48 protein-coding genes and 3 pseudogenes (2 of these 51 running past the window's edge) are annotated in these 56584 nt (G+C 67.1%); 21 read left to right on the forward strand and 30 right to left on the reverse strand.

What is annotated here, in order from left to right:
* Positions 1 to 505 carry the 3' portion of a 16S rRNA (adenine(1518)-N(6)/adenine(1519)-N(6))-dimethyltransferase RsmA gene (gene rsmA, locus I3K84_RS13440; protein ID WP_011807187.1) on the forward strand. The gene continues 257 nt to the left of window position 1, outside the view, so the window shows 505 of its 762 coding nt (coding positions 258–762); its start codon lies beyond the left edge, outside the window; it ends in the stop codon at positions 503 to 505.
* Between the two features lie 294 nt (positions 506 to 799).
* Here rsmA and I3K84_RS13450 read toward each other — a convergent pair whose 3' ends face one another.
* The 9 genes and pseudogenes from I3K84_RS13450 to I3K84_RS13490 form a co-directional block, all read right to left on the reverse strand.
* Positions 800 to 1225: a barstar family protein gene (locus I3K84_RS13450; RefSeq protein WP_011807186.1), complete on the reverse strand. Its 426-nt coding sequence runs from the start codon at positions 1223 to 1225 to the stop codon at positions 800 to 802.
* A 139-nt stretch (positions 1226 to 1364) separates the two neighbouring features.
* Positions 1365 to 1769: a ribonuclease domain-containing protein gene (locus tag I3K84_RS13455; RefSeq protein WP_011807185.1), complete on the reverse strand. Its 405-nt coding sequence runs from the start codon at positions 1767 to 1769 to the stop codon at positions 1365 to 1367.
* Positions 1770 to 1923: 154 nt separating this feature from the next.
* Positions 1924 to 4233, reverse strand: a complete 2310-nt coding sequence (locus I3K84_RS13460) for an NADP-dependent malic enzyme (protein WP_015914674.1) — start codon at positions 4231 to 4233, stop codon at positions 1924 to 1926.
* Between the two features lie 105 nt (positions 4234 to 4338).
* Positions 4339 to 5862: a M81 family metallopeptidase gene (locus tag I3K84_RS13465; RefSeq protein WP_196994738.1), complete on the reverse strand. Its 1524-nt coding sequence runs from the start codon at positions 5860 to 5862 to the stop codon at positions 4339 to 4341.
* Complete coding sequence (locus I3K84_RS13470; protein WP_196994739.1) at positions 5859 to 7115, reverse strand: Zn-dependent hydrolase; 1257 nt, start codon at positions 7113 to 7115, stop codon at positions 5859 to 5861. The genes I3K84_RS13465 and I3K84_RS13470 overlap by 4 nt, the downstream gene beginning before the upstream one ends.
* 80 nt (positions 7116 to 7195) lie before the next feature.
* Positions 7196 to 7903, reverse strand: a complete 708-nt coding sequence (locus I3K84_RS13475) for an ABC transporter ATP-binding protein (protein ID WP_196994740.1) — start codon at positions 7901 to 7903, stop codon at positions 7196 to 7198.
* Positions 7900 to 8678, reverse strand: a pseudogene (locus I3K84_RS13480) (ABC transporter ATP-binding protein). Before I3K84_RS13480 ends, I3K84_RS13475 begins: the two are co-directional and overlap by 4 nt.
* Positions 8675 to 9682 (reverse strand): annotated as a pseudogene (locus tag I3K84_RS13485) (branched-chain amino acid ABC transporter permease). Before I3K84_RS13485 ends, I3K84_RS13480 begins: the two co-directional pseudogenes overlap by 4 nt.
* A gap of 11 nt (positions 9683 to 9693) precedes the next feature.
* A pseudogene (locus I3K84_RS13490) lies at positions 9694 to 10167 on the reverse strand (branched-chain amino acid ABC transporter permease); the annotation flags it as partial.
* Between the two features lie 212 nt (positions 10168 to 10379).
* Here I3K84_RS13490 and I3K84_RS13495 point away from each other — a divergent pair.
* Positions 10380 to 10886 (forward strand): ureidoglycolate lyase, encoded by a 507-nt coding sequence (locus tag I3K84_RS13495; protein ID WP_196994741.1) that lies wholly within the window; start codon positions 10380 to 10382, stop codon positions 10884 to 10886.
* An 86-nt stretch (positions 10887 to 10972) separates the two neighbouring features.
* On the opposite strand, the gene I3K84_RS13500 is transcribed toward I3K84_RS13495, so the two are convergent.
* Entirely contained in the window at positions 10973 to 12364 is a 1392-nt protein-coding gene (locus tag I3K84_RS13500) for an IS701 family transposase (protein WP_196994742.1), read from the reverse strand.
* Positions 12365 to 12508: 144 nt separating this feature from the next.
* Here I3K84_RS13500 and I3K84_RS13505 point away from each other — a divergent pair, with 144 nt between their 5' ends.
* Positions 12509 to 13597 carry an IS5-like element ISDisp1 family transposase gene (locus I3K84_RS13505; protein WP_011803559.1) on the forward strand — a complete coding sequence of 363 codons (1089 nt, stop codon included), beginning with the start codon at positions 12509 to 12511 and terminating at the stop codon, positions 13595 to 13597.
* A 290-nt stretch (positions 13598 to 13887) separates the two neighbouring features.
* On the opposite strand, the gene I3K84_RS13510 is transcribed toward I3K84_RS13505, so the two are convergent.
* The 9 genes from I3K84_RS13510 to I3K84_RS13550 all read right to left on the reverse strand — a co-directional run bounded on the left by I3K84_RS13510 (position 13888) and on the right by I3K84_RS13550 (position 23447).
* A protein-coding gene (locus I3K84_RS13510; protein WP_196994743.1) for an IS5 family transposase occupies positions 13888 to 14872 on the reverse strand; the annotation gives its coding sequence in 2 pieces (ribosomal slippage) (positions 13888 to 14577 and positions 14579 to 14872; 984 coding nt in all).
* 51 nt (positions 14873 to 14923) lie between these two features.
* Positions 14924 to 15214: a hypothetical protein gene (locus I3K84_RS13515; RefSeq protein ID WP_196994744.1), complete on the reverse strand. Its 291-nt coding sequence runs from the start codon at positions 15212 to 15214 to the stop codon at positions 14924 to 14926.
* Entirely contained in the window at positions 15211 to 16098 is an 888-nt protein-coding gene (locus I3K84_RS13520) for an SPFH domain-containing protein (RefSeq protein ID WP_231403329.1), read from the reverse strand. The genes I3K84_RS13515 and I3K84_RS13520 overlap by 4 nt, the downstream gene beginning before the upstream one ends.
* 270 nt (positions 16099 to 16368) lie before the next feature.
* Entirely contained in the window at positions 16369 to 17553 is a 1185-nt protein-coding gene (locus I3K84_RS13525; RefSeq protein ID WP_196994745.1) for an amidase, read from the reverse strand.
* Between the two features lie 157 nt (positions 17554 to 17710).
* Positions 17711 to 18715, reverse strand: coding sequence for an ABC transporter ATP-binding protein (locus I3K84_RS13530; protein ID WP_196994746.1), 1005 nt, complete (start codon positions 18713 to 18715; stop codon positions 17711 to 17713).
* Positions 18716 to 18730: 15 nt separating this feature from the next.
* Positions 18731 to 19765, reverse strand: a complete 1035-nt coding sequence (locus I3K84_RS13535) for an ABC transporter ATP-binding protein (protein ID WP_196994747.1) — start codon at positions 19763 to 19765, stop codon at positions 18731 to 18733.
* A 4-nt stretch (positions 19766 to 19769) separates the two neighbouring features.
* Positions 19770 to 20672 carry an ABC transporter permease gene (locus I3K84_RS13540; protein WP_196994748.1) on the reverse strand — a complete coding sequence of 301 codons (903 nt, stop codon included), beginning with the start codon at positions 20670 to 20672 and terminating at the stop codon, positions 19770 to 19772.
* Between the two features lie 18 nt (positions 20673 to 20690).
* The gene (locus I3K84_RS13545; RefSeq protein WP_196994749.1) at positions 20691 to 21641 is read right to left on the reverse strand and encodes an ABC transporter permease; all 951 of its coding nucleotides are present in this window, start codon (positions 21639 to 21641) and stop codon (positions 20691 to 20693) included.
* A 129-nt stretch (positions 21642 to 21770) separates the two neighbouring features.
* Positions 21771 to 23447, reverse strand: coding sequence for an ABC transporter substrate-binding protein (locus I3K84_RS13550; protein WP_196994750.1), 1677 nt, complete (start codon positions 23445 to 23447; stop codon positions 21771 to 21773).
* 165 nt (positions 23448 to 23612) lie between these two features.
* Here I3K84_RS13550 and I3K84_RS13555 point away from each other — a divergent pair, with 165 nt between their 5' ends.
* Complete coding sequence (locus I3K84_RS13555; RefSeq protein WP_196994751.1) at positions 23613 to 24869, forward strand: Zn-dependent hydrolase; 1257 nt, start codon at positions 23613 to 23615, stop codon at positions 24867 to 24869.
* 79 nt (positions 24870 to 24948) lie between these two features.
* Positions 24949 to 25659, forward strand: a complete 711-nt coding sequence (locus I3K84_RS13560; protein WP_154165107.1) for an aspartate/glutamate racemase family protein — start codon at positions 24949 to 24951, stop codon at positions 25657 to 25659.
* A gap of 5 nt (positions 25660 to 25664) precedes the next feature.
* Here I3K84_RS13560 and I3K84_RS13565 read toward each other — a convergent pair whose 3' ends face one another.
* The 3 genes from I3K84_RS13565 to I3K84_RS13575 form a co-directional block, all read right to left on the reverse strand.
* The gene (locus I3K84_RS13565; protein ID WP_196994752.1) at positions 25665 to 26453 is read right to left on the reverse strand and encodes an IclR family transcriptional regulator; all 789 of its coding nucleotides are present in this window, start codon (positions 26451 to 26453) and stop codon (positions 25665 to 25667) included.
* Positions 26454 to 26617: 164 nt separating this feature from the next.
* Complete coding sequence (locus I3K84_RS13570; RefSeq protein ID WP_196994753.1) at positions 26618 to 28135, reverse strand: CoA-acylating methylmalonate-semialdehyde dehydrogenase; 1518 nt, start codon at positions 28133 to 28135, stop codon at positions 26618 to 26620.
* A gap of 68 nt (positions 28136 to 28203) precedes the next feature.
* Positions 28204 to 29562: an aspartate aminotransferase family protein gene (locus I3K84_RS13575; RefSeq protein ID WP_196994754.1), complete on the reverse strand. Its 1359-nt coding sequence runs from the start codon at positions 29560 to 29562 to the stop codon at positions 28204 to 28206.
* A gap of 86 nt (positions 29563 to 29648) precedes the next feature.
* Here I3K84_RS13575 and I3K84_RS13580 point away from each other — a divergent pair, with 86 nt between their 5' ends.
* Both I3K84_RS13580 and I3K84_RS13585 read left to right on the forward strand, forming a co-directional pair.
* Positions 29649 to 30587 carry a LysR family transcriptional regulator gene (locus tag I3K84_RS13580; RefSeq protein ID WP_196994755.1) on the forward strand — a complete coding sequence of 313 codons (939 nt, stop codon included), beginning with the start codon at positions 29649 to 29651 and terminating at the stop codon, positions 30585 to 30587.
* 54 nt (positions 30588 to 30641) lie between these two features.
* Positions 30642 to 30947 (forward strand): flagellar basal body protein, encoded by a 306-nt coding sequence (locus tag I3K84_RS13585; RefSeq protein ID WP_196994756.1) that lies wholly within the window; start codon positions 30642 to 30644, stop codon positions 30945 to 30947.
* A 438-nt stretch (positions 30948 to 31385) separates the two neighbouring features.
* On the opposite strand, the gene I3K84_RS13590 is transcribed toward I3K84_RS13585, so the two are convergent.
* Positions 31386 to 31652 (reverse strand): DUF2061 domain-containing protein, encoded by a 267-nt coding sequence (locus I3K84_RS13590; protein ID WP_011807179.1) that lies wholly within the window; start codon positions 31650 to 31652, stop codon positions 31386 to 31388.
* Between the two features lie 159 nt (positions 31653 to 31811).
* Here I3K84_RS13590 and I3K84_RS13595 point away from each other — a divergent pair, with 159 nt between their 5' ends.
* The 8 genes from I3K84_RS13595 (at position 31812) to I3K84_RS13630 (ending at position 44341) form a co-directional block, all read left to right on the forward strand.
* Entirely contained in the window at positions 31812 to 32873 is a 1062-nt protein-coding gene (locus I3K84_RS13595; RefSeq protein WP_196994757.1) for an SPFH domain-containing protein, read from the forward strand.
* Between the two features lie 82 nt (positions 32874 to 32955).
* Complete coding sequence (locus tag I3K84_RS13600; protein WP_196994758.1) at positions 32956 to 34452, forward strand: DUF4178 domain-containing protein; 1497 nt, start codon at positions 32956 to 32958, stop codon at positions 34450 to 34452.
* Between the two features lie 49 nt (positions 34453 to 34501).
* Complete coding sequence (locus tag I3K84_RS13605) at positions 34502 to 34723, forward strand: DUF350 domain-containing protein (protein WP_011807176.1); 222 nt, start codon at positions 34502 to 34504, stop codon at positions 34721 to 34723.
* A gap of 79 nt (positions 34724 to 34802) precedes the next feature.
* Positions 34803 to 36440 (forward strand): site-specific DNA-methyltransferase, encoded by a 1638-nt coding sequence (locus tag I3K84_RS13610; protein ID WP_196994759.1) that lies wholly within the window; start codon positions 34803 to 34805, stop codon positions 36438 to 36440.
* Between the two features lie 5 nt (positions 36441 to 36445).
* Positions 36446 to 38152, forward strand: coding sequence for an RNA-binding domain-containing protein (locus tag I3K84_RS13615; RefSeq protein WP_047349266.1), 1707 nt, complete (start codon positions 36446 to 36448; stop codon positions 38150 to 38152).
* Positions 38153 to 38259: 107 nt separating this feature from the next.
* Positions 38260 to 40959, forward strand: a complete 2700-nt coding sequence (locus I3K84_RS13620; protein WP_196994760.1) for a DEAD/DEAH box helicase — start codon at positions 38260 to 38262, stop codon at positions 40957 to 40959.
* The gene (locus I3K84_RS13625; RefSeq protein ID WP_196994761.1) at positions 40956 to 42521 is read left to right on the forward strand and encodes a polyamine aminopropyltransferase; all 1566 of its coding nucleotides are present in this window, start codon (positions 40956 to 40958) and stop codon (positions 42519 to 42521) included. The genes I3K84_RS13620 and I3K84_RS13625 overlap by 4 nt, the downstream gene beginning before the upstream one ends.
* Before the next feature lie 89 nt (positions 42522 to 42610).
* Entirely contained in the window at positions 42611 to 44341 is a 1731-nt protein-coding gene (locus tag I3K84_RS13630) for an FAD-dependent oxidoreductase (RefSeq protein ID WP_231403330.1), read from the forward strand.
* Positions 44342 to 44387: 46 nt separating this feature from the next.
* On the opposite strand, the gene I3K84_RS13635 is transcribed toward I3K84_RS13630, so the two are convergent.
* Complete coding sequence (locus tag I3K84_RS13635; protein WP_304511168.1) at positions 44388 to 45230, reverse strand: cation-translocating P-type ATPase; 843 nt, start codon at positions 45228 to 45230, stop codon at positions 44388 to 44390.
* Positions 45231 to 45239: 9 nt separating this feature from the next.
* On the opposite strand from I3K84_RS13635, the gene I3K84_RS13640 reads away from it, so the two are divergent.
* Entirely contained in the window at positions 45240 to 45707 is a 468-nt protein-coding gene (locus tag I3K84_RS13640) for a hypothetical protein (protein WP_103737006.1), read from the forward strand.
* 36 nt (positions 45708 to 45743) lie between these two features.
* Here the strand turns inward: I3K84_RS13640 and I3K84_RS13645 are convergent, their stop codons facing one another.
* The 6 genes from I3K84_RS13645 to I3K84_RS13670 form a co-directional block, all read right to left on the reverse strand.
* Positions 45744 to 46061: a hypothetical protein gene (locus tag I3K84_RS13645; RefSeq protein ID WP_011807170.1), complete on the reverse strand. Its 318-nt coding sequence runs from the start codon at positions 46059 to 46061 to the stop codon at positions 45744 to 45746.
* Positions 46062 to 46163: 102 nt separating this feature from the next.
* Positions 46164 to 47147, reverse strand: coding sequence for an FAD:protein FMN transferase (locus I3K84_RS13650; RefSeq protein WP_196994763.1), 984 nt, complete (start codon positions 47145 to 47147; stop codon positions 46164 to 46166).
* Complete coding sequence (locus tag I3K84_RS13655; protein WP_196994764.1) at positions 47128 to 49305, reverse strand: PepSY domain-containing protein; 2178 nt, start codon at positions 49303 to 49305, stop codon at positions 47128 to 47130. The genes I3K84_RS13650 and I3K84_RS13655 overlap by 20 nt, the downstream gene beginning before the upstream one ends.
* A 26-nt stretch (positions 49306 to 49331) precedes the next feature.
* Positions 49332 to 49814 carry a DUF2271 domain-containing protein gene (locus I3K84_RS13660; RefSeq protein WP_047349248.1) on the reverse strand — a complete coding sequence of 161 codons (483 nt, stop codon included), beginning with the start codon at positions 49812 to 49814 and terminating at the stop codon, positions 49332 to 49334.
* Positions 49815 to 49853: 39 nt separating this feature from the next.
* A complete protein-coding gene (locus I3K84_RS13665) occupies positions 49854 to 50276 on the reverse strand; it encodes a PepSY domain-containing protein (RefSeq protein WP_103737009.1) in 423 nt (140 codons plus the stop codon).
* A gap of 20 nt (positions 50277 to 50296) precedes the next feature.
* Positions 50297 to 51679: a ferric reductase-like transmembrane domain-containing protein gene (locus tag I3K84_RS13670; protein ID WP_196994765.1), complete on the reverse strand. Its 1383-nt coding sequence runs from the start codon at positions 51677 to 51679 to the stop codon at positions 50297 to 50299.
* Between the two features lie 145 nt (positions 51680 to 51824).
* Here I3K84_RS13670 and I3K84_RS13675 point away from each other — a divergent pair, with 145 nt between their 5' ends.
* The 5 genes from I3K84_RS13675 to I3K84_RS13695 all read left to right on the forward strand — a co-directional run.
* On the forward strand, positions 51825 to 52154 hold the full coding sequence (locus I3K84_RS13675) for a PepSY domain-containing protein (RefSeq protein WP_011807164.1): 330 nt from the start codon (positions 51825 to 51827) through the stop codon (positions 52152 to 52154).
* Entirely contained in the window at positions 52154 to 52825 is a 672-nt protein-coding gene (locus I3K84_RS13680; RefSeq protein WP_196994766.1) for a response regulator transcription factor, read from the forward strand. The genes I3K84_RS13675 and I3K84_RS13680 overlap by 1 nt, the downstream gene beginning before the upstream one ends.
* Positions 52822 to 54189, forward strand: coding sequence for a sensor histidine kinase (locus tag I3K84_RS13685; protein ID WP_196994767.1), 1368 nt, complete (start codon positions 52822 to 52824; stop codon positions 54187 to 54189). Before I3K84_RS13680 ends, I3K84_RS13685 begins: the two co-directional genes overlap by 4 nt.
* Before the next feature lie 91 nt (positions 54190 to 54280).
* Positions 54281 to 55360 (forward strand): IS630 family transposase, encoded by a 1080-nt coding sequence (locus I3K84_RS13690; protein ID WP_005801445.1) that lies wholly within the window; start codon positions 54281 to 54283, stop codon positions 55358 to 55360.
* Positions 55361 to 55608: 248 nt separating this feature from the next.
* A protein-coding gene (locus I3K84_RS13695; protein WP_231403305.1) for an IS630 family transposase crosses the window boundary here: on the forward strand, positions 55609 to 56584 show its 5' portion. It continues 143 nt past the right edge of the window; only the first 976 of its 1119 coding nucleotides appear in the window; the start codon lies at positions 55609 to 55611; its stop codon lies off the right edge, out of view.

Below are 56584 nucleotides of genomic sequence, written 5' to 3' on the forward strand. Positions count from 1 at the left end.
CTTTGCGCAGGTAGCGCAAGCGCTGAATGCTTCCAAAATAAGAGTAGTCGGCAACCTCCCCTACAACATCTCCACGCCCATCCTGTTCCATCTGCTGGCGCACGTGCGGGTCATTGCGGACCAGCATTTCATGCTGCAAAAGGAAGTCATCGACCGCATGGTGGCCGCGCCGGCGACCAGCGCCTATGGCCGGCTGTCGGTGATGCTGCAATGGCGCTACGCCATGGAGAACGTGCTGTTCGTGCCGCCCGAGAGCTTCGACCCGCCGCCGCGCGTGGACAGTGCGGTGGTGCGCATGGTGCCGCACGAAGCGCCCGAGGCGCTGTCGATGCCCGTGCTGGAGGAGTTGGTGCAGGTGGCCTTCAGCCAGCGGCGCAAGCTGTTGCGCCACACGCTGGGCCGCTGGCTCGAAGCGCGGCAGTTTGCCGGCACGTTCGACACCCAGCGCCGGGCCGAGGAGGTGCCGGTGAGCGAGTACGTCGCATTGGCGCAGGAGTGCTCCTGAAATAGGAGCTGCTCGCGCTTATCAGTAAGGTGCTAGCGCCCGATTTGATTCAAAGCGCAAAACCGTGACCGGCCGGGGCAGGGCTGCGGCCGGTCATGCTTCATCACGCGGCCGTGAGCCAGTAGCCAGCGTTGAAGGGGCTGCTCATGCGCAGCGCCATGGGGGAGACGTCCACCAGCTTGTCGGTGGGCATCTTCTCGCCCACGGGATCGATCGCGATCTCTATGGCCTGGGAGGCAGCACTGCCGTGCTCCTCCTGCGCCCGTTCCGCCTGGCCGGCGGTTGCAGAACGGGCTACAGAAAAGAATAGAAGCAGCGGAACGGGATCTTGCGGTCGCCCCAGTAGTCGGCGGCATCGCGGAAGATGTCCAGCAGCTGCTCCCGGGCTTCCTTGTCGAACTTGGCCGTGATCGGGATCTGCTCCAGCACCACGATGAAGCCCGGCTGCGGGCCCGACTTGTGCAGCGGATCGGTCATGCAGTCGTACAGCGCGTCGAAGTTCTTGCCGAAGTGCGCCGGGAAGGTGAACTGCGTGGCGATCAGGTCCAGGATGTCCTGCTTGGACTGCGCATGTGCCAGGTTGGCATACAGGAAGTGGTGGCCCATGGCGCGCGCCGTGTCCTGCAGGTCGTGCACCCGGAAGGCACGGATCGACTGCACGATATTGGGGCGCACACCGCGCAGAAGCGTTTCCTGGTCTTTACGAAGTGGCGTTTCCATCTCCGTTGCTCTTTCTTTTAGAGGTCCACGAATAGAAGTATCCGACAGCCTGGCGAAGGCGGCTAGCGGAAGAAAAACCGTTGGTGCGATGCATCAGGGGCCTTGCCAGGGGATTTGCCGCAAGGGGCATTCCTGGCGTTCATTCCCTGATTTCTCGAAAGCTCGCGTAATGGTCGCTGGTGAAATAGCAGGCGTCCGGTGTGCGGGGAGCGCCCCCGCACACGATGCGCCGCGCTCCCCGGTGGCGCACGCCGGGCGTGCGCACCGTGTATTCGCGGTAATAGCCGCGTTTCTTCAGGGGGAGCAGACGCTCACGGTTGCCGAATACCGAACCATCCTTGTCGTACGGGAACGGCCCACCCTCATGGATCAGCGCATAGGTGGCCCGCCCCTGCGGGGGGAGCTCAGCCAGCGAGATGGGAGGATTGGCGGCAGTGTCAGGGAGCTGCCGCGCGGACACCACCACGGGCGCAAGCGTGACCGCAGCACCCAGAACGCACGCCCCCATTGCCTTGTACGCCCGGATGGCGACAGCCTGCAACATCCACTACACCTTTCAGAAACTACGGGTTAACCCGAAATTTCGACCCGCTAGTGTGACAAAAAGGCGCACATAAGGCAAGCGCCTGCCCAAAAAATGGGCAGGAACGAAGGGCAATTGTCAGCGCCCACTCGTAGAGCGGCGCTTGTCATGGCCGTTATCGGGCCGCGTTGGCATCCGCCACGGTGAGGGCGGTCATGTTGACGATGCGGCGCACCGTGGCGCTGGCGGTGAGAATGTGCACCGGCTCGGCCGCGCCCAGCAGCACCGGGCCAATGGCGATATTGCCGCCAGCGGCGGTCTTGAGCAGGTTGTAGGAGATGTTGGCCGCGTCGATGTTGGGCATGACCAGCAGGTTGGCGTCGCCCGCCAGCGTGCCATGGGGCATGAGGGCCGAGCGGGCCTTGCCGTCCAGCGCCACGTCGCCGTGCATTTCGCCGTCCACCTCCAGCCAGGGCGCCTGTACGCGCAGCAGGTCCAGCGTCTGGCGCATCTTCACCGCGCTGGGTTGGTTGCTGGACCCGAAGTTGGAGTGCGACAGCAACGCTGCCTTGGGCTTGATGCCGAAGCGCATCATCTCCTCGGCCGCCATGATCGTGATCTCGGCGAGCTGCTCGGCCGTGGGGTCGTAGTTCACATGGGTGTCCACCACGAACACCTGGCGATCGGGCAGCAGCAGGCCGTTCATGCAGGCGTAGGTGTTCACGCCGGCGCGCTTGCCGATCACCTGGTCGATGTACTGCAGATGGTGCGATGTGTGGCCCCAGGTGCCGCAGATCAGGCCGTCCACCTCGCCCTTGTGCAACAGCATCGAGCCGATCAGCGTCAGGCGCCGGCGCATCTCGATCTTGGCGATGGGCACCGTCACGCCCTTGCGCTCGGTCATGCGGTGGTAGGTTTGCCAGAAGTCGCGGTAGCGGTGGTCCTGCTCCACGTTGACCACGTCGTAGTCCTGGCCCTCTTTCAGGCGCAAGCCGAATTTCTCGATGCGCTGGGCGATGATGGCCGGGCGGCCGATGAGCGTGGGGCGCGCGATCTTCTCGTCCACCACGATCTGCGCGGCGCGCAGCACGCGCTCTTCCTCGCCCTCGGAGAAGGCTACGCGCTTCTTGGGAGCCACCTTGGCCGCCGTGAAGATCGGCTTCATCGTGGTGCCGGACGCGTAGACGAAGGTCTGCAGATGGTCGCGGTAGGCGTCCATGTCGGCCACGGGGCGCTGGGCCACGCCGCTGTCGGCCGCGGCCTGCGCCACCGCCGGTGCGATCTTCATCATCAGGCGCGGGTCGAACGGCTTGGGAATCAGGTAGTCCGGGCCGAAGGCCAGCGGCTCGCCGACATAGGCGGCAGCCACCACTTCGCTTTGCTCGGCCTGGGCCAGCTCGGCGATGGCATGAACGGCGGCGATCTCCATCTCGGTGGTGATCGTCGTGGCGCCGCAGTCCAGCGCGCCGCGGAAGATGTACGGGAAGCACAGGACGTTGTTGACCTGGTTCGGATAGTCGGTGCGGCCGGTGGCGATGATGGCGTCGTCGCGGACCGCCTTCACGTCTTCGGGCGAGATCTCGGGGTTGGGGTTGGCCAGCGCGAAGATCAGCGGGCGCGCGTTCATCTTGCGGACCATGTCTTGCTTGAGCACGCCGCCGGCCGACAGGCCGAGGAACACGTCGGCACCTTCGATCACCTCCGCCAGCGTGCGGGCGGACGTCTTCTGGGCGTATTGCACCTTGTCCTCGTCCATGAGCTCGGTGCGTCCTTCGTAGACCACGCCGGCCAGGTCGGTCACCCAGATGTTCTCCCGTGGAATGCCCAGCTTGACCAGCAGGCCCAGGCAGGCCAACGCGGCCGCGCCGGCGCCCGAGGTCACGAGCTTGATCTTCTTGGGGTCCTTGCCGGCCACCTTCAGGCCGTTGAGGATGGCGGCGCCCACGACGATGGCCGTGCCGTGCTGATCGTCATGGAATACCGGAATGCTCATGCGCTCGCGCAGCTTGCGCTCGATGTAGAAGCAGTCCGGGGCCTTGATGTCTTCCAGGTTGATGCCGCCGAACGTGGGTTCCAGCGAGGCAATGATCTCGATGAGCTTGTCCGGGTCCTTCTCGTTGATCTCGATGTCGAACACATCGATGCCCGAGAACTTCTTGAACAGGACGCCCTTGCCTTCCATCACCGGCTTGCCGGCCAGCGGGCCGATATCGCCCAGGCCCAGCACGGCCGTGCCGTTGGTCACCACGCCGACCAGGTTGCCGCGGGCGGTGTAGCGGAAGGCAGCGGCGGGGTCCTTGACGATCTCTTCGCAGGGCGCGGCCACGCCGGGGGAATAGGCCAGTGCCAAGTCATGCTGATTGACCATCTGCTTGGTCGCAGCAATCGTGATCTTGCCGGGCTGGGGAAACTCGTGATATTCGAGTGCGGCACGACGCAGCAGGGCGCGCTTGTCGGTAGGGTTGTGGGCCGTGTTGTCGGACATCAAGCGTCTCCAATCGTCAGCGAAGGCATGGCCGACGTGGCGGCATGCGAGCACTGCGCCCCGTCGGCGGTATGTAAGGGGAGCCGATTGTAGGACGCGAGGCTGTCAGTCTGCCGTCAAGTGAAACACTTGTGATCGCAGTGCAGGCAGTTCCATGTGCCGGTGTTCACGCCGGATCGAGCGGGTATACCGGCGCACCCGCTTGAAAGGGAACCGCGCATAGTCCGATGTGGTTACGCCCGGGCTGTCGCACTCGACGAGGCCCTCGGAAAGGGGCGTGAACACGGGCCGGCAGTACATCCGTGACTTGAGCAGCAGGAACCGGAAGCGCGTGGGATCCAGCCCCACGCAGTGGAACACACCGAGGTCCCACGGCTCATGGGTCTGCTCGGACACCACGATCTGCGCGCTACCGGTATCGAACAGCACCGTGCGCCCCATGTGGCAGCGCTGGCCCGTGTAGATCGGGCCCGTGACGGTGTAGCTGCCATCGCTCACGGCGCGCACCGTGCCGTGCAGGCGCAGTGGCTTCTTGTGCAGGCCGATGCGGTCGAGTGGCACCTTGTTGCCAAGGTCGACGTCCACCTCGCCACCCTCGCCGGCTGCGATGAGCCGGGCCACGGCCTCCGGGTCGCACAGAGGCCCCATGGCGATGCCGGTGAGGCCCCGCTCCAGCGCGGCCTGCAGCACGTCCATGGTGTCGCAGGTGCCGCCTGACATGCAGTTGTCGCCGTGGTCGAGCAGCAGCACGGGGCGGGTGGCGCCTTGTGCCATGTCCTGCGCGCGGCGCAGAGAGTCTTCCAATGGGTCGCTGCGGTAGACATATTCCGTCCGCCGCTGCCATATTTGCCGCGCCAGCCCGTCTACGGCATCCTGGGTGGCGGCCGCATCCTCCGCGCGGCAGGTGGCGACGACGCTCACGCAGGGTGCCTCGATGTCGGCCAGCGAGAAGCCGCCGAACACGGAGACAGCGGGCAGCCCGCTACGTTCGAGGCCGCGCGCGGCCTCCACGGCATCGCGCATCGGGCCCTCAAGCGTGGTGCTGCGCAGCGTGTGGCTCATGAGCGGCAGGCGGTGCCAACACACGCGAAAGTGCGCCTCGCCGCGCAGCATCTGCAGCAGCAGGCGACCTGCGTGCTCTCCGGTTTCGTACATGTCGATGTGCGGGTAGGTCTTGAAGCCCACCATCACGTCGGCGCTCTGCACCATCTGCTCGGTGATGTTGCCATGCAGGTCCAATGCCACGCCTATAGGCACGCCGGGCGCTGCAGCGCGCACGCGCGCGAGCAGATCGCCCTCCCCATCGTCGGTGTGCTCGGCCACCATCGCGCCGTGCAGGTCGAGCAGGATGGCATCGGAGCCGGGAGCTGCCTCGACGATGCTGCGCGTGAGCTCGTCGTAGGCCTTCGCGTGCACGGGACCGCTGGGGTTGGCCGTGGCGGACACGGGCGTGACCAGCGTGGCCCCCATACCCTCGGCCAGGTCGATGAAGGCCGCCATGGCCGTGCGCATGCGCTTGTTGGCGCGCAAGGCCTCCTCGCCAAAAGCCGGCGAGAACGCCTCCAGCGGTGTGGGCACGGGCGAGAAGGTGTTGGTCTCGTGGTTGAGCCGCGCAATCAGGATCTTCATGCCACCACCCCGGCACTGGCGAGCATGGCACGCAGCAGCACGTTGCATCCGGCTTCCAGGTGGGCGGGATCTGCGTCTTCGATCTCGTTGTGGCTGATGCCGTCTGCGCAGGGCACGAAGATCATCGCCGCGGGCGCCACACGCGCCACATAGACTGCGTCATGGCCCGCTCCGCTCACCACATCCATGCTGCTGTAGCCCAGGTCCGCGGCGTTGGCGCGCACGGCCTCCACCAGGTGCGGCGTGAACGGCTGCGGCGGGAAGTACACCACCTGCTCCACGTCGATGGCCAGGCCGCGCTCTGCGGCGATGCGCGCGCAGGCGGCGCGCAGCGCGGCATCCATGTCCAGCAGTTGGGCGTCGTCGGGCGCGCGCAGGTCCACGCTGAGTTTCACGCGCCCCGGGATCACGTTGCGCGAGTTGGGGTGCACCTCCAGTGAGCCCACGGTGCCGCGCGCATGCGGCAGGCGGTCCAGGGCGATGCGGTTGACCTCGGCCACCAGCGCACTCGCGGCCAGCAGCGCATCCTGGCGCAATTCCATGGGCGTGGGGCCGGCATGCGCCTCCATGCCCTGCACGGTGACGTCATACCAGCGCTGGCCCAGCGCGGCCTGCACCACGCCGATCACGCGTTCGTGGTTCTCCAGCACGGGGCCTTGCTCGATGTGCGCCTCGAAGTAGGCCCCCACGGCGGGTGCTGCGCTGGCTTGGCCCGCGTAGCCGATCGCGGCGAGGGCTTCGGCCACGCTCACGCCCTGGGCGTCTCGCTGGGCGAGCGCATGCTCCAGCGTGAAGGCGCCCGCGAACACGCCCGAGCCCATCATCACGGGCACGAATCGTGAGCCTTCCTCGTTGGTCCACACGGCCACCTCGATGGGTGCGCGGGTGCGCACGCCGGCGGCATTCAGCGTGCGTACCACCTCCAGGCCGGCCATCACGCCGTAGTTGCCGTCGAACTTGCCGCCGGTGGGCTGGGTGTCGATGTGGCTGCCGGTCATCACCGGCGGCAGGCTGTCGTCCTCGCCCACGCGTCGCGCGAAGATGTTGCCGATGGCGTCCACGCGGATGCTGCAGCCGGCCTCGCGCGCCCACTGCACAAAGAGGTCGCGGCCCTGCCGGTCCAGGTCGGTGAGGGCGATGCGGCACACGCCACCTTTGGGGGTGCCGCCGATGCGCGCGAGGTCCATCAGCGATTGCCACAGGCGTGCGCCGTCGATGCGCAGCGCGGTGGCGGGGGATGTTTGCATGTCCATGAGAGAGTCCTTCACAGCTGTTCGCAGCGCGATGCGGCCTCCGCGTTTGCTGGGCGGGCCGCAGGGGCTGCCGTTGGATGTCAGGCCATGCCCACGCCGAGGTAGCGGTCCTTCACGGCGTCGTCCGCCAGGAAGTCCGCGTTGCTGGCCTCGTGCACGATGGCACCCTGTTCGATGACGTAGTGGCGGTCGGCGAGCTGGGTGCAGACCTCAAGGTTCTGCTCTACCAGCAGGATGGATACGCCCGCGGCCTTGATGGTCTGGAGCTGGGCCACGATCTCCTCGACGATCACGGGCGCCAGTCCCTCCACAGGCTCGTCCAGCATCAGCAGGCGCGGCGCGTTCATGAGCGCGCGCCCGATGGCCAGCATCTGCTGCTCGCCGCCCGAGAGCTGGCCACCGCCATTGGCGCGGCGCTCCTTGAGGCGCGGAAAGATGCGATAGACGTCGGGCAGCTGCCAGGGCGAATGCTTGCGCTGGCCCAGTAACAGGTTCTCTTCTACCGTGAGCAGCTTGAAGATGCCCCGGTGCTCCGGCACCAGGCAGATGCCGCGTTGTGCCACCAGATGGGTGGCCAGCTGGTGCACGGGCTCGCCGCTGAAGCGCACTTGCCCCTGCGTGGGCGCCATCACGCCGGCGATGGTCTTGAGCGTGGTGGTCTTGCCCGCCCCGTTGCGGCCCAGCAGCGTGACGAGCTCGCCGTCGCCGACATGCAGCGACACGCCCTGCAGCACATGGCTTTTGCCGTAATGCGCGTGAACGGACTCCACGGACAGCAATGTCTTCATGCCTTGCCTCCGGTGATCATGTTGCCCAGGTAGGCGCTGCGCACACGCTCGTCGTTGCGGATTTCGTGCGGCAGGCCTTCGGCGAACACACGGCCTTGCTGCATCACGGTGATGGTGTCGGAGATGTCCATGACGATGCCCATGTTGTGTTCGATGAGCACCACGGTGTGCTCGTCCTTGAGGCCCTGGATCAGCCGCTTCATCTCGTCGAGGTCGTCGATGCCATGCCCGATGTCGGCTCGTCGAGGAAGATCGCCTTCGGGCGCGCGGCCAGCGCCATGCCCACCTCCAGGCGCCGCTGCTGGCCGTGCGAGAGATTGCCGGCGGGTGTGTCGGCTTAGCGCGTGAGGCCCAGGCGCTCAAGCACGCTGGCCACCGTGTTGGCGCAGGAGCGCCGGCCCTCGGGGGCGTTCCAGCAGTCCAGCGCCTTCTTGGGGGCCACGCCCTGGGTGGCCAGGCGCAGGTTCTCGCGCACTGGCAGGGTGAGGAACAGACTCGTGACCTGGAACGAGCGCGCCATGCCCCGGCGCACGCGCCGGTGGTCGGGCTCGCGCGTCACGTCGTGGCCATCGAACAGGATGCGCCCGCCGCTCACCTGCTTGGTCCCCGTGAGCATGTGGAACAGCGTGGTCTTGCCCGCCCCGTTGGGGCCGATCACCGAATGCACGGTGTTGGCGCGCACCTTGAGGTTCACGCCGCCCAGGGCGACGAACTTGTCGTAGCGTTTCTCGACGCCCTGGGCTTCGAGCAGGATGGGGGATGCGGTGGCGCTCATGCCTGGCCTCCCTGGGTGTTGGCCTGGGACGCCGCCCCGTTGCGTCGTGCGTCGGCCCCGCCGCCCTTGCGGCGCAGCAGGCTCCAGAGGGACTCGCCCAGGCCCCACAGGCCACGCTGCAGCCCCAGGCTGACGACCATCAGCACCACGCCCAACAGCAGCAGCCAGCGCGGCCACAGCGTGGAGAGCCAGTCGCCCAGCAGCACATAGAACGCCGCGCCCAGCACCGAGGCCAGCAGGTTGCCCGTGCCGCCGATCACGGTCATCACGAGGATCATCTCGCTCGTGTGGTATTCGGCATTGGACAGCGGCGCGATGCCGGTCATCATGGCGTGCAGCGCGCCGGCCAGGCCGGTGACGGCGCCCGAGATCACGAAGGCCTGCAGCTTGAGCAGGCGCAGGTCGTAGCCCACGGCCGCGGCGCGCTCCTCGTTGTCGCGCACGGCCAGCAGCGTGCGGCCGAACACCGAGTCGCACACGCGGCGCAGCAGCCAGAACGCCGCAAGAAACAGCACCGCGACAAAGCCGTAGTACTGCCAGGGCGAGTCCAGGGGCCACAGCGTCTGGCCGGCCACGGCCAGCGAGGGACGCGGAATGTCGAGCAGGCCGTTGTCGCCGCCCGTGAGGCCCGTGGCGGTGTAGGCCAGAAAATAGAACATCTGCGCGAACGCGAGCGTGAGCATCACGAATTAGGTGCCGCGCTGGCGGATGGCCACCCAGCCCACGATGGCTGCACCCGCGGCGCCCATGGCCACAGCGGCCAGCAGCGCCAGCGGCATGGGCAAGGTTCAGCGCGTGAGCAGCAGCGCGATGGTGTAGCTGCCCAGCCCGAAGAAGATGCCCTGCCCGAACGACAGCAGGCCGGTGTAGCCCAGCAGCAGGTTGCAGCCCATGGCGGCGAGCCCGAAGATCAGCACTTCGCTCGCGAGCGAGCCCGACTGCATGCACAGCGGCATGGCGACCACGATCGCCAGCGCGAGAAGGAAATGGGAATGTCTGGACATGTTCATCGTGTTCATCCTTTGCGGCCCAGCAGGCCGTGGGGGCGCAGCAGGAGCACGGCAGCCATGGCCACGTAGATCATGAGGCGAGCACCTTCGGGCCACAGCGTGCTCATCACGCTCTGCACGATGCCGATGAGCAGGCCGCCCACGAGCGCGCCGCCGAAGCTGCCCAACCCGCCCACGACCACGATCACGAAGGCCACGCCCAGGGCCTCGATGCCCATGAACGGCTCGGCGCCGCGGATCGGCGCGGCGAGCACGCCCGCCAGGGCCGCCGTGGCCGCGCCCAGGGCGAACACCAGGCTGAAGATGCGCAGCACGTTCAGTCCGAGCAGCGAGACCATCTCGGTCGACTCGCTGCCGGCGCGCACCGCGCTGCCCAGGCGCGTGCCTTCGAGCACCCACCACAGCAGTACCGCAAGCACGGCGGTGAAGCCGATTACGAACAGCCGGTACTTCGGATAGACGAAGCTGCCCCACATCAAAGCTATCCAGGTCCATGGCGGCGCGGCTCATGGAGCCCAGTTCCACCACACGCACGAAGTAGCGCAGTTGGCGCAGTTCCATAGGTGGCTCACAGTGAAGACAGAAAACGGGGGCGCGATGCCCCCGCACCAGCCGGCATGGTAGCGGCCCCGCAGGGGCGACGCCGTGCACGGCCCGCATGGCGTGGCATTGCGCTTGCTTATCTGCGGGCATGCCTGACCTGATCCTGACCCCCGAACCCCTGACGCCTGCGCGCTTTGCCCCCTTTGGCCAGGTGGTGGCCGTGCAGGGGCAGTCGCCCGCGCTGCCCGCCTGGCCCATCAATGGTGGCAACGCCATGCGGCATGAGCTGCTGGCCGACCTGCAGCTGACGGCCGAGGGCGGCGTGCCCATGCTGGCGCTGTTCAGCGCTCAGGCGCGGCAGTTTCCCCTGCCCGTGACCGAGCTGGAGCGCCATGCCCTGGGCAGCCAGACCTTTGTGCCGCTGGGCACGCAGCGCTTTGTGGTCGTGGTGGCCCGCCCCGGGCCGGCCCCCCAGGCGGGCGAGCTGCAGGCGTTTGTGACTGACGGCCGCCAGGGCGTGGTGCTGGCACCGGGGACCTGGCACCATGCCCTGCTGGCGGTGGAGGGCGGGGATTTTGTGGTGGTGGAGCGGCGCGCGGCGGCGGTGGATTGCGAGGTCTGCTGCCTGGACCCAGGCGTGCAACTGCGACTCTAGCGCCCCGGCTCCCATAAAAAAGCGCCCACAGGGGGCGCTGGTGGGGGCGGCGGTGCCTAGTCTTACTGTGTCATAAAAGTAGTTTTTCACTCATGCTGATGCGGCCGCAGCAAGGGCACTGTCCCAGACGGTCTATGAGTGCGTAACTCAGCAGATGACGCAAGCTTGTGATCGAGTTGTCCACGTGCCGCTGTGCGCGCAGGCCTGCCTCTGGGGATGTAATCTTGGGGAACGGCAGGCACTTGGCGTTCGATGAAGTTTTTTTTACCCCCGGCAGGCTTGTCGGCGATAAGTCGCTCGCTCATCAAGAAGGCGTAGGCTGCGATGCTCAAGCTCGCATGGTGGTGGAACCCTCGCCAGCCGCGCCCCTCGTAATGCCCCAAGCCGAAGTCCTGCTTGAGGTCTTGGTAGTCGCGCTCGATACGCCAACGCTGGTAGGCGCAGCTGACCAAATCGTTCAAGGCAGTGCTCTCGGGCAGCGTTGACAGGATGTATTTGACTGGCTCGGCCTGCTCCACTGGCCACTCGATGAGCAACCACTCTTGCGGGCGCAGACTCGCCTTGCCAGCATTGCCACCAGCGTGACGCACCCGCACCGCTGCGAACCGTCCCGTGAGTGGCGCGTTGGTGCCCTCGCGCCAACTGATTGTCTGGAACGCCTGCGCCGGTAACGACAAAGCCAGGGCCTTGACGCTCATCGGTTGCAACTGAGCGGTGCGCCTTGGCGTCACTGGGGGCCTGCCTTTGCCGCTGTAGGTCTCAGGTGGCAGTGGCTCGACGCCAGGGGGCCAGACTACGACCGCTGAGGTCACCCCCACCGCATAGTGCAACCCCATGTCGCTGAGCGCCTGCCGGAACGCGGTGTCCACGCCGTAGCCTGCATCAGCCAACACGCAGTGTCGGGGTGCACCCTCGCTCAGCAGGGTGCGCAACTGATGCAAGGCAATCTGTGTCTTGGTCGCAAAGCGAACCGACTCTGGTACGCCTGTGCGCTTGCGTCGCTCAGCGTCTTGCGCCCAGTCCTGGGGCAAATAGAGCTGCCATGCCACAGGAATGCTGCCTTGATCGCAAGCCAGCGAGACGCTCACCGCCACCTGGCAGTTGTCCTGTTTTCCAGGCATGTCGCAGTATTGACGGGCTACGCCCACCGAGTGCACGCCCTTTTTGGGAAAGCCCGTGTCGTCGATGATCCACCAGCCTCCTCGGCTGAAATCCATGTGTGGCACAACCCACTGGCAGACCCGGCGCAGAACTTCGACATCGGACCATTGGGCCTTAGCCACAAAGTGATGAAGTGCTTGGTGCCTTGCACTGGCATGAAGCGGATCCACCCGCGCGGCCATGGGCTCCACACTCTTTCGCGATAGTGGCAGCATCAAACCTGTGCAATAACCCTTGAGACCTGCGTGGCGATCTGCGTGTCCTAGCGCCCGCGACAAATGCGCCATGTACTGGTCAAACCGTTCACTCGCACTCATCGTCCCTCACAAAAAGAATTGGGAGGATTCATGATGCCACATTTATGACACAGTAGGACTAGCAGGCCGTTGAAAAATCCCCCGCCGACGCCCGCGTTGGCCGCTACGATCTGAAGCCATCGGTGAACGACCCAGACGAGGACGATGAGAGGCAGTCAAGATTTCCAGGGGGCGATGTTCAGCTACATCAGCCTTGAAGAGCGCGTGCCGCAGGCACACCCGCTGCGCAAGTTGCGCGCGGTGGTTGATGCGCTGCTGGCAACCATGAACCGCGAGTTCGAAGCGGTGTACGCCCGCCGTGGCCGCCCATCGGTGCCACCGGAGATGCTGCTCAAGGCCTTGCTGCTGCAGATCCTGTTCTCCATCCGCAGCGAGCGCCAGTTGGTCGAAGCGATCAACTACAACCTGCTGTACCGCTGGTTCGTGGGCCTGAACATCGAAGACAAGGTCTGGGACCACTCCACTTTCAGCGCCAACCGCGAACGTCTGTTCAACGAAGACCTCGCCCGCGCCTTCTTCGAGCGCGTCAAGCTCAGTGCCCAGTGGGGCAAGCTCGCCAGCGACGAGCACTTCAGCGTGGACGGCACGCTCATTGACGCCTGGGCCTCGCACAAGAGCTTCAAGCGCAAAGACGACGACAGCGGCACGCCGCCTGGGCGCAACCCCGAGGTGGACTTCAAGGGGCAGGAGCGCTGCAACGACACCCACGAGAGCACCACGGACGCCGATGCCCGGCTGTTCAAGAAGAGCCAGGGCGACAAATCCCGCCTGTGCCACATGGGGCACATCCTCATGGAGAACCGCAACGGGCTGATCGTGGATGTCGAGATCACCCACGCCAGCGGCACGGCCGAGCGCGAGGCGGCGCTGGCCATGTTGGAGCGTCGGGGCAACAGGAACAAACGGGCCACGGTCGGTGCCGACAAGGGCTACGACAGCAAGGCCTTCATCAAAGGCTGCAGAAAGCTCAAAGTCACGCCCCACGTGGCGGCCAAGGACAAACACTCGGCGGTGGATGCGCGAGTGACACGGCACGAGGGCTACAAGACCAGCCTGAAGGTGCGCAAGCGCATCGAAGAGGCCTTTGGCTGGATCAAGACCGTCGGTGGTCTGGCAAAGACCAAGCTGATCGGTCAGGCCAAGCTCACGGGCCAGGCGCTGCTGTGCTTTGCCACCTACAACCTTGTGCGAATGGGCAGCATCGGCGGCTGGTGGGACGCGCATCATGCGTGAGCCCAGGGATACGTGCGCCCGAAATGGGCGGGAGGGCCTGCAAACCGGCCAGATGGGCCGTTGCAATCGCTGCGCAGACGCGTCTGGGCAGCTCGTGTCTTCGCACTCAGCGTCCCTGATGCGTTCGAAAAGCACTTTTTCAACGGCCTGCTAGGGAAGGTCTGCACAACACCCGGCGCTGCGTGAGTTGATGCATCCGATTTCAGATGATGGCGATATCTGGCTCACGAGGTCCGCTTTCAGGCCGATTTCGCCCTGATTCACGGCCCTCTGGCCGCATTTGGACGCACTCATCCCCGCATCTCCTGCAGCAACGTGCGGCGCACCATCCACAGGTTGGACAGCGCAAACAGCGTGTGCAGCTGCGCCGTGTTCTTGGCCAGTCCCCGATAGCGCACCTTCACATGCCCGAACCGGCGCTTGATCACCCTGAAAGGGTGTTCGACCTTGGCCCGGATGCGCGCCTTGATCTGCTCCAGCTGGTCCAGGATGGCGCCCATCGGCGTGCTCTTGTCCAGCACCTTGCGCTTGCCCGGCCGCATGGCCACGTGCCAGTTGACGTTGATCTCTTGCGTCTCTTCCCGCTTGCCAACGCCCTGGTAACCCGAGTCGGCAAAGACATCGGTTTCCGCTCCGTGCACCAACGCATGCGCCTGCGTCACGTCGTTGACGTTGGCCGCCGTGCCCACCACCGTGTGCACCAGGCCCGAGTCTGCGTCGACCCCGATGTGGGCCTTCATCCCGAAGTGCCACTGGTTGCCCTTCTTGGTCTGGTGCATCTCGGGGTCGCGTTCGCCGCTGCTGTTCTTGGTCGAGCTCGGCGCTGCAATGAGCGTGGCATCGACCACCGTCCCGCTCTTGAGCAGCAGGCCCTTGGCAGCCAGCGTGGCGTTGACAGTGGCCAGGATCTGCAAGCTCAGGTTGTGAGCTTCGAGCAGGTGGCGAAACCGAAGAATGGTGCTCTCGTCGGGCAGGTTGTCTTTCCCCGGCATCCAGCCCCACGAACTCACGGAACAGCGCCATGTCGTACAGCGCCTCTTCCATGGCCGGGTCCGAGAGGTTGAACCACTGCTGCAGGAAGTGAATGCGCAGCATGGTCTCCACGGCAAACGGTGGGCGTCCGCCCTTGGCGCCAGGAGCTGGTGCGTGCGGCGCGATCAACGACACCAGCTCGGCCCAGGGCACCACCAGGTTCATCTCGTCCAGGAACTCGCGCTTGCGAGTCCTCTTGGTTTTGCGCTCGAATCCGCTCTCGCCCAGGCTCATCTGTTTCATACCGCCACTGTCTCACATCGGGCGCTGGCGCCGAGGTTGTGCAGACCTTCCCTAGGGCTTGAAGTCCAGCCCCTGCTGCACTGCATCGCGCATGCGCTGGTCGCGCTCGTCACCGGGCATGGGCTTGCGGTTGCGGTCCTCGATCTGGGCGTCCGACTCTCCAAACACTGGCGGGGGCGAGCGCGTGATCTCGCCTTTGGGCAGGTAGGAGGGCTGGGCCTGGAAGTACAGCAGCAAAGCGGCGCAGGTGGCGGCGGCGATCCAGCGGTTCTTGCGCTTCCAGCTTAGACCGAAGCCGATGGCGGCGATCAAAAAGGGCAGGAGGTTGAGCAGCAGGATCATTTGGCGATGCTCACCATGGGCACGCTGTCCCCCAGCGTGGTGGTGGGCAGCTGGCCGTTCCACTTCTCGATCCAGGCGCGGTCATTTTCCAGCTTGCGCAGCTGCAGCACGCGGGCATCGACGGACTGGGCCAGCACCGATTGCGACATGGCTTCGGTTTCGGCCTTTTCCTTGTCGATGGCGCGCTGCAGCCGGGCTTCCTGCAGTTCACGCTCCAGCTGGGCCTTGGAAATCGCCAGCTGGGCCTCTTCCTTCTGGATGGCTTCCCGGCGCTCGGCCGCCGACTCCTGGGCATCGGTGATGATCTTGGGGTATTTCAGGTTGGTGATGCCGACAAAGCGCACCGAGAACGGCGTCAGCGACTCGATGGCCTTGCCCAGCTGCAGGCGCAGGTCGGCGTTGATCTTTTCATTGCTGGAGGCGATCTCGCTGATCGAGAGCTTGCTCAGGTACTCGCGCACCTCGGCCTGGATGATCTGGCTGGCATAGGTGCGGTACACCTGCTCGTTGGCAATCGTCGAGACATGCTCCGAAATCTCGGTGGGGGCGATCGCATTGAACAGCTCTGCCGTCTTCTTGGGGTTGATGCTCAGCGTCGCGCGGATGGTCACCTCCAGGTTCAGCTTGTCTTCGGGGATGAAGATGCTCATGGCCTCCTGGTAGGCCTTGTCGGAGACATCCAGCAGCACCAGTCGGTCGCAGTAGGCCCAGCACTTGCCCAGCCGGAATTTGGAGGTGGGGATCAGGTTGTCCTGGTAGCCATCCTTGGTCATGATCTTGCCGATGTGGGCCGGTGGCACCTCGACCTTCTGGCCGCATGCAGCCAGGGTCACCACGGTGGCGACAGCGGCCAGCATCTTCGTGTACTGCGTCAGTTTGCTCATTCTCGTCCGCCTCCTTTGCGGCATCGTGCTGGTGCTTGTGCCCGGGTGGGGGGGCACAGCCTCTGTGCACCAGCATGGGGCATGTATCACACCACAGTTTTGCGGCGCCACGGCGCAGGGGCACCGCTGAGCAAGCCCCAGCTGCGCCCATCGTGTGGGCCAGATCAAACATGTGCCGGATGGCCCGTGGGCGCAGCGCACGCCGGTGCCAGCCCACGACGCAACAGCCCCGCGGCCATGGCCTGCGGGGCTGTGGTGCAGGGCGGGGCCTCAGGCCGTGGCGGCCAGCTGCTGCGCCATGGCGATCAGGCTGCGGTCGCTGCCGGCGGGGCCCAGCAGCGAAATGCCCAGTGGCGCGCCCTGGCGGCCGGCCAGGGGCAGCGAGATTTGCGGAAAGCCCGACAGCCCGGCGATGCACAGCATCTGCACGGCCTGGTTGCGGTAGTCCTCCAGCGCGGCTTCATCGGTGCTGCGCAGCGGGGCGATGTCGGGCATGGAGGGCATGACCAGCACGCCGTCCGGGCCCAGCAACTGGGCCAGGTGGGCAGTGAAGCGCGCACGGAAGGCCTGGGCCTGTTCGACTTGGGCGTCGGTGACGTCCCGGGACCAGGCAAAGCGTTCCTTCACGCCGGGGCCCAGCACGGGGGCGTAGCGTTCAATGAAGGCGCCGTCGGTCATCCAGGCTTCGCGGCCCTGGAGGTAGCGGAAGCTCCAGTACATGGCCTCAAAGCTGTCCAGCGCCACGGTGGTGGGCGCAGCTTCGCCGTACACGGCCTGGACCTGGGCCCGCGCGCCGTCCCAGGCGGGCCGCACGTCGGGGGCGATCAGGCCCCAAAGGTCGGTGGGCAGCAGCAGGCGTGGCCGGGCGGGCAGCGGGGCGGGGTCGGCACCCAGCAGCACGTCGCCGACGCGGGCGAAAGTGGTGGCGTCGCGGGCGAACCAGCCGCAGGTGTCGTAGCTGTGGCACAGCGCCAGGGCCGATTGCAGGCTGACGCGGCCGTGCGTGGGGCGGATGCCGTACAGCCCGCAGTGGCTGGCCGGCGCACGCACTGAGCCACCGGTGTCGGTGCCCAGCGCAAAGTCGCACAGTCGGCTGGACACGGCCGATGCCGAACCCGAGGACGAGCCGCCGGCGATGCGCTCCGGCGCCGCGCCGTTGAGCGGCGCGCCGAAGTGGGCGTTGTTGCCGTTCATGGAAAAGGCCAGCTCGTCGGTGACGGTCTTGCCGGCGAAGGCGGCGCCGGCGTCCAGCAGCCGTTGCACGGTGGGCGCGGTGTGGGTCTTGGTGCCAGACATGGCCAGCACCAGCGGGTTGCCGCCGCCCGTGGGGTAGCCGGCCACGTCGAACAGGTCCTTGACGCCGAAGTACAGGCCGCTGAGCGGGCCGGTGCTGGCGTGGGGCACGGGCACGTCGGGATAGGGCACGAAGGCGTGGGCAGGATCGTTCAAGGGCATGGCAGGCTTTCCAGAGGACAGGGATACAGACAACGAGCACGTGAAAACAGGAGCGCATGGCGCGCGCCCACTCGGTATTTCCAGGCGAAAAGGCTTGGAAAGTGCAGTTGGATGAGCGCCAGCTGCTCTTTTTTATGCAGGGGTACCACGCAGGCGTTCAGGCCGCCAGCGGTTGCGCAGCGTGCCGCGCGGCTTCGTCGGTGCGCACGCAGCGCGCCAGGTGGCCGGGGGCGATCTCCAGCGCGGCGGGCACGTCCTGCAGGCAGGCGTCGGTGGCCCAGCGGCAGCGTGGGGCAAAGGCGCAACCGGGGGGAATGGCCGTCAGGTCGGGCGGCGCACCGGGGATGGTCTGCAGCGGCTGGCCGCGTTCCATGGCACCGTGCGAGCGGCTTTGCAGCAGGGCCATGGTGTAGGGGTGGCACGGGTGGTGGATCAGCTGCTCGGCCGTGCCTTCCTCGACGATGCGCCCGGCGTACATCACAGCAATGCGGTCGGCCACCTCCACGGCGGCGCCGATGTCGTGCGTGACGAAGATGATGCCCAGGCCCAGGTCGCGCTGCAGCTCGCGCAGCAGCAGCAGGATCTGGATCTGCACCGTGGCGTCCAGGGCGGTGGTGGGCTCGTCGGCCAGCAGCACCTGCGGGTTGCAGGCCAGGGCCAGGGCGATCATGGCGCGCTGGCGCATGCCGCCCGACATTTCGTGCGGATAGGCCTTGAGGCGCTGCGCCGGGCTGGGGATGCTGACGCGCTCGAACAGCTGCAGCGCGCGCGCTTCGGCCTCGGCCTTGCTGGTCTGGGGTTCGTGGCGGCGGATGGCCTCGACGATCTGCGCGCCCACGGGGTAGACGGGGTCCAGGGCCAGCAGCGGGTCCTGGAAGATCATGGCGCAGGTCTTGCCGCGAAAGCCGGGCAGCTCGCGCTCGCGCAGGGCCAGCACGTCATGGCCGGCCACCTGCACCTTGCCCTGCATGGACGTCTTGCGCTCGGGGTGCAGGCGCAGCAGGGTGCGCAGGGTGACGCTTTTGCCCGAACCCGATTCGCCGATCAGGGCCACGGCTTCGCCCGGGCGCACGGACAGGCTCACGCCGCTGACGGCCTGCACCGGTTTCTTGCCGCCGGTGAACTGGATGTTCAGGTCTTCGATCTGTACCAAGGGGGTCATGGTCGTCTCCGGGGTTCAAGCCGCCAGGGCGGGCTGATCGGCCGTGGCCAGGGGGTGGCCACTGCTGAATTCGTGCACCAGGCAGCGCGCGTGGTGGTGCAGCTGCACGTCCGAGATCGTGGGCACGCGCTCGGCGCACACCGCGGCGGCCTGCGGGCAGCGCGGGTGAAAGCGGCAGCCCGTGGGCGGGTTGATGGGGTTGGGCGGGTCGCCCGCCAGTGGCGCACGCTGGGTGCGGTGGGCGGGGTCCATGGATGGCACGGACGACAGCAGCGCCTTGGTGTAGGGGTGGGCGGGCTGGGCGAACAGGCTGTCCGAAGGCCCGATCTCGGCCACCTGGCCCAGGTACATCACCATCACCCGGTCGCTGATGTAGTGCACCACGCCCAGGTCGTGGCTGATGAAGACATAGGTCAGGCCGAACTCGCGCTTGAGGTCGGACAGCAGGTTCAGCACCTGGGCCTCGACCGATTTGTCCAGGGCGGAGACGGCCTCGTCCAGGATCACCATGCGCGGCTGCAGGGCCAGCGCGCGGGCGATGTTGATGCGCTGGCGCTGGCCGCCGGACAGCTCGTGCGGGTAACGCTCGGCAAACCGGCTGGGGGCCAGGCCCACGCGGTCCATCAGGTGGTGGGTGCGGGCGATGGCTTCCTTTTTGGATACGCCATGCACCTGGGGGCCGAAGGCGATGGAGTCCTCGATGGTCAGGCGCGGGTTCAGCGAGGCATAGCTGTCCTGGAACACCATCTGCACCTGGCGGCGGAATTCCTTGAGCGGCAGGTCGCGTGAGCCCACGGTGCGGCCGTCGAAGATCAGCTCGCCCGCCGTGGGGTCCATCAGGTGCATCAGCAGGCGGGCGGTGGTGGATTTGCCGCAGCCGGATTCGCCGACCACGCCCAGGGTTTCGCCCTTGAGCACTTCAAAGTCCACGCCATCGACGGCGCGCACGGTGGCGCCGTTTTTCAGTGGAAAGTGCTTGGTCAGGCCACGGATGGTGAGCAGGGGTTGGGCAGGGCCGCCCACGTCGGGAAGGGTGGTGTGCAAGCGCATGGGTTTACCCCTTGTTGTCCATGGCCGAACGCAGACCGTCCGACAGCAGGTTGAACGAGATGGAGGTGATGAAAATCATCACGCCGGGCAGGGCGGCCACCCAGGGCTGGGTGTAGATGGCGGTGCGCAGGGTGTTGAGCATCAGGCCCCATTCCGGCTCGGGCGGCTTGACGCCCAGGCCCAGGAAGGACAGGCCCGAGGCCAGGATCATGGACACCGCGATCAGGCTGGTGGCATAGACAAAGATGGGCCCCAGCACATTGCCCAGCACGTGCACGCGCACGATGGTGAAGGCGCTGGCGCCGGTGGCGCGCGCCGCTTCCACATAGTCGCGGTTGCGGGCCTGGGCGGTCACGCTTTCGGCCACGCGGGCGATCTGCGGGATGAAGACGATGGTCAGCGACACCAGGGAGTTGACGATGCCCGCGCCCAGGGCGCCCGACAGGGCGATGGCCAGCAGCACCGAGGGGAAGGCGTAGAACACGTCGATGGTGCGCATGATCACGGTGTTGGTGCGCCCGCCGGCATAGCCGGCCAGGATGCCGATGCCGGTGCCGATCACAAAGGCCATCAGCACGGGCGTGATGCCCATGAACAGCGACAGGCGTGCACCCACCATGAGGCGCGAGAGCATGTCCCGGCCCAGCTCGTCACTGCCCAGCGGCAGGCCTTCGGTGCCGATGGGCTTGAGGCGCTTGATGATGGACGTGGCATAGGGATCGGCCGGGGCCAGCCAGGGGGCAAGGACGGCGATGAGGATCAGCAGGATCACCACGGCGGCGGCGCCCATGGCCACGGGGTCGTGGGCCAAGCGTTGCAGCACCGAGGCCCAGTAACCGCGGGAGCGGTGCACGGGCTGCAGGGTGGGTGGGGCGATGGCTTCGGGAGACAGGGGCAGGCTGGACATGGGGGTCTCCTTCACGGGTCAGCGCGCAATGCGCGGGTCAAGCAGGGTCTGCACCACATCGACCAGCAGGTTGAGCAGCACAAAGAACACGGCCAGCACCAGGATGGAGCCTTGCAGCAAAGGCAGGTCGCGCTGGAAGATGGCCTGGTTGAGCAGGAAGCCGGTACCCGGCCAGGAGAACACGGTCTCGATCAGGATGGAGCCCCCCAGCAGGTAGCCCAGTTGCAGGCCCATCACGGCCAGGGCCGTGGGCGCGGCGTTCTTGAGCACGTGGCGGAAGATGCCCAGGTGGGTCAGGCCCTTGGCCTTGAGGCCGACGATGAACTCCTGGTCCAGCAGTTCGGCCACCAGGGCGCGCACGGTGCGCGCGATGATGCCCATGGGGATGACCGACATGGTGATGGCCGGCAGGATCATGAATTGCACATGTTCCCAATCCCAGGCCCAATCACCCGATCCGCCCGGCCCAGCGCCGGTGGCGGGCAGCCACATGAGCTGGGACGAGAAGATGATGACCATCACCATGCCCAGCCAGTAGTGGGGCGCGCTGACGCCCAGCACCGACAACACGGAACACAGGCGGTCCATCACGGAGTTGCGGAAGTAGCCCGCCACAAACCCGAACAGGCAGCCCAGCACAAAGCCGATCAGCGTGGCCACCACGGCCAGGCGCAAGGTGTTGGCCACGGCGGTCATCACTTCCGAGGCCACGGGCCGGCTGGTGGCGATGGATTGGCCCAGGTCACCCTGCAGCGCGCGCCAGACCCAGCGGGCGAATTGCTCGGGCAGGGGTTGGTTGAAACCGTAGAGTTCGCGCATCTGCGCTTGCAGCTCGGCCGAGGCATCGGCCGGCAGGATGGACACCAGGGGGTCGCCCGGCGCGATGTGGACCAGGGCGAAGCACAGCAGGGCTACGCCCAGCATGATGGGCAGGGTGTAGAGAACGCGTCGCAGCAGGTATTTCAGCATGGTGGGTGGCGTGGTGGCGGTTCAAGAAGGCACGAAAGCGGGCTTTCGTGCATCCACGTCAATGCGCAAGGCGCAACGCGGGGCCAGCCAGACCGGACCGGGCGTGCTGCCCGGCCCGGCTGGAAATGCTTACTTCATGGTCATGGTGGCAATGTCGATGAACCAGCTTTGGGGCTGGACCACATTCCCCACCTTGGCCGACATGGCACGCGGGCCTACGTCGTGGGCGACGAACAGGAAGGGCGCCTCGTCCACGACCAGGGTGTGCAGTTCGGCCAGGGCCTTGTCACGTTCCTTGCCGTCGAAGGTGGTGCGGGCCTTGTCCACCACGGCATCCACCTTGGGGTTGCTGTAGAAGCCCCAGTTGTTGGACAGCGGTGGGAAGGACTTGGTGCTGACAAAGCGCACCATGGCAAAGAAGGGGTCCATGGTGGCGGCCGTCACGTTGGTGGCGCTGGCCTTGTTGGCACCAGGGTCCTTGGCGCCCAGGCGCCAGCCCGAGAACAGCGTGTTCCACTCGACCACATCAAACTGCACATCGAAGTGGCACTGCTTGAGCGTTTCCTGGATGAACTCGTTCATGGGCAGCGGCTGCATCTGTCCCGAACCCGAGGCCGAGGTCTGGATCTTGACCTTCAGTGGCTTGGCCGCCGTGTGCCCGGCCTGCTCCATCAAGGCCTTGCCGGCGGCCACGTCGTACTTGATCTGGAAGCTGGGGTTGCCGCGCCAGGGGTGGCCGGGTTCGAAGATGCCGGTGGCGGGCTCCATCATGCCGCCCAGCAGTTGCTTCATGCTGGCACGGTCCACGCACAGGTTGGCGGCCTGGCGCACGCGCTTGTCCAGCCAGGGCGAGCCTTCGACAAACGAGAACTGCCAGGGCCAGATGTGGGGTTGCAGGTTGGCGTAGACCTTGAAACCGCGGCCCTTGAGGGCGTCCAGCGCGTCAGGTGCAGGGGCTTCGATCCAATCGACCTGACCACTCATGAGTGCCGCAGTGCGGGAGTTGGCCTCCGGCAGGGGCAGCAGCACCACTTTGTCGATGGTGGGGGTGCGCTTGGGGTCCCAGTAGCCGGTGTTCTTTACCATTTCAAAACGTTCACGGGGGACAAAGCGCGCGGCCTTGAAGGGGCCGGAACCCGAGGGGTCGGCGGCAAATGCCGTCCATGCGGCCTTGCTGCGCTCGGCCTTGCCCGTCACCGAGGCCGGCACGGCGGCCAGCTTCTTGGCCCAGTGCGCGGGTGAGGCCATGAACAGGTTGGTCAGGTTGATGGGCAGGAAGGCATCGGGTTCGGACGTGGTCAGTTCGACGGTCAGGTCGTCGATCTTCTTGGCCGAGCGCAGCGTGGGCATGCGCGAGGCGGTCACCCCGACCTGGGCTGCGTCGTATTGCTCCGCTTCCTTGTCCAGCACTTTGCCTACGTTCCAGACCACGGCGTCGGCGTTGAAGGCGCTGCCATCGTGGAACTTCACGCCGGGGCGCAGTTTGAAGACCCATTTGGTCTTGTCCTTGTCGTTCACGGCCCAGGACAGGGCCAGACCAGGGATCATTTCGCTGGGCTTGTCGGCCTTGCTCAGGTCCCACTGGGTCAATGCGTCATACAGGGGAATGCCGGTGAAGCGGTTGCCTTCAAAGCCTTGATCAGGCTGGCCGGAGGTGCGGGGAATGTCCCCCGCAGTCATGGCGATGCGCAAGACTTTTTCTTGCGCCATGACGGTGCTGGCGCCACCGGCCAGGGTCAGTGCCACAGCCAGTGTCAGCCCGTGGAGTGCCGGACGAGAAACAGAGAAACCAGAAGACTTGCGCATTGGAGACCTTTCCATCGGGTGTTGGGGTAAGCCCTGCAATGCAAGCACCGTGCCACATCGCAAATATCGTTAATCGATATGAAATGGTGTTTATTCGATGCAAATTGGCATGTTTTGTGCGATTTAAGCGGCTCTACTTCTTAATCACTCCTGAGGAGCTGGCTGATGGACACCTCTACCGCACACCTGCGTATCGACGATCAACGCCTGTGGCAATCCTTGATGGATCTGGCCGCGATTGGTGCCACCCCCAAAGGGGGCGTGTGCCGCATTGCCCTGACCGCAGAAGACCAGCGGGGGCGGGATCAGGTGGTGCAGTGGTTCCGGGACGTGGGCCTGAGCGTGCGCATCGACGAAGTCGGCAATGTCTTTGGCCGCCGCGCAGGCACTGACCCGCAGGCCCGTGCCGTGGCCACGGGCAGTCACATCGACACCCAGCCCACAGGGGGCAAGTTCGATGGCAACTATGGCGTGATGGCTGGTCTGGAGGTGGTGCGCACCTTGAACGCCCATGGCATCCAGACCTGCGCACCGATCGAGGTGGCGTTCTGGACCAATGAGGAAGGAACGCGCTTCACCCCGGTGATGATGGGATCTGGTGCATTTGCCGGCGTTTTTGGTGCAAAAGACATGCACTTGCAACAAGATGGCGCAGGCATCAGCGTGGGGGATGCCTTGGCACAGATTGGCTACCTGGGCGATGTGGCCTGTGGTGCCGTGCCCGGTGGCGGCTTTGCCGCCTACTTCGAGGCCCACATTGAGCAAGGCCCGGTGCTGGAGGCCTATGACAAGCCCATCGGCATTGTTAGCGGCGCCCTGGGCCAACAGTGGTACGACGTGACCGTGACCGGCATGGATGCCCACGCCGGCCCCACGCCCATGGAACTGCGCCACGACGCCCTGCTGGCGGCCGCGCGCATGGTGGAGGCGGTGAACCGCATCGCCCTGGACGAGGCCCCGCACGGCCGCGGCACGGTGGGCCATGTGCAGGTGCTGCCCAATTCGCGCAACGTGATCCCGGGGCAGGTCAAGTTCACCGTGGATTTCCGCAACCTGTCGCAAGACGGGCTGGACCGCATGGACGCCGCCATGCGCCAGCAGTTCGCGGCCCTGGCCGCACAGTGCCAGTGCACGGTGGAGATGGCGCAGGTGGTGAAGTTCGAGCCCTGCGTGTTCGACCCCGACTGCGTGGCCAGCGTGCGCCAGGCGGCCACGCAGCTGGGCTATGCCCACATGGAGGTGGTCAGCGGGGCCGGGCACGACGCGGTCTACGTCAACCAGGTGGCGCCGACGGCCATGATCTTCGTGCCCTGCAAGGACGGTATCAGCCACAACGAGATCGAGGATGCCCAGCCCGCACACCTGGCCGCCGGCTGCAACGTGCTGCTGCACGCCATGCTGGCGCGGGCCGGCGTGGCGTGAAGCCGCGCTGCACCCCCTGGCACCGGGCTTGCATGCCCGGCCGGCACCTGCCTGGCAGGTGCACCCCCCAGGAGCTGACATGCCGGCCACCCACCACGTCCTCATCATCAACCCGAACACCTCGCGCAGCGTGACCGAGCGCCTGCTGTCCCAGCTGTCGCCGGGCCTGCCCGAGGTGCAGCTGCACGGCGCCACGGCCCAGTTCGGGGCGGCGTACATCGCCGACGAATACAGCTATTGCGTGGCCGGCCACGCGGTGCTGGATGCCTGGGAGCGTGCCCAGCCGCTGGCGCCGCCAGGCGGCTACCACGCCGTGCTGGTGGGCTGTTTCGGGGACCCGGGCCTGCCGGCCCTGGACGAGGTGGCGGGTATCCCGGTGCTGGGGCTGGCGCAGGCCGCGGTGCAGGCCATGGCGCGCCAGGGCTGGCAGCGTGTGGCCGTCGTCACTGGCGGCGAGAAATGGCAGCCCATGCTGGAGCGCTGGAGCCGCGCGGCCGGCCATGACGGTCCCGGCGCCGCGCTGCAGATCGTGCAGGTGCGCACCCTGGCGGCCACCGGCCTGCAGATGATGCAGTCGCCGGACCGCACGGCCCAGGCACTGGCCCAGGCCAGCGCCGAGAGCCTGCAGGGCACGGGCGCGCAGGCCGTGCTGCTGGGCGGTGCCGGCCTGGCGGGCATGGGCGAGCGCGTGCGCGCCATCACCGGCCTGCCGGTGTGGGATTGTGTGGAAGCCGCCCAGCAGTGCCTGCAGCACACGCTGGCCAGCACGGCACGCGCGGCCGTGGTCTGATCCGCCTACAGCGGCGCCAGCCGCGAAATGGCGCGTGCGCACTCCACCACCAGCGGGGCCAGCCGGGCCTGGGCGTCGTCCATGCGCCAGCGGCTGGTGGGCGGGGCGACGTGGACGGCGCCCACCACCTGGCCGCGCAGGTTCAGCACCGGGGCGGCGATGCCCATGTCGCCCAGGAACAGCTCTTCGCAGTTGGTGGCATAGCCCGTGTCGCGGCAGCGCTGCAGGCGGGCCAGGATGTCCGGCACCTGGGTCAGGGTGGCGCGGGTGCGCGCGGGACGGGGCATGCGCTCCAGCCAGGGCTGCGCCTGCGCGTCGGGCCATTGGCTCAGGTAGGCGCGGCCGCAGCTGCTGGCGTACATCGGCACCTGGGTGCCCACGGGCGTCAGCACGGGGATGTGCTGGGTGGTCAGCACCTGGGCCAGGTACACCATGTGGTCGCCATTGGGCTCGGTCAGCGTGGCGGTCTCGCCGCTGTCGCGCGCCAGCTGGGCCAGGTAGCTGTGGGCCGCGGCAATCAGTGGGTGGGCTTCGAGGTAGTTGAAGCCCAGCTCCACCACGCGCGGCAGCAGGCCAAAGCGTTGGGTGCTGGGGTGCTTGCCGATGTAGCCCAGCCGCTGCAGGGTGTGGACCGAGCGCTGGGCCGAGGCCTTGGTCATGCCGGTGCGTGCGGCGATGTCCCCCAGGGTGAGGCTGCGGTGGCCGGCCTGGAAGGCGCACAGCACCTGCAGGCCCTTGGCCAGTGACTGGTTGAACAAGGCATCCGGTGTGGCAGTGGGTTCGTGTGGCAACATGGGCGCACGCAGGGTGGAGTGACCCAGGCACCAGCAAGAAACAAACCAGATCGGCCGTGCCCGTGCTATTTAAAAAAGGAGCGGCCAGCGCCGGTTTTGCAAGAATTTCAAGCTGATTGATGCCTGAGGTCCTTGTTGCACCCGCGCCAACCGCTCCTGTTTTGTCAGCGGCTGCTGGGGAAGCTGAATACAGCACCTTCGCGCACACCGGCGCTGGGCCAGCGCTGCGTGATGGTCTTGCGCTTGGTGTAGAAGCGCACGGCATCGGGCCCGTAGGCGTGCAGGTCGCCAAACAGGCTGCGCTTCCAGCCGCCGAACGAGTGGTAGGCCACGGGCACGGGCAGGGGCACGTTCACGCCCACCATGCCGACCTGGATGTGGTCGGTGAAGTAGCGGGCGGCTTCGCCGTCGCGCGTGAAGATGCAGGTGCCGTTGCCGTATTCGTGGTCGTTGATGAGCTGCATGGCTTCCTGCAGTGTTTTCACGCGCACCACGCCGAGCACGGGGCCGAAGATTTCTTCCTGGTAGATCTTCATGCCGGGCTTGACGTTGTCAAACAGGCAGGCGCCCAGGAAGTAGCCTTCTTCATGGCCCGCCACCTGCACGCCACGGCCATCCACCACCAGCGTGGCGCCCTCCTGCACGCCGCTGTCCACATACGCCTTCACCTTCTCGAAGTGCGGCTTGGTCACCAGCGGGCCCATGTCGTTGCTGTTGTCGGTGCCGGGGCCGACCTTCATCTTGGCGATCTCGGCCTTCAGGCCCGCAATCACGGCGTCGCCCACTTCGTCGCCCACGGCCACCAGCAGGGGGATGGCCATGCAGCGCTCGCCGCAGGAGCCATAGGCCGCGCCCATCAGCGCGCTCACGGCGTTGTCCACATCGGCGTCGGGCATCAGCACCGCATGGTTCTTGGCGCCGCCCAGGGCCTGCACGCGCTTGCCGTGTTTGCAGCCTTCGGCGTAGATGTATTCGGCGATCGGCGTGGAGCCCACGAAGCTCACGGCCTTGACGCGCGGGTCTTGCAGCAGCGTGTCCACGGCCAGCTTGTCGCCGTTGACCACGTTGAGCACACCGGGCGGCAGGCCGGCTTCCAGCGCGAGCTGGGCGATGAACAGCGTGCTGCTGGGGTCACGCTCGGAGGGCTTGAGCACAAAGGTGTTGCCGCAGGCCACGGCCATGGGCCACATCCACAGCGGCACCATGGCCGGGAAGTTGAACGGCGTGATGCCGGCGGTGACGCCCAGGGCCTGGAATTCGCTCCAGCTGTCGATGCCGGGGCCCACGTTGCGGCTGTGCTCGCCCTTGAGCAGCTCCGGCGCGTAGCTCGCGTATTCCACGTTCTCGATGCCGCGCTGCAGCTCGCCGTGGGCGTCGGCCAGCACCTTGCCGTGCTCGGCGGTGATCAGGGCGGCGATCTTGTCGGCGTTCTCTTCGAGCAGAACCTTGAGCTTGCTCATCACCCGGGCGCGCTTCAAAGGCGGCGTGTTGCGCCAGGCGGGGAAGGCGGCCTCGGCGGAGGCAATGGCGGCTTCCACTGTGGCCTTGCTCGCCAGCGCTACGCTGGTGGTCGATTGGCCGGTGGCGGGGTTGAACACGGGCTGCGTGCGCTCGGTGTCGGCAACGAGCTTGCCGTCGATCAGGTGGCCGATGGTGGTGGTGACGTTCTTGTCGTGGTTCATGATGATTACAAATAAAAAATGCCGCCAGCGCTTATCTAGCAAGCGCCAGCAGCTATCAAATCAGGAGTTCAGGCGGTTTCTTGCAGGGCATCGCCCAGGGCGCTGACCAGTCGGTCGATCTCGGCGGAGGTAGAGATGAACGGGGGCGCAAGCTGGATGGTGTCGCCACCGTAGCGCACGTAGAAGCCCTTGTCCCAGCACTTCATGGCGATCTCGTAGGGGCGCTTGGCGGGCTCGCCGGGCAGGGCGCTGATGGTGATGCCGGCGGCCAGGCCGTAGTTGCGGATGTCGGCCACGTGCTTGGCGCCTTTCAGGCCGTGTACGGCGTTCTCGAAGTAGGGCGCCAGCGCCTTCACGCGGCCGGGCATGTCTTCCTTGTGCAGTATGTCGAGCACCGCGTTGCCCGCCGCACAGGCCACGGGGTGGGCCGAGTAGGTGTAGCCGTGCGGGAACTCCAGCATGTACTCGGGGCCGCCCTGCGCCATGAAGGTGTCGTAAATCTCCTTGGTGGCGATCACGCCGCCCAGCGGCTGCGCACCGTTGGTCACCTGCTTGGCGAAGTTCAGGATGTCGGGCGTCACGCCAAAGGCCTCCGCCCCGGTCCAGGTGCCGCAGCGGCCAAAGCCGGTGATGACCTCGTCAAAAATCAGCAGGATGTTGTTCTGCGTGCAGATCTCGCGGATGCGCTCCAGGTAGCCCTTCGGGGGAATCACCACGCCGGCCGAGCCCGAGAAGGGCTCAACGATCACCGCAGCGATGTTGCTCGCGTCGTGCAGCGCGATCACGTCGAGCAGCCTGTCAGCCAACGCGCGGCCGCCGTCTTCGGCCATGCCCTTCTGAAAGGTGCCGGCCGGCGGCTGGGTGTGGGGAATGTGGTCCGCCTCCACGCCCTGGCCGAACAGCTTGCGGTTGCCAGCGATGCCACCCACCGAGATGCCGCCGTAGTTCACGCCGTGGTAGCCCTTCTCGCGGCCGATCAGGCGCGTCTTGGTGCCCTGGCCCTTGGCGCGCCAGTAGGCGCGCGCCATCTTCAGCGAGGTGTCGGCCGACTCGGAGCCCGAGCCGGTGAAGAACACGTAGTCCAGCCCGGCGGGCGTCAGTTCCTTGAGCTTGTTGGCCAGCGCGAACGACGCGGGGTGGCCGAACTGGAAGGCCGGTGCGTAGTCCAGCGTGGCGGCGGCGCGGCCGATGGCCTGGGCCACCTCCGTGCGGCCGTGGCCCAGGCCCGAGCACCACAGGCCCGAGAGGCCGTCAAAAATCTTGCGCCCTTCGGCGTCGGTGTAGTAGGCGCCCTGGCCGCTCACGATCATGCGCGGCTGGGCCTTGAAGTTGCGGTTGCCGGTGAAGGGCATCCAGTGGGCTTCCAGCCAGGCGGCGTCGGTGCGTACGGCGGCTGCGGGGGTGGGGTCGATGACGGCGAAGCTCATGGCGATCTCCTGAAGGGAATGCGCGCATTGTTGGTCACGGTAATAATCCGTTGAAGCAACAAATATCCACATTCACTTAGCAATCCATGCAAGTAAAAAACGCCCGCCGTCCGCGCGCCGTGCTGGGGCAGCTGTCCGACATGGACCTGCGCCTGCTGCAGGTGTTCAAGGCCGTGGTCGAGTGCGGCGGCATGGCCGCGGCCGAGCTGGAACTGAACATCGGCACCAGCACCGTGAGCCGTCACGTGAAGGATCTTGAGACGCGCCTGGGCCTGACGCTGTGCCGGCGCGGGCGCGCGGGCTTTGCGCTCACGCCCGAGGGACAGCGGGTCTATGAGGAGACGCTGCGCCTGCTGGCCTCGGTGCGCGGCTTTCTGGGCAGCATCGACGACATCCACGACCGCATGGGCGGACAACTCGCCGTGGCGGTGTTCGACAAGACGGCGAGCAACCCGGCCGCGCGCATCGGCGACGCCATCGCCGCCTTCACGGCGGAAGCGCCCGACGTGCAGCTGCAGCTGCATGTGGGGTCGATCAACGCCATCGAGCGCGGCGTGATCGACGGCAGCTTCCAGGTGGGCATCATCCCCGCCCACCGCAGCTCGCAGAGCCTGGTCTATTCCGACCTGTTCGGCGAGACCATGCTGCTGTATTGCGGCGCGGGCCACCCGCTGTTCGGCGCACCCCACGACGATTTGGATTGGGACGCCGTGCGCCGCTACCCGTTCGCGGGGCTGGGCTACCACTCGCCCAACATGGAGCTGAGCCACGAGGCGCGCCTGACGCGCGCGGCCACGGGGTTTGACCAGGAGTCCATCGCCACGCTGGTGCTGTCGGGGCGCTTTCTGGGCTTTTTGCCCGACCACTATGCCGAGAGCTTCGAGCGCCAGGGCCGCATGCAGCCCGTGCGGCCCGCGGTGTTCCGCTACGACTGCCGCTTCGTCAGCCTGGTGCGCCGCTCACCCGCGCCCAGCCGGGCCGCGCAGCTGCTGCAGCGCTGCCTGCTGCAGGCGCATGGGGTCTGACGGCCCGCCCGGGTCGCTCAAGCGCCGGGCCGCGCTGCCGATAATGCAAGGCATATGACCACCCTTGCCGCCATCGCCCAATCCGGTCTGCAGGCCGCGCAGCTGCGCCTGGACAGCAGTGCCCACAACGTGGCCAACCTGAACACCCCGGGCTTTCGGCGCCAGACGGTGGACCAGCAGGCCGCACCGGCGCCGGGCGGCGTGCAGGCGCGCGTGGCAGCGCCTGCGGCCGCGCCCGGCGTGGCGCTGGAAGCGGAGGCCGTGGAGCAGATCAGTGCCACCTATGCCTTCCAGGCCAACCTGCTGGTGTTGCGCCGCGTCGACGAGATGGCGGGCGCGTTGCTGGACGTGCGGGCGTGACGCTGTCGGTTTAGGGCCTGTTCACACTATTTTTGCCAGTGCGAATGGCGTGAAAACCGCGCCAATCTAGGCGCGTGACGACGCCAAGGCCGGGGCCTTGGCTAGGAGGGCAACGACGCGTGGCGCGGTTTTCACTCCGTTCCCTCCGGGTTGCGATCAAAAAGGGCCATTCGCGGCGTTGCCAAGCCTCGCTGGGGTAGCACCCCAGCTTCGTTTGGCGCCTTGCGCCTGGCCCTTTTTGATCGCAACGCATCTGGCAAAAATAGTGTGAACAGGCCCTAGATGAAAAGTGCCTCTGGCGCTTATCTGGCAAGCGCTAATAGCTACGTAAATAAGAGCAATCGCAACCCGCTAGCCCATCATGCGGCCCGGGCGAGGTGCGCGAGTTGCTGCGCCAGCCAGTCGGTAAACGACTCCGACCGCAGGTGGGCCGGGGTCTCAGGCGGCATGCGCATGGGCGGCCTCCGCAGGGGCGTGTGCCTGTGCCTCGCGGCGCTGGCGGGCGCGCTCCCAGGCCTTTTCATGGAAGAAGAACGCCACGGCCTGCACCGTGGGCTCCAGCAGGCTGAGGGTGAGCGACGCAATCAGATTGCCCGTGACGGCATACGCCACCAGGGCGGCCACGCAGATGTGGATCACGTAATAGCTGCCGGTCTTGGCCAGCGTGGGCAGGTTGTGGCGGGCGGCGATGCGGATGCGGGACATGGTGTTCTCCTGTAGCGGTATGTGGAGAATGCTAGTCATTCGCATTTGGTTTGGCCAATTGTTCCTGGCTAAGTTGCAGATAGAAACTGTCGAATCGCCGCGGATATGATGGCCGCTCTCTTTTTTCAACCTCTCAACCGACCCGAACGGGAGCACCGCATGGCCCTCATGGACTTCATCAAGAAGCAGTTCATCGACATCCTCCAGTGGACCGAGGACGGCGATGGCACGCTGGCCTGGCGCTTCCCGATGGCGGGGATGGAAATCCAGAACGGCGGCACGCTGGTGGTGCGCGAGTCGCAGATGGCGGTGTTCGTCAACGAAGGCCAGGTGGCCGACGTGTTCGGCCCCGGCACCTACAAGCTCACCACGCAGACGCTGCCGGTGCTGACCTACCTGAAGAACTGGGACAAGCTGTTCCAGTCGCCGTTCAAGAGCGACGTGTACTTCTTCAGCACGCGCCAGCAGGTGGACCAGAAGTGGGGCACGCCCCAGCCCATCACCATCCGCGACAAGGACTTCGGCGCGGTGCGCCTGCGCGCCTTCGGCAACTATGCGTACCGCATCGCGGACCCGAAGCTGTTCCACACCGAGATCTCGGGCACGCGCGAGTCCTACTCCTCGGCGGACCTGGAGGGCCAGCTGCGCGGCCTGGTGCTGCAGAACATCAGCAACGCCATCGCGGGCAGCGGCCTGCCGTTCCTCGACCTCGCGGCCAACCAGGTGATGTTTGCCGACGCGCTGGCGCACGAACTGCAGCCCGCGTTCGCCAAGATCGGCCTGAAGCTCGAATCGATGACGGTGCAGAACGTCTCGCTGCCCGAAGAGCTGCAGAAGATCCTCGACCAGAAGATCGGCATGGGCATGGTCGGCAACGACATGGGCAAGTTCATGCAGTACCAGACGGCGCAGGCCATCCCGAAGTTCGCCGAAGGCGCGGCGGGTGGTGGAAACGGTGGCGGCAGCGTGGCGGGCGACGCCATGGGCCTGGGCGCCGGCGTGGCGCTGGGCCAGGTGCTGGCGCAGAACCTGCAACAGGGCCTGCAGGGCGGCGCTGCGCCATCGGCCCCGCAGGCCGCGCCTGCCGCCGCGCCGGTGGGTGTGCGGCCCGAGGAAGTGATGGCCACGCTGGAGAAGCTGGGCGAGCTCAAGTCCAAGGGCATCCTCACGCAGGAGGAGTTCGACGCGAAGAAGGCGGAGCTGCTCAAGAAGCTCATCTGACGCGCGTACACTCTCTTTTTAGTAGCTGCCAGCGCTTGCCACACAAGCGCTGGAGGCCAAAAACACCTTAGATCCACGACGCATGGCCGACGGTGGCACCCAGCGGACCTACCGCGCGCCCTGCCCGGGCTGCGGCGCGCCGGTCGAATTCAAGAGCGCGCAATCCACCCATGCCATCTGCGCTTACTGCCACAGCACCGTGGTGCGCAGCGGCGAGGTGCTGCAGCGCCTGGGCCGCATGGCCGAGGTCTTCGACGACCACAGCCCGCTGCAGCTCATGGCCAGCGGACGCATCGCGCTGGACGGTCAGACGCTGTCTTTCACGCTGATCGGCCGCCTGCAATACCAGGGCGAGGAAGGCCGCTGGACCGAGTGGGTTGCCTTCCTGCAGGACGGCAGCACCGCCACGCTCAGCGAGGACAACGGCGCCTATGTCTTCACCCGCCCGGCCACGCTGGGGCGGGAATTGCCCGAAGCCGAGCGCTTTCGCGTCGGCATGACCACGGCCGTGGCCGGCCAGCCGTTCAGCGTGGCGGCCCATGTGCGCGCACAACTCGTCGCGGCCGAGGGCGAGGTGCCGAAGCTGCCGCCGCTGGGCACGCCGTTCCAGGTGGTGGAGCTGCGCTCGGCCGACGGCGAGGTGCTCTCCATCGACTACGGCACCCAGCCCCCCCAGGTGCAGCGCGGCCGGGCGGTGCGGCTGGAGGATCTGCAGTTCCAGGGCCTGAAGGACGAGTCCGCCAAGGAGGAAAAGGGCCGCCAGTTGAGCTGCCCCCATTGCGGCGCGCCGGTGCAGGTGCAGCTGTCCAGCACCAAGAGCTGCACCTGCCCGTCGTGCCACAGCCTGATCGACCTGAGCGCGGGTTTGGGTGGCGAGCTGCGCCATGCCGCACAGTACGAACCGGTGCAACCGCTGATCCCGCTGGGCAGCGTGGGCCAGTTCGAGGGCGCGCCATGGCAGGTGGTGGGCTTTCAGCACCGCACGGGCATGGAGCCCGGGGATGACGAGCACTTCGGCTGGGAGGAGTACCTGCTGTACCACCGCCAGCGGGGCTTCCTGTTCCTGGTGGACGCCAGCGATGGCTGGAGCCTGGTGCGCCCTGCCACGGGCGCGCCGCAGCACAAGCCGGGCGCGCCCGCCGCCACCTACCTGGGCACGCAGTACCGCCTGACCTCCACCTACCAGGCCGAGACCAACTATGTGGCGGGCGAGTTCTACTGGCCCGTGGAGCGCGGCCAAAAGACCAGCAACAGCGACTTTGCCGCCGTGAACGGCAAGGGCCTGCTGTCGCGCGAGCAGTCGCGCAGCGAGGTCACCTGGTCGCACGGCCAGCGCATGGACTCCAGCGCCGTCGCCCAGGCCTTCAAGCTGGGCGACAAGGCGGCGCTGTTCCGCCGCCAGGACGCGGGGCCCGTCGCCGCGGGCTCTGGCATCGGCTGCGGCACGGTGATCGTGATCCTTATCGTGCTGATCATCCTGCTGGTGCTCATGAGCAATTGCTCGGGCTCTTCAGGCGGGTACTACCGCAGCTCGGGTGGCTCGTTCGGTGGCTACAGCACGGGCGGCGGCCATAAATGACGAATCTTCTGACCCCTTTTTCTCTCAACCCCTCCAAGGAGCAAACGCCATGATGGGAATCGAATGGCTTCGGCCCGCGGCCTTCCTCGGGTCCATCCTCTACGCGCTGATCGGCGTGGTCATCTTCTGGCTGTGCTTCTGGCTGATCGACAAGGTCACCCCGGCCGACCTGTGGGCCGAGATCGTGGAAAAGCAGAACCGCGCCCTGGCGATGGTGGTGGCCGCGATGTGCCTGGGCATCAGCATCATCGTGGCGGCGGCCATTCACTGAAGGCCCGGGCCGGGCAATGCCTGCACCACAATAGCGGGCTTGCCTTGCGCCCCCCGCTGCGGGCCTTTGACTGCCTGATATGCCCACCCTCGACTGGCTCAACCGCTCCACCGCCTTCACCACCGCCGCCCAGGTGCCCTACCGGCTGCTGGACACCGTCTCCACCCACGGCGATGCCGCCAGCGCGCAGGGCAACCTGCTGATCCAGGGCGACAACCTCGAAGCCCTGAAGGCCCTGCTGCCGTTTTACCGGGGCAAGGTGAAGTGCATCTTCATCGACCCGCCGTACAACACGCAAAGCGCGTTCGAGCACTACGACGACAACCTGGAGCATTCGCAGTGGCTGTCGATGATGCTGCCGCGCCTGCAACTGCTGCGCGAGCTGCTGAGCGAGGACGGATCGATCTGGGTGACCATCGACGACAACGAGGGGCATTACCTCAAGGTGCTGATGGATGAGGTGTTTGGGCGGAGGAATTTCATTGCCACGGTGATTTGGGAAAACTTCTATGGCCGCAGCGGAACGGCTGCCATTTCTCCTGCCCACAACTACATCCATTGTTATTCACCATCAGGAGATGCGTGGAAGCACATACGCGGGCTGCTGCCGCGATCGGAAGAAAGCACCAGCAAATACAAGAACCCGGACAACGATCCGCGTGGTCCTTGGCGTCTCGGGCCGATTTTTGCGCCTGAAGAGCGCCATGAAGGGTTGATGTACACCGTTACCACGCCTTCTGGCCGCCAAGTGTCTCCACCCAAGGGTAGCCATTGGCGCATGGTTGAAGTCGACTTTTGGCGGATGGTTGAAGAGGGGCGCATCAGTTTTGGCGCCAATGGCACCAACAACCCCGCCGTGAAGCTATTCCTCAACGAAGTCCAGGCTGGCGTCGTTCCTCGCAGCATTTGGCCGCACTCGGAGGCTGGGCACACGCAGGATGCAAAGCGAGAAGTCATGGCGCTTTTCCCTGGTGAAACGCCGTTTGGCACCCCCAAGCCCGAACGCCTGCTCCAACGCATCCTCCACATCGCATCCAACCCCGGCGACCTCGTCCTCGACAGCTTCCTCGGCTCCGGCACCACCGCCGCCGTGGCGCACAAGATGGGCCGGCGCTGGATCGGCATCGAGATGGGCGAGCACGCCGCCACGCACTGCCTGCCGCGCCTGCAAAAAGTCCTGGCGGGCGAACAGGGCGGTATCAGCCAGGCGGTGGGCTGGCAGGGCGGCGGCGGCTTTCGCTTCGCCCGCCTGGGTGCTCCCGTTTTTGACGCACAAGGCTGCATCCACCCCGAGGTACGCTTCGCCACGCTGGCGGCTTTTGTCTGGCAACAGGAGACGGGCACCGCCTTCGACTCCGCCAACGGCCAGGCGGGCACGCCCTGGCTCGGTACGCACTCTGTTTTTGATAGCTTCTCGCGCTTGCCTGATGCACCCGAGGCCGCAATTCCACCTGAAACCGAGCCTCCCGAGCTGGTGCTGCGCAGCCGCACGGCCTACTACCTGCTCTTCAACGGCATCCTGGGCGACAAGCGCCCGGCCAGCGGCAATGTGCTCACGCGCGCCGTCCTCGATGCACTCTTGCAACTGCACGCCGCTACGCCCCATCCCGACGCCCCGCTGGTGGTCTATGGCGAGGCCAACCGCCTCGGCCCCGAGACGCTGGCGCGTGCGCGGGTGACGTTCAAGCACATTCCGTATGACGTGAAGGCGAGGTGAATGCCATGCAGGAATTCGACACAGCGGCAGAACTTCAGCGCTGGTTGCGTGCCCAGTTTCCCCGTGAGAACGAACGCCACGAGTGGAAAGAATGGCATTCACTCAAGTCGAACATCTCGGGGCGCAAGGGCGATGACTTGGTGTCCTACATCAGTGCCTTAGCCAATATGGACGGTGGCTGCGTGGTGATTGGAGCACAGGACAAAACGCTCACACCGACCGGCATTCGGGATTTTGCCGGTTACACCGCGGAGAACGTGGTGCACCGGGTGTTGGGCAAAACGCCTGGCTTGCCGTCAATGGGGCTGCATGTGCAGGAACTGCGCGCAGGGGATACGGGCGCAGTGGTGTGGCTGGTGCACGTGCCGCGCCATGCTCCGCGCGAACTGGTGCTAGCGCACGATAAAGCATGGCAGCGCGATGGCGACAGCCTGGTGGAACTTCGCGAAGAACGGCGGCGTGCCATCTTGGCTGAGAATCTAGCGGGCGAGGATTGGAGTGCGGCCGTGGTTCCCGATGCCACGCTGGACGACCTTGACGAAGCCGCTATTGCCAAGGCGCGCGAAAAATACTTTGAGAAACACCAACGCGAACCCTGGGCTGCGCAGGTGTCGCAGTGGAGCGCCGAGAAGCTCTTAGACAAGATTGGCTTGACGATCCACGGGCGGATTACGCGTGCTGGCTTGCTGCTGCTGGGGCGCCGCGAAAGCGCCATGGCACTGCTTTCGCCTCATCCCGTCGAGATCACCTGGAAGGTGGCTGCCGAAAGGGTGGCAGAGCATTTCCACCCGCCGTTTTTGCTCACCACTACCGAGGTAGCGTTGCGCGTGCGGAACCCTAATATCAAGCTGTTCCCGGCCAATGAACTTTTGGCGGTGACTTTGCCGCGCTACGACACGAACACTGTGTTGCTCGAAGGTTTGCACAACTGCCTGGCGCACCAAGATTACGCACAATGTGGGCGTGTCGTCGTGGAGGAGTCGGCCGGGCTGGTGCGCATGATCAACCTGGGCGGTTTCTTTGACGGACAGCCCGACGAGTACGCCAGCGGGGCGCGAACGCCGGAGCGCTACCGCAACGAGCGCCTGGCCAAAGCCATGGCCGAAGTGGGCATGATCGACAAGGTGGGCTTCGGCATCCACGACATGGTGCTAGCGCAGCGGCGGCGTTTCTTGCCGCTGCCGGACTATGAAGGGTCATCCCCTCTGCGCACCGTTTTCAACGTCTATGGTCAGGAGATCGACGAGAACTACAGCCACTGGTTGATGGAGCGCACCGACCTGCCCATCGAGCATGTGCTTTGGCTCGACCGGGTGCAGAAAAAACGCAAGCTCGATGCTGCGCAGGTGGCGGAGTTACGGCGGGCGGGCTTGATTGAGGGGCGAAGCCCCAAGCTGTACATATCGGCTCAGTTGGCTGTGGCGACGGGGCAGGAGGTGGCGTATCTGAACCAGCGCCGCCCTGACGCCGACGACTACAAGGCCGCTGTGTGCAAGTTGCTCGCCATGGGACCGCAGCCGCGTGCAAAAGTTGATGAACTGCTCTTGCCCAAGCTGCAACTGTGGATTCCGGAACTGGCCCAGCGCAAGGCGTACATCAAGGCCTTGCTCAAGGAAATGTCCAAAGAGGGGCGTATCCGGAATATTGGAGGGCCCACCAAGGCGGCCCTGTGGGCGCTGGTGTCGGATGACGCGACAAACAAACCCCAATAAACCCCAATAAACCCAAACAACTTGCCTCGATCGCTTAGAAAGCTTCTTTCAAATCAATGGCTTGCATTGGGGTTTTGACCCCAATCCTCCCCAATCCTTCCCAATCCATGCCCCCCATCTCCCTCAAGACCTACCAGCAGACCGCGCTCGACACTCTGGCCGCCTTTGCCCGCGCGGCGCGGGTCAAGGGCCCCGTGAGTGCGTTCAGCGAACTGGCGGGCCGCCCCTGGCATGCGGGGGCGTTTGGCGACGATCTGCCCTGCGTGTGCCTGCGCATCCCCACGGGCGGTGGCAAGACGGTGCTGGCCGCGCATGCCGTGCCGCTCTTGGCGCGCGAGTGGGCGGCGGTGGATGCGCCGGTGACCGTCTGGCTGGTGCCCAGTGATGCCATCCGCCAGCAGACGCTGAAGGCCTTGCAGACGCCCGGCCACCCCTACCGCGCTGCGCTGGCCGATGCCTACGGTGAGGGGCTGCGCGTGTGCGTGTTGGAGGACGTGGCCCAGATTGCCCCGCCCGAGTGGGGGCGCAACGCCATCGTGGTGGTGGCGTCGATCCAGAGCTTTCGCATCGAGGATGCGGGCCAGCGCAACGTGTACAGCTTTTCAGAAAGTTTCGAGCCGCATTTCAGGGGCGTGGACGAGCGGGCGCTGGGCCGCCTGCGCGAGCTGCCCGACGCGCTGGTGACGCACGAGGATGTGGAGCGCGACACCACCGGCGTGCTGGCAGGCTTTGCGGGCCAGCCGCGCTGGAGCCTGGCCAACTGGCTGGCGCTGCACCAGCCCCTGCTCATCGTGGACGAGGCGCACACCGCCAAGACGGACAAGAGCTTCACGGCGCTGCAGCGGCTCAACCCCTCGTTCATCCTGGAGCTGACGGCCACGCCCATTGCCGCCAAGACCAACGTGCTGTACCACGTCAGTGCGCAGGAGCTCGCGGCCGAGGACATGATCAAGCTGCCCATCGTACTGGCCGAGCACCCGGAGGGCTGGCCCGCCGCCGTGTTCGGCGCGGTGCAAACCCAGCGCAAGCTGGAGGCCGAGGCACTGAAGGACGAGGCGGCGGGCGCGGGCTATGTGCGGCCCATCGTGCTCTTTCAGGCCCAGAACGCGGGCGAAGAAATGCCGCCCGAAAAGCTGCGCGATTATCTGGTCGATGAACTGAAGCTGCCGGCCCATCAGGTGGTCGTGGCCACCGGCAAGGAGCGTGGTCTGGATGACATCCCCCTGGCGGCGCGCGACTGCCCGGTGCGCTACGTCATCACCGTGCAGGCGCTGCGCGAGGGCTGGGACTGCCCGTTTGCCTATGTGCTGTGCAGCCTGCAGAAACTGAGCAGCGCCACGGCGGTGGAGCAACTGCTGGGCCGCGTGCTGCGCATGCCCTACGCTGCGCGCCGGGGGCGCGAGGCGCTCAACCGCGCCTACGCCCATGTGTGCGCGGCGGAGTTCTCGCAAGCCGCGCATGCGCTGGCGGATCGGCTGATCGAGCACATGGGTTTTGAGGCGCTGGATGTGGCGAGCATGATCGCGCCACCGAGCAGCCTGCCGCTGTGGGACAACGATTTGGAGAAAAATCAGGCTCCAGCGCCCATCCAGCAAGCGCCAATAGCTACAAATTTTGAAGCAATTGCCGCCTCACCCAAGCTGTTGGCCCTGCCTGGCGTGCAGCAGCGGGCGATTGCCGGCGTGCAGCAGGTGGTGGTGACCGGCCACATCGGCCAGGACACCGAAGCGCTGCTGCTGGCCCAGGTGCGCGGCGCCAAGAAGCAGGAGCAAGTGCGCGAGCAGGTGGCACAGCACAACGCGCTGGTGGCGGCGCAAGCTGCGCCCGCATCGCGCAACATGCCCTTTGCGCCATTACCCACGCTGGGTTATCGGCTTGACGCGCAGGCCCCCCTGTGGCCGCTGGAGCGCGAGGCGGTGCTGGAGGCCGTGGAGCTGGACCTGCTGGCGCCGCAGGCGGTGCAGTTGCCCAGCTTTCAGGTGGCGCAGGAGTCGGACGTTTTCGAGATCGGCATGGACGGCGCCCGCGTGGCGCTGCGCCTTGCGGGCAGCGCGCAAATGGCCATGGACTGGGAGAGCAGCAGCATCGATGCCGACACCCTGGTGGGTTGGCTGGACCAGTCCCTGTTCAAGGCACCTGAACTGGCCGGGTTCACGCAGAGCCAGCGCCGCGCCTACCTGGCTGCCGTGGTGAACCACCAACTGCACGGCTGCGGCGTGCCGCTGGTGGTGCTGGCGCAGGCGCGCTTCAAGCTGACACGCGCCATCGAGGCTCATGTGGGCGACCTGCGCGAGGCGGCCACGCGGCGTGCCTTTCAGCAACAGGTGCTGGGTCTGGGGGATGGCGGTGCATGGCTGATCGAGCCCGATTGGGCGCACCCGCATGTGTTCGAGCCGGGCCGCTATCCCGCGCCCGTGGCCTCGCGTTACGGCGGGCGCTATCAGTTTGGCAAGCACTACTTCCCGGTGCTGGCCGATCTGAAGGATGGCGGGCAAGAGTTTCAATGTGCGCAGCTCATCGACCGCCACCCGAAGGTGCGCCACTGGGTGCGCAACCTGGACACCGCGCCCTGCGGCTTTGGCCTGCCCACCTCGCGCGGGCGCTTTTATGCCGACTTCGTGGCCGAGCTGGTGGACGGGCGCGTGGCACTGCTGGAGTTCAAAGGCGCGCACCTGCTGAACGACCCTTACGAAATCGAGAAACGCCAGGTCGGAGAGCTGTGGGCGCGCACCAGCGGCGCCCGCGCGGTGTTTGGCTGGCTAACCATCGAAGGCTTGGCGCAGCAACTGGACACGGCGCTGGCATGAGCACTCCTGGCGGCGCCCCTGGCATCACAACCCCGGCCGTACCCCTGCCGGGCCCCCGCCCCATCGACATCGCGCTGCTCGCCAGCGTGTTCGTGGTGGCCGCCTGCGGCCTGCTGTACGAGCTGGCGGCCGGGGCGCTGGCGTCGTATGTGCTGGGCGACTCGGTGCTGCAGTTCTCCACCGTCATCGGCACCTATTTGTTCGCCATGGGCGTAGGCTCGTGGCTGTCGCGTTACTTCGAGCGGCAGTTGCCCGCGCATTTCCTGCGCATCGAGTTGCTGGTGGCGCTTATCGGCGGGGCGCTGCCTGCCGTGCTGTTCCTGGCCAATGCCTACGTGCCCAGTGCGTTCCGCGTGCTGCTGTACGGCATGGTGCTGCTGGTGGGCACGCTGGTGGGCTTGGAGATCCCGCTGGTCATGCGCATCCTCAAGCGCAATGTGCAGCTCAAGGACCTCGTGAGCCAGGTGCTCACTTTCGACTACCTGGGCGCGCTGGCCGTGTCGATGGCGTTCCCTTTGCTGCTGGTGCCGCAACTGGGGCTGGTGCGCACGGGGCTGCTGTTCGGCTTCATGAACGCGGCCGTGGCCGTGTGGGCGCTGTGGCTGTTCCGGCATGAGCTGCGGCGCTTTGGCGCGCACGCGCTGGCCTGTGCGCTGGTGCTGGCGGCCCTGCTGGCGGGGCTGCTGGGGGCCGAGCACATCACGCGCTTTGCCGAGGACAAGTTCTACCAGGACCGCATCGTGCTCAGCAGCGCCTCGCCCTACCAGCGCATCGTGGTCACGCACGGGCGCGCGGGGCATCGCCTGTACCTGAACGGCAACCTGCAGTTCGCCGAGCGCGACGAATACCGCTACCACGAGGCCCTGGTGCACCCCGTGATGGCCGCGCACGGTCATCCGAAGCGCGTGGCGGTGCTGGGCGGCGGCGACGGCATGGCCGTGCGCGAGGTGCTCAAGTACCCCTCGGTGGAGTCGGTCACGCTGGTCGAGCTGGACCCGGCGATGACGCAGCTCTTCGGCAGCCACCCCACGCTGCGGCAACTGAACGGCGATGCGCTGGCGTCACGCAAGCTCACCATCGTCAACACCGATGCCTTCCAGTGGCTGCAACAGGGAGATGACACCTATGACGTGATCGTGGTGGACTTTCCCGACCCCACCAACTTCGCCATCGGCAAGCTCTACACCAACAGCTTCTACGCGCTGCTGGACCAGCGCCTGGCCGCCAGCGGCTATGCGGTGGTGCAGACGACCTCGCCGCTGGTGGCGCGCAGGAGCTTCTGGACGGTGGTCACGACCATCGAGTCCGTGGGCCTGCAGGCGCGGCCCTACCACGCGCATGTGCCGAGCTTTGGCGAGTGGGGCTTCGTCATCGCCAGCCGCCGCCCCTGGCGCGTGCCGGCCGAGCTGCCCGCGGGGTTGCGCTTTCTGGACGCGGCCGCGCTGCCCCTGCTGTTCGACTTCCCGCGGGACATGGCGCGCGTGCCCGTCGAGGTCAACCGCCTGTCCAACCAGGTGCTGGTGCACACCTACGAACAGGAGTGGGGCCAGGTCGCCCACTGATCCCTGGGCCGATGCTGCGGGACGACCCTGCCCCTGCCGGCGGTGTCTGACGAACCCGGCCGGGGCCGATGCCGTACAGTGGGCGGCCCATGTCCCACCCCGCCCACACTCCTTTCTCTCCCCGCCGGCGCCAGTTGCTGCAGGCCGGCGCCGCCCTGGCCGCGGGGCTCGGCCTGTCCGGCTGCGACAAGCCTGCGCCGGCCGACGTGCTGGGCGGTTACACCGGCATCGACATGGCGCGCGGCCATGCGCTGCGCGACCGGCTGGCCGAGGGCGCGCCCTACACGCCCGACATCGTGCGCCGCACCCAGGTGGTGATCGCGGGTGGCGGGGTGGCCGGGCTGGCGGCCGCGCGTGCGCTGCGCCTGGCGGGTGTGGATGATTTCCAGTGCCTGGAGATGGAGGACCAGCCCGGCGGCAACAGCCGCGCCGGCAGCGTGAACGGCATTGCCTGCCCGCTGGGCGCGCACTACCTGCCCGTGCCCGGCGAGCATGCGCGCGAGGTGCAGGACCTGCTGGAGGAGCTGGGCCTGCGCCAGCGCGTGGCCGGCCGCTGGCGGTATGACGAACGCCACCTGAGCCACAGCCCCCAGGAGCGCCTCTACTTCCAGGGCCACTGGCAGGAGGGCCTGCTGCCCGTCGCCGGGGTGGGGGAGTCCACGCTGGCGCAGTACCGGCGCTTTGCCGAGCAGGTGGCCGCGCTTTCGCGCGGCGTGCGCTTCACCATGCCGGTGCTCAAGAGTTGGGTGCCCAATAAGCCGTTGGCGTCCGCCCATCAAGCGCTGGATGCTATGACTTTCGATGCGTGGCTGGCGCAGCAGGGCCTGGATGACGCCCACCTGCGCTGGTACCTGGACTACTGCTGCCGTGACGATTACGGCGCCGGCACGGCGCGCGTCTCGGCCTGGGCCGGCATCCACTATTTCGCCAGCCGCCACGGCTTCCATGCCCCGGGCCTGGAGGCCGATGCCGGCGATGAGCGCGAGGGCGTGCTCACCTGGCCCGAGGGCAACGGCTGGCTCACCCAGCGCCTGGCCGCGCCGCTGGTGCAGGGCGGTCAGTTGCGCACCGGCGCCAGCGTGCTGCGCATCGCCGAGACGCGCCGCGGCGTGGAGGTGGATGTGTACCTGCATGCCACCGACAGCATCGAGCGCTGGCAGGCGCGCCGCTGCATCGTGGCGCTGCCGGTGTACGTCGCCGCGCGCGTGGTGCAGCCCGCGCCGGACTTCCTCACCCAGGCCGCAAGCCGCCTGCAATGGGCGCCCTGGCTGGTGGCCAATATCCATGTGAGCGCGCCGCTGGCCGACCGCGAGGGCGCCGCGCCCGCGTGGGACAACGTGCTCTATGCCGATCCCGTGCCCGGCGGGCTGGGTTACGTGCATGCCGGCCACCAGCGCCTGGACCCGCGCGCCGCCGCCAGCGGCCCCACGGTGCTCACCTACTACCAGGCGCTGGGCGACGTGCCGGGCGCCCGCCAGCAGCTGGCAGAGCAACCCTGGACGCACTGGCGCAGCGCCATCCTGGCGGCCCTGTCCGTGCCCCACCCGGACCTGCCCGAGCGCGCCACGCGCATGGAGCTCACACGCTACGGCCATGCCATGTCCATCCCCGTACCGGGCACGCAGGCATTCTTGAGCCAAATCGGCCTCTCGCGCTTGTCTGGCAAGCGCTACCAGCTATTAAATGGAGAGCGTGTTCCCGTGCCGCCCACGCCGGGCACGCAGCGCCTGCTGTTCGCGCACGCCGACTGGTCGGGCTACTCGGTGTTCGAAGAAGCCTTCACGCGCGGCCATGCGGCGGGGCTGGCGGTGCGCTGGTAGGCAAAGCACGGAGCGCTGAGCCACGGTTGCTTTGCGCACGCGCGCCTCAGCGGGCGTTCTCTTTGCGGCGGGCGATCCGCCGCAGCCCTTCCAGCCAGACCACGCTCAAGACCAGCACCGCTGCGCCGGCGCCCCAGGCGGCGAGGCCCGCGGGGGCTAGACCCATCAGGTCGCGCAGCGCCGGAATGCCCAGGAGCGCCGCCAGCAGCAGCCCCACGGCCGCCGCCATGGGCGGCAGCCAGCGGTTGGCGCGCGGCTGAAGCACCAGCAGCGGCCGCGTCGGGTCACGCTGCGCCTGGATGAGCAGCAGCACGCACACCAGCAGCGTCCCCAGCACCACGGCGCGGCCCTGGGCGGCCTCCCAGCCCTGGGCATGCAGCCAGGCTTGCGCCGCCAGCAGCAGCGCGGCCACGCCCAGGCCCTGCGCCAGGGGCCACAGCAGCGCACGCAGGGCAAAGGGCGAGTCCTGCACCGGGCGGGCGGGGCGCTGCATGGTGTCGGCCTGCTCGGGCTCGGCCTCGAAGACGACGGAGCAGGCCGGGTCGATGAGCAGCTCCAGCAGCACGATGTGCACCGGCAGTAGCAGCGCGGGCCAGTGCAGCAGGGTAGGCACCAGCGCTAGCGCGACGATGGGCACGTGCACGGCGAAGACGAAGCGTGTGGCCTTGCGCACGTTGTCGTCAATGCGCCGCCCCTGGCGGATGGCGGCGACGATGTGTGCAAAACTGTCTTGCAGCAGCACCAGGGCCGCGGCCTCGCGCGCCACATCGGTGCCGCGCTCGCCCATGGCGATGCCCACGTCGGCGGCCTTGAGCGCGGGGGCGTCGTTCACGCCGTCGCCGGCGCGCGAGGCCGCGGTGTATAACCCCAGCGCCGGTCTTTGCGCCATTCCTGATCTATGCAAGTGAGCAGTTCCCCTCCGTTTTTTGAACATCAGCATGAGCGCCTGGAGGCGCAGCTGCACGCCCATCTGCTGGATGTCGTGGGTGGGGATTTCGATAGCGCGCTGCAGCGCTTGCAGCGCTGGCGCGCCGACCTGGCCCAGCACATCGAGATCGAAAATACGCGGCTACTGCCCCATGTGCCGCCGGGTGCCCGCTGGGCCGCGCGGGTGTACCTGGTGGAGCACGACCGTATCGCGCTGCTGGCCGACGAGTACCTGCTGAAGGTGCGGGCAATGGCGCAGCAGCCGCCGCAGGGCGAGCAGGCCCGCCGCGCTGCGGTGCTGGGGCTGCTGGATGCGGCGCATGCGCTGCGGCATGTCCTGGAGCATCACCATGAGCGCGAGCACCAGGCGCTGGCGCATGAATTGCCCGAAAGCCTGCAGGCTGCGGCGTGGAAAGGCGTGGAGCCCGGCGGCGCATAAGCGGCCCCGTGGGTTCCAGCTCCTTGCCTCGTCCCGTCAGACCTCCGTCTGCGCCGCGGCCACCCAGCGCAGGCCCCTGCCGCGGCTGAAGTAGTAGTCGCCCTGGGGGCTGATGACGACGGCGCGGCAGGCGGCAGGGTCCGAAAAATACTGCCACCCGTGGGCGCGCTCCTGGGCGCTTGCATTGTTGGGGATGGTCTGCATGCCCTGGCCTGCGTTGTCGTTGCAGCGCGTGACCATGGCGCGCTCACGCGGGTGGCGGCGGTCCTGGTGGTCGCGGTCCCCGGCAAATGCGGGGGCGCCGAGGGCGGCCACCAGCATTCCGATCGCGGCGAGAGAGAAGGTGGTGCGCATGATGAACTCCTTTGTGCCCGGTGATTGCAGCCGAAAGTGACTGTGCCTGCAGTCTGCGCGGGAGGCGGTGAATCAGTGCTGAACGCTGGATTCACCTGCCGTTCATACCCCGCTCGCCGGTGCGCCCGAGCCGAACCGGCCCAGCCCCAGCGTGACCAGTCCGTTGCCGCGCCTCAGCATCCACAGCACCTCCAGCCCCATGCGCTGGGCCAGCGCCAGCCCTTCGCCAGGGCCGGCCACCAGCAGCGCGGTGGCCCAGGCGTCGGCGTGCATGCACTGGCGCGCCAACACGGTGACAGAGGCGACTTCGTTGCGCACGGGGGCGCCACGGCGCGTGTCCATGGTGTGCGCCAGCCGTGCGTCGCCTACCTGGAGATAGTGCCGGTAGTCACCCGAGGTCGCCACAGCCAGGTCCTGCAGTTCGACCACGCTGTGCACGGCGCGGCGGCCGGTTTCGGGGCTTTCCACCGCGACGGCCCAGGGTTGGCCATCGGCCTGGCCGCCCACGGCGCGCAGCTCGCCGTCCAGCGCCACCAGGGCGTGCGGCACGCCGTTCTGCCGCAGTACGTCGGCCATGCGGTCCACGGCGTAGCCCTTGGCGATCCCGCACAGGTCCAGGTGCACGGGTGCGTGCTTGCGGGCGCGCAGCATGCCGCTGTCCAGCTCCAGCGCCTCGTACGTGGGGATGCGCGCGACAGGTGCCGCGCTGGTGGCTGTGCGGATCGCCTCGGCGTCGGGAGCGTCGCGCACCGCTCCAAAGCCCCAGGCATCGACCAGCGCACCCGCGGCCGGGTCGAAGGCGCCCGCACTCAGGCGGCAGATGTCCAGCGCGCAGACCAATACTTCCAGGATTTCAGCGGGCAGCGTGACCCAGGCCCCCACGGGGGCGTGGTTCAAGCGGTTGAGATCGCTGCCCGGCAGCCAGGGCGACATCTGCGCATCCACCTGTTGCACGGCGGCGGCCAGCGCGGTTTGCAGCGCCTGCACATCGGTGTCCGGCGCCGCATCGCAGGTAACCGACCAGCGCGTGCCCATGGTGGGGCCATGCAGCGCCAGCCGCCGCGGGTCAGAACAGGTCTTCGGCATAGCGTCCCTGCTCTTTCAGTTGCGCCAGGCTCTGGCCCTGCGGGCCCAGCAGCGCATCCAGCACCTGTGCCACGCCCTGGGCCATGGCGCGGCTGCCGCACACACGCACGAGGGCACCCTGCGCGATCAGTGCAAGCACCTGCGTGGCATCGCGGCGCAGGATTTCCTGCACATAGCCACCGCCCGGTGTACGGGAGAACGTGGTGTGCAGCCCGGCCAGGCGGCCGTCGGCCTGCCAGGACGGGAGCTCGGTGCCGAAGTAGAAGTCCCGTTCGGGATGGCGCGCGCCGTAGTACAGGTGCATGGGGCGGTGGCGCGTGTTGTCGCGTATGAAGCCTGCCAGTGGCGCCACGCCCGTTCCCGCGCCGATCAGCAGTACCGGCGCGCGGCCGGCGGGCAGCACGAAGCCCGGGTTGGAGCGGATGAACGCCTGCACACTGTCGCCCGCCTGCAGCGCATGCAGGTGGCTGGAACACACGCCGCCGGGCATGCGGCGCACGCAGATTTCCACGAAGCCGTCGCGCGTGCCGCTGGCCAGCGAGTAGTAGCGCGGCACGGCCTGGCCGGGCGCGACGATGCCGATCAGGTCGCCCGCGGCGAAGCGGGGCAGGCCGCGGGCGGGCAGGGCAAAGCGCAGGATGGCCGCGGGTTCGCCCGCGCCGCCCGGAAAGTCTTGCCGCGCGGCGAGCGTCAGTGCCACCGTGCGCGGCAGGCGCGGCTGGTAGTCGATCTGCAGGGGCAGACCCAGTGCTTGCGACAAGGCCCGTCCCCAGCGTGCGAACTCCTGCGCGGACTGTTGGTGGATGCGCTCCAGCGGCAGCAGCGTGGGCCAGCCCTGCGCGCACAGCGCCTGCTCCAGCGCCTCGGCATACGCGCAGAAGGCGGGGAACTGCCGGTCGCCAAAGCCCAGTACCGTGACTTGCGCTCCCGTGACGGGCTGGCGCGTGATGGCGTCCAGCGCGCGCGCCGCATGGGCCGGCGGCTGGCCGTCGCCATAAGTGGCCGCCAGCACATAGACCTGGCGTGCGGTCGGTGGCACGCGCCAGTGCTCCAGTGCCGTGGTGTGCACGCGCTGGCCTGTGGCGACCAGTGCGGCATGCAGGGCCTGGGCAAAGCCCCAGGTGGTGCCGCCTTCGCTGGCCACGAAGACCAGGCTGTCGGCTTGCGCGAGCGGGCTGTTGTTGGCCATGCGGGGGCGGCTGCGACGGGCCTGCCACCACAACACCACGCCCGTGGTCCAGAACAGCGGGATGCTGGCTCCCATGGCGCCCAGCACCAGCGCCCAGACCCACGCGCCTTCGCCGGTGTGCAGCAGTAACGCCCAGTCGTGTACGCGCTGCGCCGCCGTGGCGTCCTGCCAGGCCAGGGTCTGGCCACTGTAGCGGTCTACCCAGCCCTGGCCCTGCGCGGTGGTCACGCGCCAGGTGTCTTGCGGATCGTCGGCCGCCGGCAGATTCAGCTTGCGCAGGTCCTGAACGCGCAGCTCCTGCAGCAGGGGCAATTGGTCGGCGCGCAGGGCGGCCTGGCTGCCCTGTATGGAGGCCACGTCGGGCTCTGCCACGGCATCCAGCGGCAGCAGGCCGAAGGTGGCGGCGCTCATGACCAGGGCAGCAGCGGCGGACACCGCCAACACCAACAGGATGACCCGCCCCGCCAGCACGTGCAGGCGCTGCGCCAGCGTGCCGCGCACCGGGCCGGCCAGTTGCCGCCATCCGCCCATGCGGCGCAGCAGCAGCACCAGCCCCGAGACCGAGAGCGCCAGCATGGCGAGCGCCACTACGGCCGCGGTCATGCGCCCGGCGTCGCCCAGCAGCAGGGAGCGGTGCAAGTTCTTCACCCAGCGTGGCAGCAGCGAGGGCTCGTAGCCACCCAGCACGCGGCCGTCCGCGGGGTCCACACGCAGGGCCTGGGCCTGGCCGTTGTCGAAGGCGTGTACCACGATGCCGCCCGAGGGCAGGTGGCGGATTTCCTCCGCGCCGGGCACGCTGGCCTGTATGCGCTGCACCAAGGTGGCCACGGGCAGGTCCTGCGCCGGGGAAGCCGCCTGCCAGGCGTTGCGCAGCGGGTCGAGGGCCAACAGCGTGCCCGTAATGCCCAGCACCAGCGCGAGCGCGCCGGCCATCAGGCCCAACCAGCGGTGGATCTGCCGCCAAACCATGGATGTCCCCTCGCTTATTCCCTCGCTTATTTCAGTTGGTAGGTGAACGACTGGATGTACTGCTTGCCCGCCTGCGGCTTGCCGGCCTGGGCGGTGGACAGGGGCACGCGGATCTCCGACGGGCTGTCGCGCATGTCCTCGGCGGCAGCGTCGATGCGGATCTCGTAGCCCGCGTCGAGCAGCGCGTCGGCCAGGTCGGCCGTCACCTTGAGCGTGCGGCCCGCGCCCACGCTGGCGCCGGTCACGCCCTGCAGGCGCTTGCCGTCCTTGGCGGACAGGCGGTTCCAGTCGGCCAAGTGCTTGTAGTACTTGGCCTTGCCGCCGGCCACCCACAGCGTGCCCGCGTAGGCGCCCTTGGCGTCGGTGAGGTAGACGGCGAGGTAGGCGCCGTCGCCTCCGTAGTTCTTGAGGGTGGTCGAGAGCGTGACCTCGCGGCTGTGTGCCAATGCGGGCAGGGTCAGCGCGCAGGCGGCGGCCACGGTGGTCAGCAGGGGTTTGGTGCTGGACATGGAGGTTCTCCGGTAAGAGCGTGTGGATGATTCAAAGGGTCATTCGATCTGGCTGCGTGGCGTGGTGCCGGGCGTCAGTACGGGGTTTTGGGCCGGCGCCGTCAGGGGTGCCGCAGTGTCCTGGGCGGGAGCCGCATCGCGGGACGGGGTGCGATCGCGCTCGCGCCGGCGTTCGCGCTCAGGTTCATGGCTGTCATCGCGCAGTTTCATCTTCACCACGCGCAGCGTCTGGGGGTCCAGCTTGGCCTTGAAGGCACGGCCCTGGGCGTCGCGGCCGCGCACTTCGTAGCAGCCGTCATCGATCTTGAGGCGCTGCACCTGCCAGCCCTGAGCGGCCGCGTGCCGCATCACGGCGTCGCGTGACTGCCAGTGCTGCACGGGGGCCTCGCAGTCATCGTCCGCCAGCGCAGGGGCTGCTGCCAGGGCCAGGCACAGGGCCAGCAACGGGGTCGGGTGTTTCATGGAAAGCTCCTTTCGGTGGATCAACGCATGGCAAAGGACTCGCGGTGCACGCGCCACGGGCGGGGGCCGCTGGCGTGCGCGTGCAGCGCATCGCCCAGACCCTGGGGGCCGCAGAACCAGATGTCCAGCGGGCCGGGGGTGGCTTGCAGGTCCTGGGGCCTGAGGCGCTGGCCCTGGGCGTCGCCGTGCACCGTGAGCGTGACCGGTGGTTGGGCCTGCGCGCACAGCGTGCGCAGGCGCGGCAGCAGCGGATCGGTGGCGGCGTCGCGGGTGCAGTAGTGCATCTGCACCGGCTGCAGTTTGGAGGGCGCCTGCGTGGCGCCCGGCTGCCGGGCTTCCAGCAGCGCCAGGAAAGGCGTGATGCCCACGCCACCCGCCACCCACACCTGTTGGCGGCGGTGGCGGCCCCGGCCGTCGAAGCGGCCGTAGGGGCCTTCGATGTCCACGCGCTGCCCGGCCTGCAGGCGTCGGCCCAGGGTGCGGGTGTAGTCGCCCAGTGGCTTGATGACCAGACGCAGCAACTGCTCGCCCTGCGCATTGGTGCCCAGGCTGCCCGGTGCGCTGGCGATGGTGAAGGGGTGCGCGCCTTCCGACGCATCAAAGCGCACGAAGGCGAACTGCCCCGCGCGGTGGCCCGGCCAGCTTGCCGGCAGGGCGCAGATCACCTCAACGGGCGCCGCCGCGCCGCCATCGCCCAGCGTGCGCACCGCATGGATGTGGCCGGCGTGGCTGCGTGCGCGGCCGATCCAGCCGGCCAGCGACCACACGGCGGCCAGGCTGCCCAGCGCCAGCAACGTGCCCATCAGCAGGCCCAGCGGGAGCGTCCAGAAGGTCAGCGGCATCAGCGCCACGGTATGCAGCGTGAGCGCCAGAAACACCAGCGGCATGGCGCGGTGCAGGAAGCGCCACGGCTTGTAGGCCAGCAGCCGGGTCAGCAGCGTGATGGCCACCATGGCCAGCAGCAGGTAAAAAGCCATCTCGCCCAGGTCCTTGGCAAAGCCCCGGGCGTCGGTGAGCCAGGGCAGAACGGCGTCGCGTGCCGGCCGGCCGGCGCGGCCCCACAGGCCCTTGATCCAGTCGCTGGATTCATCGGCGCCCCAGTGCAGGATGGCCGTCAGCGCCGCACTGATGCCCGCCCACTTGTGCAGGCGGTAGACCTGGTCCATGCCGCCCAGCGGGCGCTCCAGCCAGGGCAGGCGCAGCGCCAGCACCATGGCCAGTGCCATCAGGCCGATGCTCCACAGACCCGAGAGATACAGCGCCTGTTGGCGCAGCTGCCACCAGCCAGTGGCCGCCCCCTGTGCATCCACAAGGGGGGACACGCCCAGCTCGGGCGGCAGTACCGCGAGCCAGGCCAGGGTGATGGCCAGCAGCCAGCCTCCCAGGACGATCTTGATGCGCATGGCGTTTCCTTCTTGTGCGTTGAGCAAGTGGCCCGCCGGGTGTGTGGCGAGCGGCTTGGCAACGATTCTGGAAAAGCCACGATGAACTCGTGCTGAAGGCCGCGTTCATGCGACATTCATCGCCGTGCACGTATAAAAAACGCCCATGAACGCATTGCGCCGCCCCTTCGTCCTGATGGCCCTTGCGGTGGCCGCCGCCACCGCGGGCACTGCCGCGCAGGCCGCCGAGCGCGGCCATGGCGACCATGACCTGGCGCGCCAGGCCCTGGAGCGCGGCCAGGTGCTGCCGCTGCGTACCGTGCTCGAGAAGGTCGAGCGCGAGTACCAGGGCCAGGTGCTCAAGGTGGAGTTCGAGCATGATGACGGTCGCTTCATCTACGAGATTCGCCTGCTGCAGCAGGACGGCCGCATGGCCAAGCTGAAGATCGACGCGGTCGATGGACGTGTGCTGCAGATCAAACGCAAGGAACATTGATGCGCATCCTCGTCGTGGAAGATGAACCTACGCTGCGGGACCAACTGGTGCAGGCGATCGCCGCGGCGGGCCACACGGTGGAAGCCGCCAGCGACGGCGCGCAGGCCCACTACCTGGGCGAGGTGGAAGACTTTGACGCCGTGGTGCTGGACCTGGGCCTGCCCGTGCTGGACGGCCTGTCGGTGCTGCGCCGCTGGCGCGCCGCGGGGCGCAACATGCCGGTGCTGATCCTTACCGCGCGCGCCGCCTGGCATGAGAAAGTGGCGGGCATGGACGCGGGCGCAGACGATTACCTCGCCAAGCCCTTCCACATGGAGGAGCTGCTCGCGCGCCTGCGTGCGCTGCTGCGCCGTCTGGGGGAGCACGCCAGCGCGCAGTGGCAGTGCGGCCCGATCTGGCTGGACACGCGCCAGGCGCGCGTGCTGGTGGACGGCCAGCCGCTCACGCTCACCAGCCACGAGTTCAAACTGCTCTCGTTCCTGATGCAGCGCAAGGGGCAGGTGCTGTCGCGCACCGAGCTGTCTGAGCACATCTACCCGCACGACAGTGATCGTGACTCCAACACCATCGAGGTCTTCGTGGGCCGCCTGCGCAAGAAGCTGCCGCCGGGCAGCATCGAAACCGTGCGCGGCCTGGGCTACCGCCTGGCCGAGGCCGGCGCCACGGCATGAGGGTGGGCGGCTCTCTGCGCCTGCGCCTGCTGGCGGGCACGCTGGCGTGGATGCTGCTCAGCGTCGCGCTCGCGGGCTGGGCGCTGCGCACCTTGTTCCAAGACCACATCACCCAGCAGCTACAGGCGCAACTGGTGGTGCAGCTCGACCAGCTCAGCGCCTCGGTGGAATGGACCCCGCAGGGCGGCACGGCCGTGGCGCCGCTGGCCGGTGATGCGCGGCTGGCGCAGCCGCTGTCGGGCCTGTATTGGCAGGTGGACCAGGTGGGCGCGGCGCCGCAGGCCGCCGTGGCGCGCTCGCGCTCGCTGTGGGACCAGGTGCTGGCGCTGCCGCCCGTGCCGGGCGACTACCCTGCGCGTGGCTACCGCGTGCTGCAGCTGCACGATGCGCAGGGCCATGCGCTGCTGTCCGTGGCACGCACTCTGCAGCTGCCCGAGGACGACGCCCCGCCGCTGCGCCTGGTCGTGGCGGGCGACACGGCCCTGCTGGCCGAGCCGCTGCAGCGTTTCACCCACCTGCTGCTGATCGCACTGGGCCTGCTGGCGCTGGGCCTGGCCATCGCCGTGGCGGTGCAGTTGCAGCTGGCACTGCGCCCGCTGCAACTGCTGCGCGAGCAGCTGGCCACCGTGCGCGGCGGGCGCGCCGCGCGGCTGGAAGGGTGCTTCCCGCAGGAGCTGCAGCCGCTGGTCAATGAGTTCAACCATGTGCTGGCCGAGAACGCCGACATGGTGCAGCGCGCGCGCACCCAGGCTGGCAACCTGGCGCATGCGGTGCACACGCCGCTGTCCATCCTGGCGAATGCCGCGGCACAAGAGAGCACGCCGCTGGCGCAGTTGGTGACCGAGCAGGTGGCCAGCGCGCGCCGCCAGGTGGACTACCACCTCGCCCGCGCCCGTGCCGCCGCCGCCGTGCGCGCCACGGGGCTGCGCACGCCGGTGCTGGCGCCGCTGCAGGCCCTGCTGCGCACCATGCAGCGCCTGCATGCCGACCGGCAGTTGGCGTTCGAGCTGGCGCCAAAGGCGCAGGATGGCGCCTTTCGCGGCGAGGAGCAGGATCTGTACGAACTGCTGGGCAACCTCATCGACAACGCCGGCAAGTGGGCGCGCACGCGCGTGGTGGTGGATGTGCGGCGCGAGGGCGATCTGCTGTGCTTCACCGTGGACGACGACGGCCCCGGCATTCCCGAAGCGCTGCGCGACCGCATGTTCGAGCGCGGCGTGCAGTTGGACGAGCAGCGCCCCGGCTCGGGCCTGGGGCTGGACATCGTGCGCGCGCTGGCGCAGACCTATGGCGGCAGCGTGCAGGCGCTGGCCTCGCCGCTGGGCGGGGCGCGGCTGCGCCTGTGCCTGCCGGCGGCGGACTGAAGCACCGCTTCCTAGTGTGGTGTCTCAAAAATAGATAGAACTATTTTGACCGGTGTTGGTCGAATCAGCTTCCTTATAGGAGACTACGCTGATGGCCCACCCTGGACGCCCCGCCACGAAGCTGCAGATCACCGATGCCGAGCGCGCAGAGCTGCATGCGCGACTGCGCGTACGCAAAGCGCCCGAGGACGAGAAGCTGCGCATGCGAATCGTGCTGGGCTGCGCAGATGGGGAGTCGGGCACCATGATTGCCCAACGCTTGGGCACGACGGTGCAAACTGTCTCCAAGTGGCGGCGGCGCTACCGGGCGTATCGTCTGGCGGGTTTGACCGATGCCCCGCGCGCTGGCCGCCCGCGCAGTGTGGGCGACGAGCAGGTTCAGCTCATTGTGGACAAGGTTCGCCAGAGCAAGCCTGACAACGCCACGCACTGGAGCGTGCGCCAGATGAGTCGGCACGCTGGCGTATCGCCCGCGACGGTGCAGCGCATCTGGCATGCCTTTGGGCTGAAGCCGCACCTGCAAGAAACCTTCAAGCTATCGACGGATCCCCATTTCGTGGACAAGGTACGGGATGTGGTGGGGCTGTATATGGCACCACCCGATCGCGCCTTGGTGCTGTGCGTGGACGAGAAGAGCCAGATCCAGGCTCTGGATCGCACCCAACCAGGGTTACCACTGACGTTTGGCAAACCCAGCACGCGCACGCACGATTACAAGCGCCATGGCACAACGTCGCTGTTTGCAGCGCTGGATGTGGCCACTGGCAAAGTCATAGGACAGCTCAAGCGCCGTCACCGCAGTGTGGAATTCCTGCAGTTCCTCAAAGCCATCGATGCAGCGGTGCCTGGCGAACAAGACATCCACCTGATCATGGACAACTACGGCACGCACAAGACGCAGGCAGTGCGGGCCTGGCTAGCAGCCCATCCTCGCTACCACGTTCACTTCACGCCCACCTCAGCGTCCTGGCTCAATCTGGTCGAGCGTTTCTTTAGCCAGATCAGCGAGCAGTGGATCAAGCGCAGCGCCCACACCAGCGTTGCTCAGCTGGAGCAATCCATACGGGAATACATTGATCGTCACAACGAGGATCCCAAGCCGTTCGTGTGGCATAAAAGTGCGGACACCATCTTGGCATCTGTGGCGCGGGCAGCGAGTACCATTATTTGATGATTACTTTTGAGACACCACACTAGGGCCTGTTCACACTATTTTTGCCAGATGCGTTGCAATCCAAAGCGCCAGGCGCTAGGCGCCAAACGAGGCTGGGGTGCGGCCCCAGCGAGGCTTGGCAACGACGCGGATGGCGCTTTGGGTTGCAACCCGAAGGGAAGGCCATGGAAACGGCGCCCCTCGTTGTTGCGTTTCTAGTGTAGTGTTTGATTCTTAATGAAACTTAATTGAGCAACCACGCTCCAATGCTCTACTACGGTTTGCATTGGAGTGAAAAATTGCGAGTTGCCCCGACGATTGTGTTGACGGATGAAGAGGAAAGCGAGCTGAGCCGGCTGGCGCGCTCCAAGCGCACCAGCGTCAGATTGGCCCAGCGCGCCCAGATCGTGCTGCTGGCCGCGCAGGGGCTGCAAAACAAGGATATTGCCGAGCAGCTTGGCATTGGGCGCGTGCAGGTGGCGCGCTGGCGTGAACGCTACCTGCAATTGGGGCTGCAAGGTATCGAGCGCGACTTGCCGCGCGGCGCACCGCCGGTGAAGGTGGATGTGGCCAAGCTTGTGAAGCTAACCACACAGACCAAGCCCGAGGCGGCCACGCACTGGAGCACGCGCACGATGGCCGCTGAGTTGGGCGTCAGCGCCAGCACCGTGATGCGCCATTGGCAGGCCCACGGTCTCAAGCCTCACATCGTGCGCGGCTTCAAGGTCTCGCGCGATCCGCAGTTCGTGCAAAAGCTCGAAGACATCGTGGGGCTTTACATGTCGCCGCCCGAGCATGCGCTGGTGCTGTGCTGCGACGAAAAGAGCCAGGTGCAGGCGCTGGACCGAACGCAGCCCGGGCTGCCGCTCAAGAAGGGGCGCGCGGCCACCATGACGCACGACTACAAGCGCAACGGCACAACCACCTTGTTCGCTGCGCTCAACGTGCTCAACGGTCAGGTCATCGGCCAGTGCCAGCAGCGCCACACCCACATCGAGTGGCTGAAGTTCCTGCGTCAAATCAATCGGGAGACGCCCAAGGACAAGACGCTGCATCTGATCGCCGACAACTACGCCACGCACAAGCATCCAGCTGTGCAGGAGTGGCTGGCCAAGCACCCCAGATTCAACATGCACTTCACGCCGACCTCGGCATCGTGGCTGAACATGGTCGAGCGCTTCTTTCGCGACATCTCCGAGAACCGGCTACGCCGCGGGGTGTTCACCAGCGTGCCCGAACTCG

Origin of the sequence: Diaphorobacter sp. JS3051 (genome assembly GCF_015832135.1) — a bacterium.
Lineage (GTDB): Bacteria > Pseudomonadota > Gammaproteobacteria > Burkholderiales > Burkholderiaceae_C > Diaphorobacter > Diaphorobacter nitroreducens.

Bases quoted from the DNA above. Each gene is read 5' to 3' on its own strand.
- I3K84_RS13450 (WP_011807186.1), bottom strand. From the start codon at position 1,225: ATGGAAACGCCACTTCGTAAAGACCAGGAAACGCTTCTGCGCGGTGTG.
- I3K84_RS13455 (WP_011807185.1), bottom strand. From the start codon at position 1,769: ATGTTGCAGGCTGTCGCCATCCGGGCGTACAAGGCAATGGGGGCGTGC.
- I3K84_RS13460 (WP_015914674.1), bottom strand. From the start codon at position 4,233: ATGTCCGACAACACGGCCCACAACCCTACCGACAAGCGCGCCCTGCTG.
- I3K84_RS13465 (WP_196994738.1), bottom strand. From the start codon at position 5,862: ATGAAGATCCTGATTGCGCGGCTCAACCACGAGACCAACACCTTCTCG.
- I3K84_RS13470 (WP_196994739.1), bottom strand. From the start codon at position 7,115: ATGGACATGCAAACATCCCCCGCCACCGCGCTGCGCATCGACGGCGCA.
- I3K84_RS13475 (WP_196994740.1), bottom strand. From the start codon at position 7,903: ATGAAGACATTGCTGTCCGTGGAGTCCGTTCACGCGCATTACGGCAAA.
- I3K84_RS13495 (WP_196994741.1), top strand. From the start codon at position 10,380: ATGCCTGACCTGATCCTGACCCCCGAACCCCTGACGCCTGCGCGCTTT.
- I3K84_RS13500 (WP_196994742.1), bottom strand. From the start codon at position 12,364: ATGAGTGCGAGTGAACGGTTTGACCAGTACATGGCGCATTTGTCGCGG.
- I3K84_RS13505 (WP_011803559.1), top strand. From the start codon at position 12,509: ATGAGAGGCAGTCAAGATTTCCAGGGGGCGATGTTCAGCTACATCAGC.
- I3K84_RS13515 (WP_196994744.1), bottom strand. From the start codon at position 15,214: ATGATCCTGCTGCTCAACCTCCTGCCCTTTTTGATCGCCGCCATCGGC.
- I3K84_RS13520 (WP_231403329.1), bottom strand. From the start codon at position 16,098: ATGAGCAAACTGACGCAGTACACGAAGATGCTGGCCGCTGTCGCCACC.
- I3K84_RS13525 (WP_196994745.1), bottom strand. From the start codon at position 17,553: ATGCCCTTGAACGATCCTGCCCACGCCTTCGTGCCCTATCCCGACGTG.
- I3K84_RS13530 (WP_196994746.1), bottom strand. From the start codon at position 18,715: ATGACCCCCTTGGTACAGATCGAAGACCTGAACATCCAGTTCACCGGC.
- I3K84_RS13535 (WP_196994747.1), bottom strand. From the start codon at position 19,765: ATGCGCTTGCACACCACCCTTCCCGACGTGGGCGGCCCTGCCCAACCC.
- I3K84_RS13540 (WP_196994748.1), bottom strand. From the start codon at position 20,672: ATGTCCAGCCTGCCCCTGTCTCCCGAAGCCATCGCCCCACCCACCCTG.
- I3K84_RS13545 (WP_196994749.1), bottom strand. From the start codon at position 21,641: ATGCTGAAATACCTGCTGCGACGCGTTCTCTACACCCTGCCCATCATG.
- I3K84_RS13550 (WP_196994750.1), bottom strand. From the start codon at position 23,447: ATGCGCAAGTCTTCTGGTTTCTCTGTTTCTCGTCCGGCACTCCACGGG.
- I3K84_RS13555 (WP_196994751.1), top strand. From the start codon at position 23,613: ATGGACACCTCTACCGCACACCTGCGTATCGACGATCAACGCCTGTGG.
- I3K84_RS13560 (WP_154165107.1), top strand. From the start codon at position 24,949: ATGCCGGCCACCCACCACGTCCTCATCATCAACCCGAACACCTCGCGC.
- I3K84_RS13565 (WP_196994752.1), bottom strand. From the start codon at position 26,453: ATGTTGCCACACGAACCCACTGCCACACCGGATGCCTTGTTCAACCAG.
- I3K84_RS13570 (WP_196994753.1), bottom strand. From the start codon at position 28,135: ATGAACCACGACAAGAACGTCACCACCACCATCGGCCACCTGATCGAC.
- I3K84_RS13575 (WP_196994754.1), bottom strand. From the start codon at position 29,562: ATGAGCTTCGCCGTCATCGACCCCACCCCCGCAGCCGCCGTACGCACC.
- I3K84_RS13580 (WP_196994755.1), top strand. From the start codon at position 29,649: ATGCAAGTAAAAAACGCCCGCCGTCCGCGCGCCGTGCTGGGGCAGCTG.
- I3K84_RS13585 (WP_196994756.1), top strand. From the start codon at position 30,642: ATGACCACCCTTGCCGCCATCGCCCAATCCGGTCTGCAGGCCGCGCAG.
- I3K84_RS13590 (WP_011807179.1), bottom strand. From the start codon at position 31,652: ATGTCCCGCATCCGCATCGCCGCCCGCCACAACCTGCCCACGCTGGCC.
- I3K84_RS13595 (WP_196994757.1), top strand. From the start codon at position 31,812: ATGGCCCTCATGGACTTCATCAAGAAGCAGTTCATCGACATCCTCCAG.
- I3K84_RS13600 (WP_196994758.1), top strand. From the start codon at position 32,956: ATGGCCGACGGTGGCACCCAGCGGACCTACCGCGCGCCCTGCCCGGGC.
- I3K84_RS13605 (WP_011807176.1), top strand. From the start codon at position 34,502: ATGATGGGAATCGAATGGCTTCGGCCCGCGGCCTTCCTCGGGTCCATC.
- I3K84_RS13610 (WP_196994759.1), top strand. From the start codon at position 34,803: ATGCCCACCCTCGACTGGCTCAACCGCTCCACCGCCTTCACCACCGCC.
- I3K84_RS13615 (WP_047349266.1), top strand. From the start codon at position 36,446: ATGCAGGAATTCGACACAGCGGCAGAACTTCAGCGCTGGTTGCGTGCC.
- I3K84_RS13620 (WP_196994760.1), top strand. From the start codon at position 38,260: ATGCCCCCCATCTCCCTCAAGACCTACCAGCAGACCGCGCTCGACACT.
- I3K84_RS13625 (WP_196994761.1), top strand. From the start codon at position 40,956: ATGAGCACTCCTGGCGGCGCCCCTGGCATCACAACCCCGGCCGTACCC.
- I3K84_RS13630 (WP_231403330.1), top strand. From the start codon at position 42,611: ATGTCCCACCCCGCCCACACTCCTTTCTCTCCCCGCCGGCGCCAGTTG.
- I3K84_RS13635 (WP_304511168.1), bottom strand. From the start codon at position 45,230: ATGGCGCAAAGACCGGCGCTGGGGTTATACACCGCGGCCTCGCGCGCC.
- I3K84_RS13640 (WP_103737006.1), top strand. From the start codon at position 45,240: ATGCAAGTGAGCAGTTCCCCTCCGTTTTTTGAACATCAGCATGAGCGC.
- I3K84_RS13645 (WP_011807170.1), bottom strand. From the start codon at position 46,061: ATGCGCACCACCTTCTCTCTCGCCGCGATCGGAATGCTGGTGGCCGCC.
- I3K84_RS13650 (WP_196994763.1), bottom strand. From the start codon at position 47,147: ATGCCGAAGACCTGTTCTGACCCGCGGCGGCTGGCGCTGCATGGCCCC.
- I3K84_RS13655 (WP_196994764.1), bottom strand. From the start codon at position 49,305: ATGGTTTGGCGGCAGATCCACCGCTGGTTGGGCCTGATGGCCGGCGCG.
- I3K84_RS13660 (WP_047349248.1), bottom strand. From the start codon at position 49,814: ATGTCCAGCACCAAACCCCTGCTGACCACCGTGGCCGCCGCCTGCGCG.
- I3K84_RS13665 (WP_103737009.1), bottom strand. From the start codon at position 50,276: ATGAAACACCCGACCCCGTTGCTGGCCCTGTGCCTGGCCCTGGCAGCA.
- I3K84_RS13670 (WP_196994765.1), bottom strand. From the start codon at position 51,679: ATGCGCATCAAGATCGTCCTGGGAGGCTGGCTGCTGGCCATCACCCTG.
- I3K84_RS13675 (WP_011807164.1), top strand. From the start codon at position 51,825: ATGAACGCATTGCGCCGCCCCTTCGTCCTGATGGCCCTTGCGGTGGCC.
- I3K84_RS13680 (WP_196994766.1), top strand. From the start codon at position 52,154: ATGCGCATCCTCGTCGTGGAAGATGAACCTACGCTGCGGGACCAACTG.
- I3K84_RS13685 (WP_196994767.1), top strand. From the start codon at position 52,822: ATGAGGGTGGGCGGCTCTCTGCGCCTGCGCCTGCTGGCGGGCACGCTG.
- I3K84_RS13690 (WP_005801445.1), top strand. From the start codon at position 54,281: ATGGCCCACCCTGGACGCCCCGCCACGAAGCTGCAGATCACCGATGCC.